Here is a 57,236-nt window from a genome sequence, read left to right as displayed (position 1 = left end):
GTCACGGCCAGGGCCATCTACGGCGCCGGGCTGAGCGTGAAGTACGTCAACGTCCAGGTCCTCGAGATCGACGCCCTCGAGGGCGACGACACGATCGACGTGCTCTCCACGGCGCCCGGGATGGTCACGCGGGTGATCGGCGGGCTCGGCAGCGACACGATCAACGTGGCCGGCGACGTGGCAGGGGACGTGTTCGCCCTGAACATCGACGGCACGTCCAGCACGGTCAACCACGGAGTCGTCTCGACCGATCCGAACTACAACGGGATTGTGGCCGACGGCGTGCCGGTCACCGTCGCGCGGCCGGGCCAGGGCCAGGTGGTCATCACCGAGAGCGGTGGTTTCACCGCCGTCTACGAGGGCGGCTGCTACCTCCTGAACCCGACATCGTCGCTGTGCGGCACGGCGCCGCCGCTGCCATCACTCGACTCCTACACGGTGCACCTCGCGGCGCACCCGGTGTGCGCCGGCCTGACCGACACCCAGTGCAAGGTGTATGTGACCGTCTCGGCCGCCTACCCGCCGTCCACCGAGCACGCCCGGCTCACGGTCGGCAACCTGCCTGACGGAGCCCCGAGTGGGACCGACGGCGACACGATCCTCGTCGCCGCGAACCTCAGCGGCAGCGCGCTGGCCGACTTCTACCGCCAGATCATGCTCGGCGGAGCGTCGAAGAGCGTTTCGAACCGCTCGCTGGTCCTCGTGTTCGACGGCACGAACTGGAACACGGACCAGACCGTGTACCTGTACGCGGTCGACGACACGCGGCCCGAGGGCACCCGCATCGTGACGGTCAACCACACGGTGATCAGCGCGGACCCGAAATTCGACGGCGCGGTGGTGCGCAACGTCGAGGCGACGATCTTCGACAACGACCAGGCCGACATCCAGGCCGGCCAGACCGACCCGACCACGGGCCACCTCGACAACGACACGACGGTCCTCGCCGGCACGGTCTCCCCGGTGGTCACCGAGGTCGCGGACCAGGTGACGGTCCAGCTCGCGATGGCGCCGGCGGTGGGCAAGACCGTCGTTGTACGGATCGTGCCCGGCGACCAGATGGTCTGCCTGGCCAGCGCCGACGCCCGCTTTGCCGTCGCGCAGGGCGCGGCGTTCACGGACCCGACCGCGTGCGGCGCGACCCCGTACGTCTACACGGCGACATTCGACAGCACCAACTGGTACCTACCCGTCGTCGTCAGCGTCCACGCGAGGAACATCCTCGCCCCGATGGACCCCCACAACACCGCCGTCATCATGACGATCGACCCGTCCACGACCGACTCCGCCTACCTCGCGGCCAGGAGCCGGATCAGCTCGCGGGTCGATGTCCAGGTGATCAGCGCCAAGACGCCGGGCGTGTTCGTCCAGCAGTCCGATGGCAGCACTCTCGTCCAAGCCTGCGGCAACGCGGTCTGCACGGTCCCCGGCGCAGGGGACTCCTACACCCTGCGGCTCAACAGCGCCCCGACGGCGCCCGTGACGATCTTCTCGCTCACGGACGGCCAGGTGGATGTCACCGGTTTCGGCGGGGCGAACTACGCGGCCTACGGCGGGCAGCACGGGGCGCAGGCCTTCAAGGGCTTCATCAACGTCTCTGGCGCCACGGTGACCCGCGGCAACGGCTCCGACCTCGGCAGCTTCCTCGACGAGGGCTTCCGGATCGGGCAGAAGATCCGCATCTCCGGTACCGGCACGGCCGACGACGGCGACTACCAGATCGTGGGCCTCACCACGAATTCGCTGACCCTTGACCGCGCACTCCCGATCGACCGGAGCAGCTGGGCCAGCCCGTTCGCGAACGTCGTCATCAGCCAGCTCCAGGACGCCGGCGTCTTCAGCGGCACCACCGGCCACACGCTCTCCTACAACGCCACGACCGGCGCCCTAACCCGCGAGGACGGCACGAGCTGGCTCGATTCCGGCTTCACCGAGGGCATGGTCGTGAAGATCGGCGCCGATCCCGCGTTCTACAAGATCCAGGGCTTTGGCTCGGCCAACGGCGGCACGCTCAACGTCCTGTACTTCACGGCGGCGGCCAAGCCGGCCACCGTGGACCCGCTAGCCACGGTCACCCAGTGGGCCGCGTTCGTGATCTTCACTCCGACCAACTGGTGGATCCCGCAGGCCGTGAACCTCGTTGCGGACGTCAACTGGGTGGTCCCCGCTGGCCGTTCCAGCCTCATGACGTTCCCGAAGCAGGCCCACCGCCTCGACCAGATCCGCGGACCGCTCTCTGTCGAGGGCGGCACCACGGCCTCCGACCGCTCGCTCAAGGCCGCGATCCTCCTGCCCGGCGAGGGCAACACGGCCCCGTTCCGCGTCGCCGCCCAGCCGCCGGAGTGGCAGCAGATCGACACGCTCAACGTCTACGCCGATGGCAGCAGGCAGAACCTCACAGGCACCTTGACCTCGACCGCGGTCACCGGCCTCAACATGGGCCCGGGCCTGGACTTCTCGAACCTTGCGGATCCGATCACGCACAAGCTGCCGTGGGGCGAGCCCCTTACCTTCGCCGGCGGTATCAGCTACGGCTCGCTCACCGTGGACCCGAACACTGGCCAGTACTCGACCGACGGCGCTGTCTCGACCATCGAGATCCTGAACATCATGCTCGGCGCGGGCAACGACGCGTTCACTGTCCAGTCCACGCTGGTGCAGGGCGGCGACGTCAACCCGATCACGGGCCTGCGCGGCGAACTCGCCCACCATGGCGGCATCACGGCCGTGCACGGCGGCGGCAACAGCCCGCTCATCGTCAAGGGCACGTTCGCCGTGGCCACGACGCCCGGCGGCCCCGGCCTCGTCCGCCAGGACGGTCTGCCGTGGGCAGACCTCGGCTTCCACGCGGGCCAGCTCGTCGAGGGACCCGACGGCCAGCTGTACACGGTCCTCGGCTTCGCCAGCAGCGGCAACCCCGCAGCGCTGCCAGGGGACGTCATGCTCCTGACACCTGCGACGACGACCGGCTCGGCGCTGACAGGCGGACCGTACACCGGCGCGGTCTCCGTGGTGGACGACCTCTCCGCCGGCAACGGCGTGACCCGCACGCCGCTCCCGGCCACCATCCCGGCCGGCTGGGGCCCGTCGCAGAGCATGCTCTCCGTCATCGCGGGCAACGGCATCCTCCTCTCCAACGGCCAGGCGTGGCAGGCCCTCGGCTTCCGCGCGGGCCAGCAGGTCTACATCCCGGGCGTCGGCGTCCGCACCATCGTCCAGTTCGCCAACAGCGCCGTGCTCAACGCGGACGGCAACCCGTCCGACGGTGCGGTGATGATCGTCGACGGCGCGCCGATCGCCACGGGTGCGCTGGCCGGCCTCGTGAGCACTGTGAGCCGGCTCTGGACCGCCACGGGCGGCACCGTCACCGGCTCGATCACCGCGACGTCCGACGGCGGCGTGGTCGCCTTCGCTGGGCTGCCCGCCGGTGCCCTGGCTGCTTCCGGGCTCACGGCAGGCATGCTCGTGCGGATCGACGGCGTGGACGGCTACCGCATCGTCACGGCCATCGACCCCATCGCCGGGACGATCACCGTCACGGGCGGTGCCCTCGCCGCGAAACCGACGTGGACCGGGACGGTCAGCGCCGTGCGCATGGGCGGCGACTCGATCACCGTCACAGGCGGCGGCGGCCCCGCCTCCCCGCTTGTGCTGTACGGCGGCACGTCCCAGGACGGTGTCTGGTACGGCGGCGACCCGACGCACCTCACGCTGCACAACTTCGGGCCCAAGCCGATGCCGCACATCGAGGGCGCGAACGTCACCCTGTCCCTCTCGGGCGACGGCCACACGGGCACGGTCACGCTCAACGCTGCCGGCAGCGGCACGGGCAGCGGCTCGTTCCTCCGCGACGGCTTCGCCGTGGGCCAGGAGCTCGCCCTGAGCCTCGCGAGCCCGTTCTCGCAGACGGCCTCGATCCTGCGCAGCACGGACCGCATTACGCTCGCGACGGGCACGTGGGACACGCGCTTCACGGCAGGCATGCAGGTCACCATCTCGGGCGTCCCCGGCGTGTGGACCGTCACCGGCTTCGACAGCACACGGGCAACCATGCTGCTCAACGGCCCGGTCATCGCCCCGATGCCGTGGCAGACGCTCACGGTGACCGCCGTGTCGCAGTACGTCGGCATCGTCAAGGCCGTCACCGCGACCCAGATCAGCCTGAACCTGGCGCTGTCGCTCGCCGACTTCCCCACCGGGCCCGCCTTCCCGGTCACGTCGCCCACCGCGCCGATAGCGGGCGCGTACAGCGTCGTCGTGCTCAACCGGGTCGGCAACAGCGCGCCGTTCTTCGTCTTCCCGCTCGCCAACCCGTTCCAGTTCAGCGGCAACGACGTCATCGACGCCCACGCGCTCACGGGCACCGACGCCAGCGGCAACCTCTTGAGCATCGGCGTCACGATGTACGGCGGCGCGGGTGACGACGTCCTCATCGGCTCGCAGACCGGCGACCAGATCGCCGGCGGCTCCGGCGGCGACACGATCTTCGGCGAGCGCGGCCAGAACATGGTCTACGGCGACTCGGGCTTCAACGTCGACCTCGTCACGCGCGTCCTCACGGTCGCGACGGCGGGCAACGGGCCCGCGGGCTACCCGGCCGCGCAGTACCCCGACCGCGACCTCCTCAAGGCCGGGAGGGACCTGATCTACGGCGCAGGCGCGGGCACGCTCCCGGGCGCCAACGGGACCACGATCGGCCAGGACGACAACATCGTCTTCGGCGACCTGGGCGTCATCACCCAGGACGTCTCGGGTGCCCGTGACACCACCAAGCCCGTCCCCGGCAAGCTCCAGAAGATCCAGACGACCCTGCTCACCGGCGGCCTCGGCAGCGTCGGGACGCAGGTGGACGGCGGCATCGGCGTGACGAGTGTCGACTCGAAGGCGCTCCAGAACGGCGACGACGACTGGGTGTACGGCGGCTCGGGTCGCGACATGCTCATCGGCGGCCCCGGCAACGACGCGGTCGACGGCGGCGGGCAGAATGACATGGTCTTCGGCGACAACGCCTCGATCCAGCGCAGCTACGGCGACTGGACCAATGGGCGCTTCCAGTCGCTGTGCGGGACGCTCCTGTACAGCCGCTCCGACCGGACGAACCCGTGCGGCGGAGCCGTGGATGCCTACAACTCCGGCGCGCTGCTGACTAACGGGATCGCCCAGAACTACCGCACCAACAACGACGTCCCGTGGTGGGCCGAGTACAAGGTCTCCAACCTATGGCAGGACTTCGCCGCGGACGACGGCCTCAAGTGGCTCGGCTCGTGGGGCAATGACTACCTCGCAGGCGGCGGCGCGAACGACGTGATCCTGGGCCAGATGGGCGACGACACGATCCAGGGCGACGGCTCGATCGACTGGATCGCCCCCGGAAGCCCCACCTCGACGCTCCAGCGGGTCGGCGCGTTCCGCACCCCGACCGGCTGCACGGGTGCCCCCGGCGCTCTCGTGTGCGACCCGGTCGGCCCGCTCACCGTCTACCCGAGCGTCGAGCGCGCCACGGACGGTTCCGACTACATTGAGGGCAACGCCGGCAACGACGTGATCTTCGGCGGCCTCGGCCAGGACGACCTCGTGGGCGGCAACTCCGACTTCTACAGTCTGACGAACGCGTACCAGCGGCCCGACGGCGGCTCCTACTCCGTGGTCGGCGACGCCTACGGCAACCCGACCTACGTGCCGCTCTCCAGCGTCGTCGGCGACCTCGGGAAGAACCTCATCTTCGGCGGCGCCGGCACGCAGATCGACCTCAACAACGAGGTCGGCGAAACCGGCGGCCTCAACGCGACGGCGAATCGGCAACTCGCCGACGGCACGCTTAACCTCGACATCCACTCCCGCGACGCCGACACCGTGGTGGGCGCGAACGGCGACATCATCCGGATCGTGGGCATCAACGGCATGGACACGTCGGGGTGCACGGCTGCAACGAAGCCCGGCGCCGCGGGTGATTGCCACCTGCTCCTGAGCGGCCCCGACACGGTCCGCTACATGACGTACAACTGGGACACGTACGACACCTCGCGCTGCACGGTCGACACGACCGGGCGGCCGGTCTCCTGCAAGTACAACGCCGACGGCCAGCAAGTGGTCCGCGGCGTGAGCCTGCTCGACTACACCCCCGGCGGCCCCGACTTCCGACCGGACTTGTTCTTCAGCGCAGCGTCGCTCGCCGCCGCGACGTGCAACACCTCGCCCACCCAGCCCGTCTGCAGCCCCGTCCTGGCCAACGGCGCCCACAGCGACCTGTTCGCCCAGTATCTCGCCGCGTGCGCCCCGACCCTGGATGCCAACGGCAACCCGGTCTACAAGGCGGCGTGCCGCATCTACGACATCGGCGGCGTCAACGAGACCCACGGCGAGTCCGGCGACGACACGATCTACTCGGGCCCGGGCAGCGATATCGCGTTCGGCGACGCGCAGAACGACCAGATCATCGGCGGGTGGGGCAACGACTGGATCTCCGGCGGCTCCGGGGACGACACCGTCCTCGGCGACGACGGGCGGATCTTCACGAGCCGCAACAGCGCCACCGGCGTCACCTGGAATGGATCCGCGTGGGTCGCGAACGGCTGCGCCCCGAACAGCGCCGGGTGCTACTCCGAGCCCCTCTACGGCGTCCTGACCCTCCTGCCCACGGACCCGAACACACGCATCTCGAACGGGAACGTGCTCGACGAGTACATCTACACGCCGGGCCAGGTCCAGCAGGCCATCATCAACCGCTCGGGAGCCCTAGCGACTGCGGTGGACGAGACGCCGTTCGACCTCACCCCGCGCTCGGCCGGCTCCACGAACCCCAACTACGACCCGAACAACTCCGACGACGTGATCTTCGGCGGCCTCGGCAACGACCAGCTGCATGGCGGGGCCGGCGACGACGCGATGAGCGGCTCCGAGGCCCTCGCCACGAGCTACGTCCAGGCCTTCGACGTCAACGGCAACCCCGTGGGCGTGACCCGGACCGACTTCAACCACCCGTGGAACCCGGGCGACATCCTCCACTTCGGCGCGGACACGAACGCGTGGCACTCCAACCACCACGTCGCCAGCCGGCTGGGCGAATTCCTCCTCTACGACGAGTACGATCCGCGCCGGATCATCCTGTTCAACCCGGACGGATCCGTGTGGAAGGGCGGCCCGCCGCCGAAGGACATGCAGTTCTTCCTCAACAACGACGCGACCCTCGGCGACCCCGTCACGGCGTGCATCGCCGTCGACAACCAGGGCAACTGCACGGCAACCAACAAGGCGATGCCCTCGGACGGCAACGACGTCCTGTTCGGCGACCTCGGCAACGACTGGCTCGTGGGCGGCACCGGCAACGACACGCTGTACGGCGGGTTCGGCAACGACCTCCTCCAGGCCGACGACGACCTCACTAAGGGCACGAGCTACGGCCTCAACGACGTCCCGGATGGCCCGAACTCGAGCTTCGAGGACCGCGCGTTCGGCGGCGGCGGCCTCGACATCCTCATCGGCAATACCGGCGGCGACCGCCTCATCGACTGGGTCGGCGAGTTCAACAGCTACATCGTCCCGTTCGCCCCGTTCGGCATCGCCACCGTCTCGCGCCAGAACGAGCCGCAGCTGCCCGAGTTCCTGTACGCCCTCTCGCGTTCGCAGGGCGCCGACCCGACGCGCGCCACGGACACCGGCGACGACCCGGCTCGCAACGGCGAGCCCGACGGCGAGCTCGGGCTCGTGCGCCAGTCCGACCATGGCCTCTGGCAGCAGCAGACCGGCGGGCCCACCGACCCGCAGGCCGGCAACATCCCCGGCGGAAAGCGGGACGTGCTGCGCTCGGCGGACTTCAACGGCGGCACGACGCAGGGCTTCGCCGTGGACTCAGGCTCGTTCCAGGTGGCCAATGGGCAGCTCCAGGTCGCCGCCACGAGCCTCGGCAACGATGCCGCCGCCGTGTGGTACGCAGACGCCTATCTCCCGGTCTACTACGAGATCCGAGCCTCGATCTCCGTCCTGAAGCCGACCGCAGGCTGGAAGGCGAATTCGTTCGTCATCTTCGACTACTGGAGCCCCACGGACTTCAAGTTCGCCGGGATCGACGATTCCATCAACAAGATGGTGATCGGCCACCGCGACGCGACCGGCTGGTGGTACGACGCTCAGGGTGCCGTTACGGGTTCGCTCTCACCGGGGACGTTCTACGACCTCCTCGTGGCCGTCAACGGCACCTTCGTGACCGTCACGATCAACGGGACCAAGGCGTTCTCCTACTCGTTCGCGCCCCGGGTTCTCTCCGACGGCACCCAGGTGGCCCTCAACAAGGGCTTCATCGGGTTCGGCTCGAACGACTCGCAGGGAGTCATCGACAACATCGCCCTCCAAGTCCTCCCGCCGCAGGTGACCCTCGACCGCACGAGCTACTTCGACAACGGAGCCGCCGACTGGTTCAGCTCCGACCAGACGGGCATCTGGAACGTGGCCTACGGGCGGTATGGGTCGGCGGCGACCGCAGGGTCGGCCCCCGCGGTGTCCCTCACGTCCTACACGCCGCAGGGCCAGCTCATTGACCCGACGTCCTACGTCGAGGTTGTCGCAGTCCTGAATACGAACGGCACCGGCGGCATCGTGTTCGACGAGTACGCACCCAATGACTTCAAGTTCGCCGCCCTCGACGTGGCGGGCCAGCGCGTGATCGTGGGCCATGCTGATCCCCGGCGCGGCTGGCAGATCCAGCAGTCCTACTCCGTCGCCCTCGCGGCAGGCAAGGACTACACGCTCGATCTGGTCCTCAAGGGCACAGTCGTCACCGTGACCCTCAACGGCAGCGTCCTCGGCAGCTACGTCTTCAACGCGGCGGTGACCGACGGCCGGGTCGGCGCGCTCGCGGCGGCCGGCGCGGCGTCGTTCGACTCGTTCCGGTTCATGACCGATGACGAGGTCTTCGCCGGTGCGCCACCTCCGCCTCCCACGATCTCGATCGCGGATGTGACGATCACTTCCCCGACGAGCGGAAGCACGACGGCGACCCTCACCATCACGCTCTCGGCCGCGCCGACCAGCCCGCTCACCCTCACGTGGTCCACACGTGACGGGCCGGTGGCCACGGTGGCCGCCGGGGACTACCAGGCGGCCTCGGGGACGGTCACGATCCCCGCGGGTGCGACGTCGGCGACCATCAGGGTCACCGTCTACGGCAGTGCCGTGTACGAGCCGATCGAATTCTTCTGGATTCAACTCGCGGCGGTCCCCGGCTACAGCCTCGCTCGCGGCTTCGCGGCCGTGACCCTCGTGAGCCCGGTGACGCCGCCTGCCGGGGCCGCCACGACGACGGCAACTCCCGTTGCCTCCGCGAGCGCGGCGAGCTACGCACCGGCACTGAACCCGCCGGCCAACACCACCACCAGCAATACCACCGGCACGAACACCGGCCCGAACGCCGGCACCACCACCAGCACGAACACCGGGACGAACACCGGCACGAACACCGGGACGAACACCGGCACGACCTCCGGTGCGTCGACGGCGTCGTCCACGGGTGCGGTGAGCCCTGCAGCCTCGACGACGAGCGGCGCGAGCATCACCGCGGTCCCGGCAACGGGAGGGAGCACCGTCACCTCGACGGGCGGCGTCTATTTCCAGGTCGTCGGCGCGAACACCAGGGACTTCTACCAGATCCTGCTGGTCTGCACGCTCAACGGGGTGGTCGTCTACGGCACCACCCTCACCGTGGTGATCGGCGCGAACGGTACCGGGCGGACGCCGACGGTCTATCCACCGGCAGGCGGCTCGTGCACGGCGTACCTGCAGATCCCGAAGCAGATCGACCGCCCGCGCACCCTCAGCCAGATCACCTTCGCCGTCACCTGACGTCGGGCCGCGGCCCTGCCGTTTTCCCTCTACTTGGGCGGGAGCTCCATGATCCGCACCGGGTTCCCGGCGGCCCATGCTTCGATGTCCTCGACCGCGTCCCGGTAGAACACCTCGTACTGCTCGTAGGTGACGTAGCCGATGTGCGGCGTCAGGACCGTCCTAGGCGCGGTGCGGAGCGGGTGGTCGGCAGCGAGCGGCTCGACGTCATACACGTCGAGCGCCGCGCAGCCGATCTGACCGGCGTTGAGCGCCTCCACGAGGGTCGCCTCATCGATGATCGGTCCCCGAGAGGTGTTGACGAGGATCGCGTCCGGCTTCATCAGTGCCAGCTCGGGGGCGCCCACGAGGCCACGGCTGCGCTTGGAGAGGACGAGATGGATCGAGAGGATGTCCGCCGTCGCGAACAGCTCCTCCTTCTCGACGCGCTGCACCCCCACCTCGGCCGCGTGCTCGTCAGTGAGATTCTGGCTCCACGCGACGACGTCCATCCCGAACGCGAGGCCCACCCGGGCTGCGCGGCTGCCCAGGTTGCCGAGTCCGAGGAGGCCCAGCCGGCGTCCCTCGAGGCCGCGTCCCACGGTAGTCTGCCACCCGCCGTCGTGCGTCCAGCCGGAGCCGCCGCCGCCCAGCTCTGCGTCGAGGTGCCTGGTGGCGGCGTGGATGAGGGCCCACGTGTGCTCGGCCGCGGGGGAGGGGAGGTAGCCGGTCCCGCAGACGGGGATCCCGCGGGCTGCGGTGGTCTTGAGGTTGATCGAGGCATTGCGGCGGCCCGTCGAGACGATGAGCTTCAGGTTCGGCAGCCGCTCGATCCGTGCCGCGGTCAGCGGTGTGCGCTCGCGCATGGCAACGACCACGTCGAACGGGGCCAGCGCGTCAACCACGGCGTCGTCGTCCTGCCCGAGATGATTGCGGAAGGCCTTCACCTCGGCGCCCGCCGCCTCGAGACGAGACCAGTCGGCGAACTCGTGGGCCACGCCCTGGTAGTCGTCGAGGACCGCGATCCTCAGTCCTTGGGTCCCTGCGGCGGAAGTCATAGGCCCAGCCTAGATCTATCGCGGGGATCTTGACGATGATGCCATTATGGCGTCATCATGAAGTCATGAACCTCGATGTGCACCTGATGGCACTCTCTCGGCAGCTCGCCGACACCGCCGCACTCGGGGGGAAGGACATGGTTGAGCTCGCGGACCGGCTCGCGGCTCCCCTGCAGGCCTCGGCGAGACTGGTCCTCCAGGACGCGCTGTCCGAGGCCATGCAAGAGCTGACCCTTGAGCTCGCGCCCGGTTCCGCGGAAATGCGGCTGCGCGGGAGGGACGTTGACTTCGTGGTGACACCCGCGCCGGCTCCGATTGCCGAGGATGACGCCAAAGAGGCGCCATTGAGTATCACGAAGGACGACGCCGAGCGGGAGCCACCCGCCGAGACCGGCACCGCCCGCATCAGCTTCCGTCCGCCGGAGTCCCTCAAGGCGCAGATCGAGGCTGCCGCGGAGCGCGAGGGCCTGTCGGTCAACACGTTCTTGGTACGCACGCTCTCCGCCGCGCTCCGCCCGGCGCCCCCGCAGCCTCTCCAGATCGACCCCGGCGTGCCCGAGGGCCGCAGTGGTGCCCGCCTCGAAGGGTGGGTGTACTGATGGACGAGTTCACAACGCCAGAGCCCGTCCGCGCCGTCCTGGAAGTCGCCTACGGAGACGTGATCGTCCGGGGCTCGGTGAGGCCCACCACCGCGGTGGACGTCGCACCCGCCCGCGCCGGCCGGAAGGCGGACGAGGAGGCAGCGGCGGGGACGGCCGTCAGCTTCGCGGACGGCCGGCTCCGGATCAGCGCCCCGAAGCAGCGCGTCCTTGGCGTCCTCGGCCGGCTCGGATCCGTCGTGGTCACGGTGGACCTGCCCGCTGGCTCGGACCTCGAGGCCGTGCTGGCCTACGGCGACATCATCACCTCCGGGCAGCTCGGACGCGTCGTCGCCAAGACCCGCGCCGGAACCGTCCGCATCGAGGATGGCGCCTCGCTGGACCTCAAGAGCTCCGCGGGGGACGTCGAGGCGGGCCGCGTGCGCGTGGACGGCACCCTCGCGGCGTCGACCGGAGCCGTCAGGGTCGAGGACCTGGCCGGCACCGTGCAGATCAAGTGCGGGACGGGCGAGGTGTCCCTCGGCCGCGTTGCCGGTGCCGCCCAAGTCACGTGCCCCTACGGGAGCGTCAGGGTCCGCGAGGCCGTCTCGGGCAGCCTGAACCTGACCTCCACCTACTCCGACCTTATCGTCGGCATCGCTGAGGGAACGGCCGCCCGGCTCGATGTCTCCACGAGCTATGGCCGCATCCGCAACGAACTCACCCGCTCGGACACGCCCCCCGAGGCCATCCAGCGGCTCGAGGTCACCGCCCGCTCCAGCTACGGGTCGGTGACCATCCGGCGCGCCTGACCGCGCGCCGTCGTCCGTCACTTCCTGTGCCATCGACGTACTTCAGAGAGGAGTATCGTCATGCCAACACCAACCATTGCCGCACCGGCCATCAGCGTCCGGGGCCTGGCCAAGTCGTACAAGAAGCTCGAGGTGCTGCGCGGCGTCGACTTCGACGTGGCGCGGGGCAGCATCTTCGCCCTGCTCGGTTCCAACGGGGCCGGAAAGACCACGGTCGTGAACATCCTGTCCACCCTCCTGGCGGCCGATGGCGGGACCGTCTCGGTCAATGGCTTCCAGGTCCCCGCACAGGCGGCTCGGGTGCGCGAGTCCATCAGCCTCACGGGGCAGTTCGCGGCCGTCGACGAGGTTCTCACCGGCCGCGAGAACCTCGTGCTCGTGGCCCGACTCCGGCACCTCGCGGACCCGGGCGGTATCGCGGACGGCCTCCTCGCGCGCTTCTCCCTCACGGACGCCGGCTCCCGCAAGGTCGCGACGTACTCGGGCGGTATGCGTCGTCGTCTCGACATCGCGATGAGCCTGATCGGCCATCCCCCGGTCATCTTCCTCGACGAGCCCACATCCGGGCTTGACCCGGAGGCGCGCCTCGAGGTCTGGGCGGCCGTCAGGGAACTCGCCGGCCGGGGTACCACCGTGCTGCTCACCACGCAGTACCTCGATGAGGCCGAGCAGCTCGCGGACAGGATCGCGATCCTGCACGAAGGCCGCATCATCGTCAACGGCACCCTCGATGAGCTCAAGCGGCTCCTCCCGCCCGCCAAGGTCGAGTACATCGAGAAGCAGCCGACCCTCGAGGACGTGTTCCTCGCGCTCACCGCCGACCCGGCGGGGCACCACAGCTCACCCAAGGAACTCCCATGACCACGCACTTCTTCGGCGACACCGCCGTCCTAACGGGCCGGTCCCTGCGCCACATCGCGCGCAGCCTCGACACGATCATCACCACAGTCCTCACGCCGATCGCGCTCATGCTGCTGTTCGTCTACGTGCTTGGCGGCGCGATCAAGTCCGGGTCGGACTCGTACGTGCAGTACCTGCTGCCCGGCATCCTGCTCATCACCATCGCCTCGGGCATCTCCTACACGGCGTACCGGCTGTTCCTGGACCTCAAGACCGGCATCTTCGAGCGTTTCCAATCGATGCCGATCGCCCGCTCCTCGGTCCTGTGGGCGCACGTGCTCACCTCAGTCGTCGCGAACCTGGTCTCGCTCGTCGTGGTGGTGCTCGTGGCCGTTGTCATGGGGTTCCGCACGGGGGCCAGTGTGTTCGCGTGGCTCGGCGTGGCCGGGATCCTGACCCTGGTCACGCTCGCGCTGACGTGGCTTGCCGTCATTCCCGGCCTGACAGCCAAGTCTGTGGATGGCGCGAGCGCGTTCTCGTACCCGCTCATCTTCCTGCCGTTCGTCAGCTCGGCGTTCGTGCCCACAGACACGATGCCTCGCCCGGTGAGGTGGTTCGCCGAGAACCAGCCGGTCACGTCGATTGTCAACGCCATCCGGGACCTGTTCACCGGCCAGCCGGTCGGCTCCGGCATCTGGGTTGCCCTGGCCTGGTGCGCCGGGATCCTCATGGTCGCGTACGTCTTCGCGATGGCCGCCTACCGCCGCAAGATTGCCTAGCCCAGCCGATACCCTCGGTAGCATGCCTCGCCGAGACCCGACCGCGCCCCGCCTCGATCCCCTTGTCCTGACGGGGATGGAGGCGGGCTTCGCCGGCGACATCGGGCCCGGACGCCGTACCGAGGGCCTCGCGTTCGATGGCGTTGACCTCACCGGGCGCGAGCTCGCCTCCTCGACCTTCGCCGAGTGCGCCTTCCTCGACGTGGCCGCGCACGACGCCGACCTCCGCGCGGCATCGTTCCTGGACTGCCGCGTGGAGCGGCTCACCGCGCCAAGCCTGCCTGCCCCGCGGAGCCGATGGCGCGGGGTCGAGATCGAGGCCTCCCGCATCGGCTCCGCAGAGCTGTACGATTCCGAGCTCTCCGGCGTGCTCCTGGCAGGCTGCAAGCTCGGGTACGTCAACCTCCGCGGGGCGAAGGCCACGGACGTGAAGTTCGTGGACTGTGTCATCGAGGAGCTCGACCTCGCCGGGGCCAGGGCGACGCGCCTGGCCTTTGAGGGCACCCAGATCGACGCCCTTGACGTCACCGGAGCCACCCTCACCCATGTAGACCTGCGCGAAGCCCGCCTCCACCGGATCTCCGGTGTCGACGGGCTCCGTGGCGCGATCCTGGGCAGCCTTCAGGCCGTGGAGCTCGCGGAGCTCATGGCCGAGCGGCTCGGGATTGAGGTGCGGGACTGATCCGCGCGATGGTCTGCGGGGCTCAGCGCGCGGCTGCTTCAGCCACAACCGGCAGCTGCCCCGAGATCGGGCCGGAGGCCACGGGCGCCTCGCCGGAGACCTGCGCTTCCAGGGCAGTCGCCTCCAGGTCCACACCCTCGGCCTCGGCAGCCTCGAGCGCTGCGGGGTGGTCGAGCGGCAGTTGCATCGCCACGCCGTCGTCAGCCACAGCCACCGGTACCTCGGCGAGCGGCATGTGCGTCAGGTCGATCCGCGGGTCCTCCTCCTGTGTCGCAACGACCTCGCGCGCCTCGGCCATCGAGTCCACGCTCGGCAGGGAGCCCGGGAGCGGGCGCTGCGCCGATTCGTGCAGGAACCAGATCGCCACTGCGCCCACTGTGGAGGTGGCCATGAGGTAGTACGCGGGCATCATGTCGTTGCCCGTGGACTGGATGAGTGCGTCGATGATGAACGGAGTCGTGCCCCCGAAGATCGCCACCGCGAAGTTGTAGGCGATGCCCATGGCGCCGTAGCGGCTCGCGGTCGGGAACTGGGCCGGCAGCGCCGAGGCGAGGTTCGCAACGTAGAACGTCACCGGGAACGCGATGAGCGCGAGGCCCGCCAGCGTCGTCGCGACCGAGCCCACGCCGATGAGCAGGAACGCAGGGATGGACAGGACGATCGTGCTCACGGCCCCGATCCACAGCACCGGGCGGCGCCCAATCCTGTCCGAGAGCTTGCCCGTGAGCGGGATGCACAGGCTCATGACCACGAGGACGGGGATGGTCAGGAGTGTGCCGTGGACGGCGTCGTAGCCCTTGGACTCCGTGAGATACGTGGGCATGTAGGAGGTGAGCGCGTAACCCACCGTGTTCGCGGCGGCCACGAGCACCATGGCCACGATGATCTCGCGCCAGTACGCGCGCACAATCCCGAGCGGGCCCTTCGCGGCGGCCTCGTCGTTCTTGGAGAGCTCGTGCGCGGCGGTCTCCTGCGCCTCCAGCGCGGCCTTGAACGTGGGGCTCTCCTCGATGCGGAGGCGGAACCAGATGGCGATCGCGCCGAGCGGACCGGCAATCAGGAACGGGATGCGCCAGCCGTACGCCTCCATGGCCGCCTGGCCGAGCGTGAGCTGGAGCGCTGAGACGATGGCCGCGCCGAGTGCGAATCCGAGGTAGGAGCCCATGTCGAGGAAGCTCGCGAGGAACCCACGGCGCTTGTCGGCCGCGTACTCGCTCACGAACGTGGTGGCACCGGCGTACTCGCCGCCGGTCGAGAAGCCTTGGAGGAGCTTGATCGCGACGAGGAGGATCGCCGCCCAGATGCCGATCTGGGCGTAGCCGGGCAGGAGGCCGAGGGCGAACGTGGAGGCGGCCATGAGGATGAGCGTCATGGCGAGCACACGCTGCCGGCCGATCTTGTCTCCGAGCCAGCCGAAGAACACGCCGCCGGCGGGCCGTGCGATGAAGGTCGCGGCGAATGTGCCGAGCAGGAAGAGGGTCTGCACCGTGCGGTCGGCCTCGGGCAGGAACACCGGTCCCATCGTGGTGATGAGGTATCCGAAGACGCCCACATCGAACCACTCCATCGTGTTGCCCACAATGGTTCCCCCGATGGCCCTCTTGAGCATCGGCTGGTCCACAACGTTGACGTCGTCGACCCTCAGTCTGCGCTTCCGGAACACCACACGCCGAGAGCGCTGTGGTTCGGTCATCTGACGCTGGTCTCGTGGCATGGCAGTCAAGCTTAGTCCGTCCCCGGACGATCTGAGAGTCGAGCATCGGATATTGGCATGCTGTGAATCACATCCTGGTAACTCCTTCTGCCCGGGGCAGGGCGTGATCGGGGTCGACAGCCGGCGGCCGCCGATCGCCGCCCTCAGGCGGATGCAGCAGGGCGCGACGCCGCCCGCGGCCCCAGCGCAGCCCGTTCTCCGACCGCGGGGGTAGGCCGGGGTGGGATCGTTATCGATTTGTTACCTTCGAGGAGTGATGAGAACAGGATTCGGAGTAAAGCTTGCCCCCATGACTTCTCAGCCCTCGGTCCTTTTCGTCTGCGTGCACAACGCCGGGCGCTCCCAGATGGCCGCCGCCTACCTCAGCTACCTCTCCGGCGGCCGCATCGAGGTCCGTTCCGCCGGGTCCGAGCCCACGGACCGAGTCAACCCCGCCGCTGTGGAGGCGATGCTCGAGGAGGGCATCGACATCCGCGCGGAGAAGCCCAAGATTCTCACCACCGAGGTGGTGAAGGATTCGGATGTGGTGATCACTATGGGGTGTGGCGACACGTGCCCGGTGTTCCCCGGCAAGCGGTACGAGGACTGGGAGCTCGAGGATCCTGCAGGAAAGGGAGTGGCCCATCCGCGACGACATCAAGCGTCGCATCCGAGGTCTTATCGCCGAGCTCCTGCCCGACGGGGCCTGACGCTGGCCGGGACGCGGATGGGGCGCGCCGGGTGTGGTGTACACCCGGAGCGCCCCAGTGCTATGCCCCGAGAGGAATCACGCTGCCCTGACTACTCGGCGTCGTGGTCGGTCTCGAGGACGGTGGCAAGCTTCTCGAGTGCCTCCTCGGCGCCCGGGCCCTCCGCGCGCAGCACGACCTGCTCCCCGAACTCCGCACCCAGACTCATAAGGGACAGGATGCTCGAGGCGTCCATGGCCTCGTCGGCGGGCTCGCCGACCTTCGCGATCGTGACTTCGACGCCGGCTTCGCCGGCTGCCTCGGCGAAGATCGCTGCGGGACGCGCGTGGAGGCCCACGCGGGACCCGATCGTGGCGGTGCGTTCTGCCATGGTTGCTCCTTGCTGGTCGGGGGTCGTGCTTGTGGGGGAAGCGTACAGGTGAGGGCGGTCGCGCCGCCCGAGGGGTCAAAGATGTCTAGAGGCCGAGATCGTCCAGGACGGGCAGGTGCTCCCGGACCGTGTCGCGGGCAGTCTGGGCGGTGGGGGCCCCAAGGGCGAGGGCGGCGAGTTCCTGTGCCTTGGCCAACGTCACGGTCTTCAGGACCGCGTTGACCGCGGCGAGGGAACGGGGGGTCATGGACAGGCTCGTGACGCCGAGCCCCGCGAGCACGACGGCGAGCGCAGGGTCCGCGGCTGCCTCACCGCATACTCCGACCGGCTTCGAGGTGCCGGTCGCGGAGGTGGCGACAGCGGCGCCGTCGCACGTGGCCTTGACCAGCCCGAGGACGGCGGGCTGCCACGGGTTGTTGAGGTGGGCGAGGGGGCCGAGCATGCGGTCCGCCGCCATCGCATACTGCGTGAGGTCGTTGGTGCCCAAGGAGGCGAAGTCGGCGTGGGCGAGGATGTGGCTGGCCGTGAGCGCGGCGGAGGGCACCTCGACCATGACCCCGGCGGTGCGCAGCCCGGCCTCCCGGGCCAGACGGGTGAAGTGCTCGGCCTCGTCGGTCGTGGCGATCATCGGGGCCATGACCCAGACCTCGGCTTCGTGCTCGCTCGCGGCCGCCGCGATGGCCTCGAGCTGCCTGCCCAGGACTCCGGGGCTCGTCCACTCCGTGCGGTAGCCGCGCACACCGAGGGCAGGGTTCGGCTCCTCGGCGTTCGTGAGGAACGGAAGCGGCTTGTCCGCGCCGGCATCGAGGGTCCGGATGACGACCTTCTTGCCGGGGAAGTGCTCGAACACGGCCCCGTAGGCCGCGACCTGCTCCTCGATGCTCGGTTCGGTGTCGCGGTCGAGGAAACAGAACTCGGTGCGCAGGAGCCCTACGCCCTCGGCACCCGCGGCTGCGGCCTTCGCCGCATCCTTGCCGGTGGCGACGTTTGCCAGAAGCGGGAGCTCATGTCCGTCGGCGAGGACGTTGCTGCCCGTGAACAGGGCGAGGGCGGCCGCTTGCCGAGCCCAGGCAACCGCGGCCTCGGACTCGGCCTCGCCGGGATCGGTGAGGACCGTCCCGGCGGCGCCGTCGACAAAGACCGGCATCCCCTCAGGGATCCGGTCGACCCCTTCGGCGGCGACGACGGCAGGGAGGCCCAGGGCTCGGGCGAGGATCGCGGTGTGCGACTGCGGCCCGCCCGCTGAGGTGATGAGCGCGACCACCTTGGTGGGGTCCAGCGTGGCGGTGTCCGCGGGCGCGAGGTCCTCGCCGGCCAGGACGAACGGTTCGTCCGATTCCGGGATGCCGGGGGCGGGCAGGCCTCGGAGTTCGGCGACGATCCTCGCGCGCACGTCGAGGACGTCAGTCGAGCGCTCCGCCATGTATCCGCCGAGGGACTTCAGCTTCTCCGCGACCGCGGCGCCGGACTCCCACACGGCCCGCTCGGCGGAGCGGGCCCCGCCGTCCGCCGAGGCGTCCAGGAGCTTGATCGCACCCTTGACGAGCATGGGGTCCGCTGCCATGAGAGCTGTCGCCTCGAGGACGCCCTTCGCGTCGCCGGTCGTGGCGGCCGCACGCCCCTTGAGGGCTGCCTGGACCGACTTGGAGGCCGCGCGGATGCGCGCCGTCTCCTCCTCGACGCTCGCCCCCGAGGACAGCCCGGCACCGGGCTCTGGCTCCCGGATCGGCGTCGGCATCTGCCGCACCCGCCCCACAACCCGCCCCGGAGTCACCCCGACACCGTGAAATTGCTCCATTTGACGTTCCTCGAACTCTCTACCGCTCACACGGCGACGGGGACGGGCTCGACGGCCTCCGGGGCCTTCTTGCCAACGTAGCGCTTGAGGCCGATCACGGCCAGAGCCGAGACCACCACGCCCGCAGCGATCGAGACGAACCAGAGGAGGAAGTTGTCGATGGCGAAGAAGACGAAGATTCCACCGTGCGGGGCCTTCGAGGAGACGTTGAAGGCCATCGTCAGTGCACCGGTCAGGGCCCCGCCCAGCATCGATGCCGGGATGACGCGAAGCGGGTCCGCCGCGGCGAACGGGATAGCGCCCTCGGAGATAAAGGAGGCACCGAGCAGCCACGCGGCCTTGCCGTTCTCGTGCTCGGTCGCGTTGAAGTTCTTGTGGTCGAGCACGGTGGCGAGCGCCATGGCAAGCGGCGGAACCATACCGGCGGCCATGACCGCGGCCATGATGTGGTAGGGCGCGGTGTTGTCGGCGCTTGCGGCGCTCAGGCCTGCGACGGCGAACGCGTAGGCGACTTTGTTGACGGGGCCGCCGAGGTCGAAGCACATCATGAGGCCCAGGATGACGCCGAGGATCACGGCAGTGGCGCCGCTCATGCCGGTCAGCCAGTCGTTGAGCGCCTTGGTGACGAACGCGATCGGTCCACCGAGCACCACGAACATCAGGCCGGAGGCGATGATGGATGCGATGAGCGGGATGATGGCCACGGGCATGAGGCCGCGGAGCCATCGCGGTGCCGGGAGGGTCGCGAGCCAGTGCGCCGTGTAGCCGGCGAGCAGGCCGCCCACGATGCCGCCGAGGAAGCCGGCGCCCATGAACCCGGCCACGGCACCCGCCACGAATCCGGGGGCGATGCCCGGCCGGTCAGCGAGCGCGTAGCCGATGTAGCCCGCGAGTGCCGGGACGAGGAAGCCCATGGAGAGCGCGCCGATCTTGAACAGCACCGCTCCGAGATAGGCACCCAGGGGGCCGATCGCCTGCGGGCCGAACTCCGTCGGCAGGGTGAACAGGTTGTTCTTCAGGACAATGGTGTCCGCATACTTCGTGATGTCGAATCCGCCGAGCAGGAACCCCAGCGCGATCAGCAGGCCTCCGCCAGCCACGAACGGGATCATGTAGCTGACGCCTGTGAGCAGAGCGCGCTTGAGCTTCGCCCCGCCCGACTCCCGGCCGTCGGAGGCAGAGCCAGTACCGGACGCCGACGAGGCACCCGCAGCACCCCGCGCGATCCGCCGCCCGTTCGGGTCGGCGGCGACGGCGAGCGCCTCGTCCAGCATGACCCCCGGCTCGTCGATCCCACGCTTGACGGGGGACTGCACGTACGGCTTCCCCGCGAAGCGCTCCTTGTCGCGAACATCCACATCCACCGCGAAGACCACGGCGTCCGCGGCCTCGATCACGGAGCGGGGCAGCGGCGTCGAACCAGCCGAACCCTGGGTCTCGACTTGCACGTCGATCCCCTTCTCCTTGCCCGCGGCCACGAGCGAGTCGGCGGCCATATAGGTGTGTGCGATGCCGGTGGGGCAGGCGGTGACGGCAACGATGCGCTTGACGGACGACGGCGCGAGGTCGCCGGTCGCCGCCGTGGTGGCCTGCGCGGGGCTCGCACCGGCGGGCCCCAGCCCCAGGGCGTCATTGACGAGTGCGACGATGTCCTGGCGGGACTGGGCGGCGCGGAGGGCCGCCGTGAAGTCCTTCTTGATGAGGCTCCGTGCCAGCTTGGCCAGGAGCTTGAGGTGCTCCTGGTCCGCGCCCTCGGGTGCTGCGATGAAGAAGACGAGGTCCGCGGGGCCGTCCTTGGCGCCGAAGTCCACGGGCTCGGACAGGCGGGCCATCGCGAGTGACGGCACCGTCACGGCAGTCGACCGGCAGTGTGGGATCGCAATCCCGCCGGGGACTCCGGTGGCGGTCTTCTGCTCGCGGGCATAGGCGTCCGCGAACAGGCCCTCCACCTCGGTGGCGCGGCCTGCTCCTGCCACACGCCCGGCGAGGTGCCGGATCACGTCCGAGGGAGTGGAGCCGAGCGACGCGTCGAGCTCCACGAGTTCGGGGGCGATGAGTTCGGTCATGGTCGTTCCTTCTCTACAGGGCCGTGACGGTCACGGCGGAGGGAGTGGTCTGGTGCGCTGCGGGGACGGTGGATCCGGGCAGGGACGCGGCGGCGGCACCGTGTGCCACCGCCTGGCGAAGGCGGCCCTCATCGTCCGCCCCGGTCGATTCGGCCAGGAGGAACCCGGCCAGGGAGGAGTCGCCCGCACCGACGGTGCTGACGGCTCGGATGGGGGAGTGCGTGGCATGCCAGGCGCCCTCCGCGGTCACCAGGACGGCGCCCTGGGAGCCGAGCGTTGCGAGCACCGCGCCGATGCCCGCGTCTACGAGGGCGCGCGCCGCCTTGGCCGCGCGGGCGGGCGAGCCCTCGAGCTCTGCCGGTGTGCCGGCGTCGTGCAGGCCGGCCATTGCAGCGAGCTCCGCGAGCTCGTCCGCGTTGGGCTTGAGCAGCTCCGGCTTGCCCTTCAACGAGGCCGCGAGCGGCGTCCCAGAGGAGTCCACGGCAATGCGCGGCGCGGCTCCGTTGGCGGAAGCGCGCAGACGGTGCGCTGCCGTGGCGTAGAAGTCCTCGGGGACCCCGGGAGGAAGTGAGCCGGCGAGGACCACCCACGTGGCATCCCGTGCGCGGTCCACGAGCAGGCTCAGGAGTGCCTCCTGCAGCTCGTCCGAGAGCACGGGGCCCGGCTCGTTGACCTTGGTGGTGACCCCGTCAGGTTCTGTGAGGGCCACGTTGGAGCGCAGCGGTGCTCCGATCGGCAGCGCTGCGAACGGCACCCCGGTCGATGCGAGCCCGGAGAGGACTGGGTCGCCGGCATCGCCGGGGAGGACGGCCAGGGTCTCGAGGCCGGAGGCCTGCAGGGCACGGGCAACGTTGACGCCCTTGCCGCCAGATTCCTGCCGTACTGAGACGGCCCGCTGCACTTCGCCGCGCTCGAGCGGGCCGCCGAGCTCGACCGTCCGGTCGAGGCTGGGGTTCGCGGTGAGGGTCACGATCATGGTCGGCCTGCCTCCACAACTTCCACTCCGGCCTCGGCGAGTGCCTCGGCGACGTCGCCCTCGGGGGCGCGGTCTGTCACGATCGCGTCCAGCTGGTCGAGGCGGGCAAACCGTACGAGGGTCTCCACGCCGAACTTGCTGTGGTCCACGAGCGCCACCACACGGCGCGCGCACCGGACGAAGGCCGCCTTGACCGCAGCCTCCTCGGTGTCCGGCGTGCTGAGCCCGAACGTCGAGTGGAGGCCGTTCGCCCCGACGAACGCGAGGTCCGGACGGAGGCGCTCGACGGCGTCGACCGTCGCCGGCCCAACAGCAGCGCGGGTGAGGGGACGGATCCGCCCCCCGAGAAGCTGGACGTTCAGGCTCGGGTCTGCGGCGAGCTTGTCTGCAATGGGGAGGGCATTGGTCACCACGACGAGACTCTGGCCATCCGTCCGCGTGTTCATGAGCCCCTCGGCGAGCGCTTCGGTCGAGCTGCCCGCGTCGAGGAGGATGCTGCCCGCGCGAGACGATGCCACGAGGCCTGCGGCGGCTTCGGCGATCGCGCGCTTCTCGAGGAGGTTCTGGATCTGCCGTTCGAGCAGGCTCGCCTCGGAGGTGGCGCCGCGCTCGGCTGGGACGGCCCCGCCGTGGACGCGTCGGAGCACACCCGCGGACTCCAGCGTCGCGAGATCCCGCCGGACGGTCTCGGTGGTGACGGAGAACCGCTCGGCGAGCTCAGTGACGCTGACCCGGCCAGCCTCGGCTACGCGGTCGGCGACGAGCCGCTGGCGTTCCTCGGCGAACATCGACATGCTCGGCGCCTCTCTGCTCCGTGCGGCCCGAAGGCCGCCAGCCCATCCCGTGGTCCACATCACATCAATGTGGGATTGATTGACTTTAGCTTTGTTTCTGTTTGGAAGTCAAGAGATTCCACACAAACGAAGATCGGCCCTGCGGAGCATGTGCTCCGCAGGGCCGATCTCTGTGAGTGTGCGCGGCGTCCCGCGCGGCTGGAGAGGCTAGACCTCGCGGGTGTCGCGCCGCGTGATCCTTTCGCCGGTATCGGGGTCGACGACCTGGCGCGCTTCGGACACACGCCGCCGCGGGCCGCTGCTCAGCATCATCACCAGCGAGATGATCAGGCCCAGAACGCCCACGCCGATGAGGATGTAGCCCACGAGGGTCTGGTCGACGTACGGGATGAGGCCGGGCGTGATCGCGAATGCCAGGATCGCGCCGACGGCAATGAGGAAGATGGATGCACCGATGCCCATGATGAGCTCCTTCCGTCGCTGCGGTGCTGTGGCAGCGCTTAGGCGCCCGCAGGTCCGCGGGGTTGGCCTTCTGTTGCCCTCTACGCCCGGATCCAAACATGATTCCCGGGTGCTACGCCGAGCGCGAAGCGCCCGCGACGTCGCCGCAGGCGCAGGGCTACCCTAGGGGCCATGGCCAAGAAGAACATTGCCGTGCGGATCGCGCAGGACACTGCCCATCAGACGATGTTCGACTCGCAGGGTCGCGCGACGCCCCGAGTGCACCGGGCCCTGTTGGCCGCCGTCGACGTGCAGCGCCCGCTCGTGCTCGCCAACCTGCGGCGCCTGCGCCGGCAGCACCCCGGCCACAGCCCGGCACAGCTGTCCCGTCGGCTTGAGCGCGACTACCTCACCGCCGTGGGCGGCACGGGGGCCGCGGTGGGCGGGACCGCCGCCGTTCCAGGGATCGGGACCATGGCGTCCCTCGGCCTCTCGGCGGCTGCGACCGTCGGGTTCCTTGAGGCGACTGCACTGTACGCGGCGTCGATCGCCGAACTCCACGGCGTCCATCTCGAGGATCCGGAGAGGGCCCGCACCACGATCATGGCGCTCATGCTCGGCGAGGAGGGCACCGCACTGCTCTCGGCTCTGAGCGGTCAGGCACTCGGCCGGGGCGGGCATCCCACCAATGCGTGGGGCGCTGCGCTCAACCGGAACGTTCCCCCATCTCGCGTCAGGCTGATCCGGAGGACCGTGCAGAAGCGTTTCCTCAAGTGGATGCTCAAGAAGCAGGGCAGCGCCATGCTCGGTCGGGCGCTGCCGTTCGGGGTGGGCGCCGTAGTGGGCGGTGCCGGCAACCTCATGATGGGCCGCGCCGTCATCAAGGCGGCCCACGAGGCCTTCGGACCAGCGCCTGACATGCTTCCGGGCGAGCCCCAGGTGATGCCGGAAGCGGTTGACAGCTCGTCGGGACAGGTTGGGGTGCGGGCCCTCGGCCCCGCCCTGCCCGCGGAGACGCCGGAGCAGGCGGTCGAGCGCGAGATCGAGCAGCGCCGCGCGCGGATGCACGAGGAGCGCGAGGGGGACTGAGCTTCGCGGTGCCGGACGTTCCGGCTCCGCTCCTACCCCCCGAAGACCGCGTGTGCCACTGCGAAGATCAGCAGGCCGGCAAGGGCGCCGACCACAGTGCCATTGATTCGGATGAACTGGAGGTCCTTGCCGACCTGCAGCTCGATCTTCTGGCTCGTCTCCTCGGCGTCCCACCGGGCCACGGTGTCCTCGATGACGCCCGCGATGTCGTCCTTGTAGGTCCCCACCACATACGCTGCGGCATCCGCCACCCATGCGTTGACCTTCCCGGCCAGCTCCTCATCCTCGACGAGCCGGGCACCGAAGTCGCGCACCGCCGTCGTGAACCGCTGGTGGAGCTCGCTGCGCGGGTCCGAGACGGCCTCGAGGAGCACCCTCTTGATGGTGGCCCAGGTGCGGCCGGCGAGGTTGCGCACCTGAGGGTCGCCGAGGACCTGCGCCTTCATGCCCTCGACGCGCGCGATCATCATGGGCTCGTGCTGGAGGTCCTGCGCGAGCTCCTTCAGATAGGCGTCGATGGACCGGCGCGCCTGATGGTCCGGGTCGGACTGCACGGCCGCGACGAATTTCGACAGCTCGATGTACACCTTGTCGCCCACGAGCTCGTTCGCGAAGCTCGGAACCCAGGACGGCGAGCGGTCGGACACTACCCGCGTGACGGCCTCGTAGTTCGCGGCGACCCAGTCTGCCGTGCGGTCCACGAGCAGGTCCACGAGCTGATGGTGGTGCCCGGCGGCGAAGACCTGCTCCGCGAGCCTCCCGAGCGGCGGTCCCCAGGGGGGTGCGAGCAGGTGGCGGCGCACCATTCCTTCGATCACCGCCTGCACGTCGTCGTCGTTGAGGACGGTGAAGGCACCGCGCACGACGGCGGCCCCCTCCTTCGCGACCCGCTCGGCTCCTGCCGGGCTCGCCAGCCACGTGCCCGCCTTGCGGGCGACGTCGAGCGTGTCGAGCTTGGTCCGCACGACCGCCGAGGAGAGGAAGTTGTCCCGCACGAACCCCGAGAGGGAGGTCCCGATGGCGTCCTTGCGGGTGGGGATGATCGCGGTGTGCGGAATCGGCAGGCCGAGAGGGTGCCGGAACAGCGCGGTGACCGCGAACCAGTCCGCGAGGGCACCGACCATGCCGCCTTCAGACGCCGAGCGGACGTACTGAAGCCATGGGTAGTGGCCCTGCAGTGCGAACGAGACCGCGAAGACAACCGCCATTGCGGTCAGCAGGACGAGGGCGAGGGTCTTCATGCGGCGCAGTGCGGCGGCCTTCTCGGCGTCCTCCGGGCTGAATCCGGGGTCCCTTCCCGCAGCTGTGCCCGGGGCTCGATTCAGCGTCGCCATGGATCAACCCTACCGGCGGAGGGTGTGGGGCGCCTGTCGTGGGGGGAGGCGCTAGCTGGCCGCGACGGTCTCCTGCCGGTCCCTCCAGGCATTCCATCCGAGGTAGCTGCCCTCGAGCTCGACCACGTGGTACCCGGCGCGGCGCAGCGCGCTGGCGGCGACCGAGTTGCGAACGCCGCTCTGGCAGTAGCTTACAATCACGCCCTCAGACGGGAGCTGGTCGGTGTTCCACAGGACGCGGCCTGCGCTGAGCTGGGACGAGCCCGGGATGTGGCCCGCGGAGTGCTCGGTCTTGTTGCGCACGTCCAGCACGAGCGCCGCATCGAAGTGCTGCAGCTGCTCGGGGCTGAGAGTCTCCGGGGTCTCGATCGGCAGTCCCTCGAGGGTCGGGGTGAAGCCGGCGACGTTGTCGATGCCGACCCGTACCAGGGAGTCCCGCATGCGCCGGGCGGCGGTCTGATCCGGTGCCAGCAGGACGAGCGGGCGCGAGTCGGTCTCGGGGTCGTAGGCCCATCCGCCGTACGTGGCCATCTTGCCGGAGTCCGGGATGTTGAGCGAGCCGGCCACCGTGCCGCGATGGACGTCGGCGACGTTCCTGGTGTCCACGAAGGTGACACGGTCCTCGGCGAGGTCTTCCGCGACGTCCGCGTTCGAGAGCTCCGGCAGCTCGCCCCGCTCGCCCATGACCGCCGGACCGAGGCGATTCTGCCGCTTCATGCGGCCGAAGTAGGCGTGTGCGTCGGGCTGGCCGTCGAGGAGCTCTGTCACGAATCCCTCTTCGTCGTTCGCTGCGAGGTAGGGCGCCCACCATGCGTAGAGGCGCTCGTAGCCCACGGTCGTGGATGGGATGGCGCCGAGCGCCTTGCCGCACCAGCTGCCGGAGCCGTGGCCCGGGTGGACCTGGACGTGGTCGGGGAGGGTGAGGAACTTCTCCTTGAGGCTCGTGAAGAGCTGGCGGGCGCCGGCAAACCGGGTGTCGACGCCGCCGGCGGCCTCATCGAGGAGGTCCGGTCGGCCGAGGTCTCCGGAGAAGACGAAGTCTCCCGAGAGGAGGTACCCGGGCTGGTCGCTGAAGGCGCCGTCGGTGATGAGGAAGGACAGGTGCTCGGGGGTATGGCCGGGGGTGTGGACGGCCTTCACGCTCACGTTGCCCACGGTGATGGTGGTTCCGTCGAACAGCCGCTCGGCCTCGAAGCCGTACTGCCAGTCTTCGCCACCCTCGCCGGAGACGTAGAGCCTGGCGCCGGTCGCGGCGGCGAGCTCGCGGGAGCCGGAGAGGTAGTCCGCGTGGATGTGGGTCTCGGTGACCGCCACGATCTTCATGGCCCTCGTCTCGGCGAGCTCGAGGAAGGGGGCGATGTCGCGCCGGGCGTCGACCACGATGGCCTCGCCCGTGGCCTGGCAACCGATCATGTAGCTGGCCTGGGCCAGGTCCTCGTCATAGATGCGCTCGAGCAGCATGGCTCTCCTTTCGGGTTATACCCCAGGGGGTATTTCGTTACTCCAACGATAGTACCCCTAGGGGTATCTCGCAAGCGGCTGTGCCCCACGGGTCGGCTACCCTTGCGCCATGACCACCCGCCCCCTTGTCTATGCCCACCGTGGGGCCAGCGCACGGTTCGCGGAGCACACGCGTGCGGCGTACCTCCAGGCGCTCGCCGACGGTGCGGACGGCGTCGAGTGCGACGTCCACCTGACCCGTGACCAGCACCTCGTGCTCTTCCACGACTCAAATCTCGACCGCACGTCCAGCGGTACCGGACCGATCGGGGAGCGCACGCTCGGCGAGCTGCGTGAGCTCGACTTCTCCTCCTGGAAGGGCGTCCGTGTCCCCGACGAGTTCGGGGCGCTCAGCGAGCAGCTCCTCACCCTGCCCGAGCTCCTCGATCTCCTCGGAGCCGCCAGAGCCGAGATCGGCCTCGCGATCGAGCTCAAGCACCCGAGCCCCTACGGGCTCAAGCTCGAGGACCGCGTCCTCGAGGTGCTCCGCTCCCGCGGGTGGAAGCCGGAGGAGTCCCGCGTGGGCAACGTCCGCGTGAGCTTCATGAGCTTCGACGCCGAGGCCATCGAGTACCTCCTCTCATCCGTGCCCGCGCGGCACGTGTGCATGCTCGTAGACGACGTCTCGGTCGAGGAGGTCCGCGAGTCCACGGCTCTCGGCGCGCTCACCGGCGGGGCCGTTGCCAACGTGCTCAGGGCGGCGCAACTCGATGCCGAGGCCATCCTCGACGCCGCGCGCGTGGGCATCGCCGGCCCGGGCATCTCCTACGTGCGAGACCATCCCAACCGTGTGCGGTCCTGGCTCGACGCGGGTCTCACGTTCCGCGTCTGGACGGTCGATGCCCCGGAGGACGTGGAGCACTGCGTCGCAACCGGGATCCAGCAGATCACCACCAATCGCCCTGCCGAGGTGCTCGCCCAGCTGGAGGCGGCGCTTGGCTGAGGCCGGGCCAGCCGGCGGTTTCGCGGACGACGGCGCCGGGCCGGTCCCGCTGCGCCGCTCGCCGGCGGCGCGCATCGGCGTCTCGATCTCGATTGCGACGGGTCTCTACGGCATCTCATTTGGCGCGCTCGGCGTGGCCTCAGGACTCGACGTCCTCCAGACTGTGGCCCTGAGCCTGTTCATGTTCACGGGCGGCTCGCAGTTCGCGTTCATCGGCGTCCTGGCAGGCGGTGGATCCGGCGCTGCGGCAACGGCCGCGGCCACGCTGCTCGGCGTGCGCAATGCGGTCTATGGCATGCAGCTCAACGCGATGTTCGCACCTCGGGGATGGCGGCGGTTCACCGCCCCACAGTTCACCATCGACGAGTCCACAGCCACGGCAGTGGGCCAGGACTCCGTGGTCGAGCAGCGCCGTGGGTTCTGGACAGCCGGCGTCGGAGTGTTCATCCTCTGGAACCTGTTCACGGCTGTGGGTGCGCTCGCAGGCAACGCGCTTGGCGACCCCAAGCAGTGGGGGCTCGACGGCGCCGCTGTGGCCGCGTTCCTCGGGCTCCTCTGGCCGCGGCTCAAGGGGCGCGAGCCCTGGGCCATCGCGGTGGTCTGCGCCCTTGCCACCGTCCTCGCCGTGCCGTTCGTGCCCCCAGGGGTGCCGATCCTTGTCGCCGCTCTCGTCGCCGCGGTGCTCGGATGGGTGAGTCATGCCCGTGCGGAGGCGGGAAAGGCCGCGGCCGGCGCTGGAATCGAAGGCCTTGGTCCCGATCTCGATCCCTACGCCCGGCCTGACCACGGCCGCCATGACGCGCTCGGCGGGTCTGGTGGGCCCGCTGACGAGGATGGGAGCCGCGCGTGAACCTGTGGTGGTGGATCATTCTCGCGTGCGCGGCGGCGTATGGTCTCAAGCTCCTCGGCTACCTGCTTCCGAGGCGGTGGATGGACAACGAGCGCATGCTGCGGATTGCCGGGACGGTGACGATCGGCCTGCTCGCGTCCCTCACGGCCGTGAACGCGTTCGCCAGCGGGCAGGCACTCGTGGTCGATGCGCGCCTCGGCGCCTTGGTAGCGGCTGCCCTTGCACTGCTGCTGCGCGCGCCGTTCCTGGTGGTCGTGATCGTCGGGGCTGCGGCGGCCGCCCTGCTGCGACTGGTCGGCTGGGGATGACCCAGGTCGCGGACGCCAGCCGCGACGCCGCGGATCAGAGCGGCAGTTCCACCCCGGGGATCGGCTCAAGCGGGGGAAGCGGACGGTTTTCCCGGTGGGTCCGGATCGCATCCTCGACGAGCGCCACATAGCGCTGCCATGCGAAGGAACCCGGCTCCACGGTGTCCCCGGCGCCGATGAGCATGGCGACGAGCCGGACCATGTCGATGAGCTGCAGCTCCTCGCGCAGCGTGCCCTGCTTCTGGCCGCGCTGGAGCAGCCTCCCAAGGGACTCGATGAGCTTGCCCGCGAGGCCTACAAGGAGTCCCCGGCGCCCGGCAACGGCGGAGAGGAGGTTGTGCTCGTCGTTGGCAACCTGCATCACGGCGTTCAAGACCTCGATGAGGCCAGCTGCCGCATCGGGATTCTCGAGGGCCATTTCTGTGATGGGATCAACCTTGACCTTGATCTGGCGCTCCACAGCGGCCAGAACGAGCTCGTCCTTGTCCGTGAAGTTCCGGAACAATGTCGCCGGTCCAACGCCAGCCCGATCCGCGACGGTCTTGAGGGACACGTTCGGCCCCTCTTCGCGGAAGCAGTCGAGCGCCGCCGTGATGATCTTGTCGATGTTGCGCGCCGCGTCTGCACGCATCGGCTTGCGCCATGCTCGTTCCTGCTGCATGCAATCAGAGTAACCATGTGAGAGTGCTGGTGCCGCCTATATGACGGCATACTCTCAGCAAGTCCGCAGCGAACCGGCTCGGGGCCGGAGTGGAAGACTGGAACACATGATCGTCGCCTTCTCTGTTTCCCCTTCCGGCACCCCGCATGACGCCGCCCGCGCGCCTGAGGCGGGCAGCCCGCCGTCGTCCGACTCGGTGCACGAGTCCGTCGCAGCCGCGGTACGGGTGGTGCGCGAGTCCGGCCTGCCGAACCACACGAGCTCGATGTTCACAGAGATTGAGGGCGAGTGGGACGAGGTGATGGACGTGGTCAAGCGCGCCACCGAGGCCGTGGGGAGGTACGGCTCGCGGGTCTCGCTCGTGCTCAAGGCGGACATTCGGCCAGGGCACACGGGCGAGATCACGGGCAAGGTTGCAAGGCTCGAGGAGGCGATTGCGCGGCACCCGGCCCAGTAGACCGCCTGTTCGGCGGCCGGGTGGAAGGCGTGCCCTGCCCGTAGCTGCTGACGTGCTGTCGTTGAGGTGGGCGCGGTGCCAGACTGTCCGCATGGTCGAGCATGTGGCGCAGCCCGAATGGATTGATGTTGAACGCTGGCTCACGCGGACGGTGGTGAAGCCGGGTGCAGAGCACGAGCGCGCTCTGAGGACCGCCCTCGCCCGCGGCATGCCTCCAATCGAGGTGCAGCCGACCTCCGGGAAGCTCTTGAACCTGCTCGTGAAGATCTCGGGCGCCCGCCGGGTCCTGGAGATCGGTACGCTTGCCGGGTTCAGCAGCATCTGGATGGGGCAGGCCCTGCCCGAGAATGGCCACCTGGACACGCTCGAGTACCTCCCCGAGCACGCTGAGGTGGCCCGCGAGAACCTCTCAGCTGCCGGGCTTTCCGAGAAGGTCACCGTCCATGTCGGCCCGGCCCTCGACTCCCTCCCGGGCCTCACCGGGCCCTATGACCTGGTGTTCATCGATGCCGACAAGCAGAACAACTCGCGATACCTCGAATGGGCTGTGACGCTCGGGCGCCCGGGCACTGTGGTGGTATTGGACAACACCGTGTGGGAGGGTGCGCTCCTCGAACCAGCTCGGGACGAGGCGAATGCGCCGTTCATCGTCGAGTCGCTCGAGCTGCTCGGGGGGCCGATGTTCGATGCGACGGTGGTGCAGACGGCTGGCTCCAAGGGCTGGGACGGCTTCGCCCTGGCCATCGTGAGGTAGCCCATGGAGCTCGACTACGAGATCTCGGACGCCGTCCCCACTGACGCCGAGGCCCTCCTCGCCGTCAAGGACGCGTGCTGGCGCGAGGCCTACGCGCACTTGCTCCCAGCGGAGTTCCTTGCCCACGGCCTGGGAGGCTCTCCGGACCGCACTGAGCGCTGGCGGGGCTTCCTCGCGCACGACGCCGCCGGACACTTCGCGCTCGTGCGTCGCCATGGGCGGGTGGTCGGCTTCGCGGGGGCGGGACCCGCTCGGCCCCAGGACGCGCCACCGCAGGCCGAGGGCGACCCCGGCCTGCGTGAGCTGTACACGGCTTACATTCTCGCCGAGATGTACGGCACCGGGGCGGGGATGGCCGTGGTCGAGCGCGTCCTCGGTGATGGGCCCGCGATTCTCTGGGTCTTCGAGGACAATCCGCGGGCGCGGGCCTTCTACGCCAAGCTCGGCTTCACACCGGACGGCGGCCGCAAACTCGACGAGATCGGCGGCCGGCGCCTGGCGGAGATTCGTATGGCACGCTCGGCACAGTCCCGGACGGTGTAAGAAGGAGAGCATGAAGGCCCTCGTGTACCACGGCCCCCATCGGAAGTCGTGGGAGGACGTCCCGGACCCCGTGATGCAGGCGCCGACGGACGCAATCGTGCGTATCGAGGCGACCACGGTCTCCGGCACGGACCTGCACATCCTCAAGGGGGATGCGCCGTCCGTCGCCGAGGGCCGGATTCTGGGGCACGAGGGCGTCGGCGCGGTCACCGAAGCGGGCCCGGGCTGCCGGCGCGTGAGGGCCGGCGAGCGGGTCATCGTCTCCTCGATCACCAAGTGCATGGGTTGCGACTCCTGCCTCTCCGGGCTTACCTCGTACTGCGAGACGCTCGGAGGAACCGGCTGGGTATTCGGACACCTCCTCGACGGGACGCAGGCCGAATATGTGCGCGTGCCGTTTGCGGACAACGCTCTCGTCCCCCTGCCCGAGGGCATGACCGCGGAGCAGGGTGCCGTGCTCAGTGACATCCTGCCGACCGGATATGAGATCGGCGTCCTGTACGGCGGGATCGGCGAGGGGGATGAGGTGGCCGTTATCGGAGCGGGACCCGCGGGGCTGGCGTCGATCATGACTGCGGCGACGCTCGGCGCGAAGCGCATCGTCGCCGTCGACCGCAATGAGTACCGCCTCGAGAAGGCGCGTGGGTGCGGTGCGACGCGCACGGTCAGGGTTGCGGACGGCGTCGACATCGGGGCGGAGGTCAAGGCGCACAGTCACGACGGGCTCGGCGTCGACCTCGCGGTCGAGACGGTGGGCCTCCCACGGACCTACGTCGAGGCGCTTGCCTCGGTGCGTCCGGGCGGGAGGGTGGCGAATGCGGGCATCCACGGCAGGCCCGTCGCCTTCCCGCCGGACCGCGACTGGGTCCGCAACATCACGGCCATGACCGGCCTGGACAGCGAGGCCGCGGAACCCGACCTCATTGAGCGCATCGCAGACCGCGAGATCGACCCCGCCAAGCTCGTCACGCACCGGTTTCCCTTCGCGCGGATCCTGGAGGCCTACGAAACGTACGGCAACGCGGACGCCCAACAGGCCATCCGGGTGATCATCGGGTTGGGGGAATGATGGCGCGGGGGACGGGGAAGGGCCCCACTGAGGGGCTCTATCCCATCAGCACAGGCAGCGCGGAGCTCATCCAGGATGGGAGCTCGTCCGATGGCTGGCTCCTGAAGATCAACGGCGTCCAAAGCTCCCACATCGTCCTCGGCGAACCTCTGCGCCTCGACTTCGAGTACATGCGCTGGATCGTGGCGCTCGTCGAGGACCGATTCGACCCGGAGCGCACGGGCCGACTCCGCGTGCTCCACCAGGGCGGTGGCGGATGCTCGATGCCCCGATACCTCGCGGCACGCTTCCCCGACGCCCGCCAAGTCGTCGTCGAACTCGACGCGAAGCTCGCTGACTACGTGCGCGAATGGTTCGACCTCCCCAAGGCGCCCCTTCTGCGCATCCGCGTGGGGGAGGCTCGCGAGGTCACCGAGTCGCTCACCCCCGCAACCCGTGACGTCGTGATCCGGGACGTCTTCGCCGGCTCCCGCACCCCCGAGCCGCTGACCACCGTCGAGTTCATTCAGGCCTCCGCCCGCCTCCTCGACGGGAGTGGCCTCTTCGTCGCCAATATCGGCAGCGCTCCGGACCACGTCTCCGCCCGCATCGAGGCCGCGGCGATCGCGGAAGCCTTCCCGCACGTCGCGATTGTGGCCGACCACGCGATGCTCAAGGGACGCCGCTACGGCAACATCGTCGTGGCCGCGAGCATGACGCCGATCGTCGCCTCGCCTGCCCTCCGCCGCCGGCTGCTGGGTGGCGGACTTCCTGCCCAGGTCTGGGACGACTCCCAGACCCGGACGTGGATCGGGGCGACGGAACCCCTCAGGGACCCTGCTGTGCCGGCTGCTGCGACTTAGGAGCCCTTCCCGAGCAGCATGGGCCGTGCGATCTCCATCTGGGCGCGAAGCGCCTCGGCCACCGCGGCCACGGCGGGCTGCCGGTAGGAGTCCGCGCGGAGGACCATCCAGTACGGAAGCTGCTCGCGGAAGTAGTCGGGCAGGAGCCGGACCAGATCCTCGTGCCGGTCTGCGGCGAAGCACGGCAGGAAGCCGATGCCGGCCCCGGCCCGAGTCGCCTCGACGTGCACGAACACGTTGGTCGAGGTCAGGCCGTCGCGCATCTCGGGGGCGAGGCGCCGGGGCGCGTCGAGGTCGTCGATCTGGAGCATCGAGTCGACGAAGTACACGAGGCCATGGCGCGCGAGTTCCTCCGGAGTCTGCGGCGCGCCGTGCCGGGCGAGGTAGTCGCGGGAGGCATACATCCCCAGCGTGTACTCGCCGAGCCGGACCGCATGGGCGCGGTGGACCTGTGGCTGGCCCTCGACGACGACCTCGATGTCGACTCCTGAACGCTGCTGGAGTGCCCGGCGGGTCACGGTGACGAGCTCTACCGTGAGTCCTGGGTGCTCGTGTCGAAGCCGGGCCACAGCGGGAGATGCGATGTACGCGCTGAAGCCGTCCGTCGCCGTCATGCGCACCACTCCGGTGATCGGGTCCTCCCCGCCGGGGCCCAGCCTTCCCACCGCATCGGCCACTTGGGTCGCGACGCCCGCAGCGCGCTCGCCGAGCGGCGTGAGTTCCCAGCCGCCCGCGGCGCGGGCCAGCACTCGGCCCCCGAGGGCCTTCTCGAGGGCCGCAATCTTGCGTGCCACGGTGGTGTGGTTTAGGCCCAGAGTGTCGCCCGCTGTCGTGAATTTTCCCGAGCGCGAGACCTCGAGGAGCACGAGGAGGAGATCGGGTGAGGGAGGAGCCGGGGCCATGGGGTAACGGTACGCGTGAATCTGCAAATATGCACAGAGCCGGTGCCTGATTGGCCATTGAGCGCGCAGAGCTGCGCAGGGAATACTCGTCGGGACATGTGATTGGCGTCATACCCTGTAGACGCCCCCCAGGCTCGATTCGTGAGCCGTGTCAGCGACGACACCCAGGAGGCATCCATGAGCGTGAACCAGCGCTCCGCCGGCAGCACCGACACCTCACTGCTCAAGAAGATCGTGTCCGCCTCGATGGCGGGCACGGTGGTCGAGTGGTACGACTTCTTCCTCTACGCGACAGCGTCCACGATCGTGTTCAACAAGATCCTGCTGCCCAAGATGGGCAACGAGTACGACGCGATCATCGCCGCATTCCTCACCTACGCCGTGGGCTTCATCGCGCGCCCGCTCGGCGGCATCGTGTTCGGGCAGATCGGCGACCGGATCGGGCGCAAGCAGACGCTCCAGATCACCATCATGCTCATCGGCGTTGCCACAGTGCTCATGGGCTGCCTCCCGACCTACGCCCAGATCGGTGTCTGGGCGCCGATCCTCTTGGTCGTCCTCCGCTTCGTCCAGGGCCTCGCGCTCGGCGGCGAGTGGGGCGGCGCGGTACTCCTCGTGGCGGAGCATGCCCCGGACCGCGAGCGCGCCTTCTGGGCGTCATGGCCGCAGGCGGCCGTGCCGCTGGGCAACGTCCTGGCGACTGCAGTCCTGTGGCTCATGACGACTGCCCTCTCCGCCGACGCCTTCCTCGCGTGGGGCTGGCGCGTTGCCTTCTGGCTCTCGGCCGTTGTCGTGGTCGTGGGCTACGTGATCCGCACCAAGATCGACGAAGCCCCGATCTTCAAGGCCGCCAAGGCGGAGCTGGAGACCGAGAAGGCCGCGGGCTACGGCGTGTTCGAGGTCCTCAAGCGCTACCCCCGGGGCGTCCTCGTGGGCATGGGCCTGCGGTTCGCGGAGAACATCCTGTACTACCTCGTGGTCACGTTCTCGATTGTGTACCTCGGCACCGGCCTGAAGATGAACACCGGCTCCATCCTCGGAGTCATCGCGATCGCCCACATCTTCCACTTCTCGATCATTCCGGTGATCGGCCGGTTCGCCGACCGGGTCGGCCGCAGGCCCGTCTACCTCGCCGGCGCAATCCTGGGCGGCACGTGGGGCTTCTGGGCCTTCCCGGCCTTCGGCACGCAGAACGTCTTCGTGATCCTGTTGACCATCATCGTGGGCCTCGTGTTCCATGGGCTCATGTACTCGGGCCAGCCGGCCATCATGGCCGAGATGTTCCCCACCCGCATGCGGTACTCCGGTGTTTCGATCGCCTATCAGGTCACATCGATCGTCGCCGGGTCCCTCGCGCCGGTCTTCGCGACCGAGTGGCTCAAGGCCACGGGCTCGTGGTGGCCCACAGCGGTCTACCTCGCCGCCGCCGGCGTGGTCACCCTCGTGGCAGTGCTCGCGATGCGCGAGACCAAGGGTGCCTCGCTCCACGACCTTGACGCCGCCGACGCGGCCCGCGTCCAGGGAACTGCCTCCGAAGCCGAGGCCCGCGCATGAGCCTCGAGGGGCGCAAGGCGCTCGTCACGGGAGGCGCCGCAGGCATCGGGGCTGCCATCGCACGGGGGCTTGCAGAGAAGGGCGCCCACGTGGTGGTCGCGGACCTCGACGGCGATGCCGCGGAGAAGCTGGCCTCCGAGATCAACGGAAGCGCGTGGGCCGTGGACCTCCTCGACACGACGCCGCTGGAGACGCTGCGCCTCGACTGCGACGTCCTGGTGAACAACGCCGGCATCCAGAAGGTTGCCCCGATCGAGGAATTCGATCCCGAGGCCTTCCGGCGGATCCAGCGGCTCATGGTCGAGGCGCCGTTCCTCCTGGTCCGCGCCGCGCTGCCGCATATGTACGAGACGGGCTGGGGCCGAGTCGTGAACCTTAGCTCGGCCCATGGCCTCCGTGCCTCGGCCTTCAAGAGTGCCTACGTGACCGCGAAGCACGCGCTCGAGGGCCTCTCGAAGGTCACGGCGCTCGAGGGTGCTCCCCATGGGGTGACCTCGAACTGCATCAACCCCGGCTATGTCCGCACCGCCCTCGTGGAGGCGCAGATCAAGGACCAGGCCGCCACGCATGGCATCCCCGAGTCCGAGGTCCTCGAGAAGGTCATGCTCACCGAGATGGCCATCAAGCGGCTCGTCGAGCCGAGGGAGGTCGCCTCGCTGGCCTGCTGGCTCGCCTCGGACGACGCCGCGATGGTCACCGGCGCGAGCTACACGATGGACGGCGGCTGGTCGGCCCGGTAAGTGCGTGAGTGATCGGAGCGCCGGGGTTTCGACCCCGGCGCTCCGTAGTATCTGGCCGGTGTCTGGTACCGCGGACAGTAGGCGTACGACGGCGGATGCGCACGCGCCGTCGTACGCGCCACACTGGTGGTGGTCCGGTATCACAGATGGTGCCGCAGTCAGAGGAACAGGCAGAGAAGCAGAAGGAGTCCCTCGATGGCCGTGGCCCCCAGTGAGGCGCGCGAGAAGTCCAAGGTTCCCGCCGCCGAGAGCACGCTGCGCATCCTCCGGCTGCTGGCCTCGCGTCGCGGCCCACAGCCGGCGTCGGCCATCGCGACGCAGCTCGGACTGCCGCGATCCACGGTGTACCACCTGCTCGCGGTGATGGAGGAGAACGGCTTCGTGATGCATCTCGCCGAGGAACAGCGGTACGGGCTCGGGATCGGGGCGTTCGAGCTCTCGAGCGCCTACTCCCGGCAGGAGCCGCTCTCCCGCCTGGGCCGGCCGGTGCTTGCCGCGCTCGTCGACGCGCTGGGCGAGAGCGCCCACCTCGCAGTGCTGCACGGCCGCGATGTGCTGTATATCGTCGAGGAGCGTGCCAAGAACCGCCCCTCGCTCGTGACGGACGTGGGCGTGCGGCTCCCGAGCCACCTCACCGCGAGCGGCCGGGCCGTCCTGGCCGCGCTCCCGAAATCGCAGGTCCGGGCGCTCTACCCCAACACGGCGGCCTTCTCCTCCCGCACTGACGAGGGCGAGCAGATCCGCTCCTACTCGGCACTGCAGTCCGAGCTCGACCGGGTGCGCCAGCGGGGCTATGCGACCGAGGCCGGCGAGGTCACGCCCGGACTCGCCTCGGTTGCCGCCGCCGTGCGCGACCACACCGGCTGGCCCGCCGCCGCCGTGGCCGTCACCTTCGAGTCCGAGTGCGTGCCTGCCCAGCGCCGGGAGGAACTCGCGCAGCGGGTGGCCAAGGTGGCCGGCGAGCTGGCGGCAAGGATCTACGGCCGAGGCTGAACCCCAGAAGTGCGCTCGAGCGGTGCGTGACGTATGGTGTGGATCACATCGATGCCTCCATGCGGCGTCTGTTGGTGCTGTCGCGTGGTCCTTGCCGGCGGGCATCCTGCGTAAGGGGGCATGCGTGGCGGGTGAGGGTTGGCGGAGGGCGGTCCGATGGATCCGACTGCCCCGACACAGGTGGACGAAGGCCCTCCTCGCTGCGGCAGTTGTCGTCCTGCTCGTCAGCGCGGGCGCCACCGCCTATGTGGCCCAGGTGGCCTCGCGGTTCAACGCCAATGTGCATCGCTCCGACGCCCTGGCGCGCGGCATGGCCGACGAGACTCCCAGCGCATCGCCGTCATCCTCTGTGCCGAAGCTGTCCAAGGACACCAACATCCTCATCATGGGCCTCGACTCGAGACTCGACGAGAATGGCCAGCCGCTCCCGCAGGACATCCAGGACGCTCTCCACGCCGGCGACGACTCGGCAGGGTTCTACAACGCGAACGTCCTCATGCTCGTGCACGTCCCTGCGGACGGCTCACGCTCCACGGCGATCTCCATCCCGCGCGATGACTACGTCAAGACCGCCGGATTCTCCGGTGCCGGGTTCAAGACCAAGATCAAGGAGGCATACAGCTACGGGTTCGCGATCGAGGAGGCGGCTCGCCAGGAGCAGGGTAAACCGTACGACTATCAAGCGGCCCGCGACGCTGGGCGCGCGGCACAGATCGCCACGGTGTCCAAGTTCCTCGGAGGCGTCAGGATCGACCATTTCGTCGAGGTCACCATGGTGGCGTTCTACCAAGTGGCCCTCGCGATCCAGCCCATCACCGTGTGCGTCAACCACGCCACCCAGGACACGTTCTCGGGAGCTGACTTCAAGGCCGGGGTGCAGCAGATCAATGCGCAGCAGGCCATGGCATTCGTTCGCCAGCGCCGAGATACCTCCGACCCCACGTACGACTTCAATGACCTCGACCGCACACGCCGCCAACAGGCGTTCATTGTCTCCGTGCTGCATCAGCTCAAGCAGGCCGGAACGTTAACGAACCTCCCGCGGATGGAGTCCGTGCTGGACGCGGTGAGCAAGAACATGGCCGTGGACCGCGACCTCGACCTGCTCATGCTCGCCCAGCAGGCCAGCTCCCTCACCGGCGGGAACGTCTCCTTCACCACGTTGCCAATCGTGCGCTTCGGGACTGCGCCCGACGGCGCGTCGGTCAATGTCGTCGACGTTGAGCAGGTGCAGGGCATCGTCCGCGACCTTCTCGCGCCGCAGCCCCAACGCACGACGACGCCGTCCCCCACCGCCGCTTCGACCTCGCCGGGGTCGGAAGCATCCTCCGGCCAGGCGCAGCCAGGGGCGACCGATCCAGTGGCGGGCACCACGGGCGGCGAGACGGGCTCCGGGGGTGGGGACGCGCCGTCGTCCGCGGGGGCCGGCGAGAGTGCGTCGGCGAGCTCTGCGCCGAGCCCGAGCACCTACACCGACTGGCAGGGTGCACTCCAAGGCGGCAGTGTCCCCTGCGTCAAGTAGGGGTGGAAGGCTGGTCACTAGAGACCGGCGTCTCATGGTGGTGCAGTAGCGTGACTTCATGATCCTGCGGCAATTCTCCGAGGCCGAACGCGACATCGTGATCGCGTTGTCGCACGCGGTGGGCCTCACCCGTCCGTGGAACGATCCGGGCAAGGACATCGACCGCGCGATGGCCACGTGGCCCGACCTGTTCGTCGTCGCGGAGTCTGGCCTCCCGGACGGCGGCGACCGGGTGCACGGCGAGGGCGTGCGCGGCGAAGAGGCGGCTGCCAGCAAGGTGGTGGGCACGGTGATGGCCGGCTACGACGGACATCGGGGCTGGGTGTACTACCTCGCAGTCGTGCCCGAGAGGCAGGGCGAGGGGATCGGCCGCGCTCTCCTGGCCGAGGCGGAGGCTCGGCTCACAGCGCTCGGGTGCCCCAAGATCATGCTCATGGTCCGCCGCGGCAATGACGGGGCTCACGGCTTCTACACGGAGCTGGGGTACCGGGAGGACGAGGTTGTCACGTACGGGAAGCGGCTCATCGGGGACTGAGGCGCGGCCGACATGAGCCGCCGCGGGGCGTCGGAGCCCCGCGACCGTCAGTGACGAGTGACCATCGGGCGGCGAGCGATGCGATGAGTCTGGAGCTCCAGACATGAGCCTCCCGAACGCACTGTTTCGGTCCGCCTTGGCGCGGTGTCATAGATGCAGAGGGCCATTCGGCCCAACAGACAGCGCCCGCACATCACCATGCAGGAGGTCACGATGACCACCACCGATCCGACCCATACGGCCCCGGCTCACAAAGCCGACTTCACCACCGGCGCCCGCCCGGTCCGGGCCCCGCGGGGCACGGAGATCACGGCCAAGTCCTGGCAGACCGAGGCGCCGATGCGCATGCTCATGAACAACCTCGATCCCGAGGTGGCCGAGCGGCCCGACGAGCTCGTGGTCTACGGCGGCACGGGCCGTGCCGCGCGGTCGTGGAAGGCGTTCGACGCGATCATCGCGACCCTGAAGGACATGGACGACGACGAGACGCTCCTCGTGCAGTCCGGCAAGCCGGTGGGCGTCTTCCGCACCAACACGTGGGCCCCACGCGTGCTGATCGCCAACTCGAACCTCGTGGGCGATTGGGCGAACTGGCCCGAGTTCCGCCGACTTGAGGCCGAGGGCCTCATGATGTACGGGCAGATGACGGCCGGCTCGTGGATCTACATCGGCACGCAGGGGATCCTTCAGGGCACGTACGAGACGTTCGCGGCCGTTGCCCAAAAGCGGTTCAACGGCAGCCTCAAGGGCACCCTGACGCTCACTGGCGGATGCGGCGGAATGGGCGGCGCGCAGCCGCTCGCGGTGACGCTCAACGGCGGCGCTGTCCTCATCGTCGACGTTGACGAGGCACGCCTCCGCCGCCGCGCGGGCAAGCGGTACCTCGACGAGGTCGAGACGGACCTCGACGCCGCCCTCGCGAGGGTCGTCGCCGCGAAGGCCGAGGGCCGGGCGCTCTCCGTCGGCTTCGTGGGCAACGCTGCAGAGGTCTTCCCCGAGATCCTGCGCCGCCACCGCGCCGGCGAGCTCACCGTGGACATCGTCACGGACCAGACCTCCGCGCACGATCCGCTCAGCTACCTGCCCACCGAGTACACGGTCGACCAGTGGCACCACGAGGCCGAGTCGGACCCGGACGGCTTCACGAAGAAGGCCCAGAACGCCATGGCCCGGCACGTCCAAGCCATGGTCGAGTTCCAGGATGAGGGCGCCGAGGTGTTCGACTACGGTAACTCGATCCGGGACGAGGCCCGCAAGGGCGGCTACGCCCGGGCCTTCGATTTCCTCGGGTTCGTGCCCGCGTATATCCGTCCCCTGTTCTGCGAGGGCCTCGGGCCCTTCCGCTGGGTGGCACTCTCCGGCGATCCAGAGGACATCCGGGTCACCGACCAAGCCCTCAAGGAGCTGTTCCCCGAGAACGAGCACCTGCACCGCTGGATCGACGCGGCCGAGGAGTTCGTCGAGTTCGAGGGCCTCCCCGCACGCATCTGCTGGCTCGGCTACGGCGAACGCCACAAGGCTGGCCTCCTCTTCAACCAGTTGGTCGCGGAGGGCAAGGTCAAGGCGCCGATCGTGATCGGCCGCGATCACCTCGACTCCGGCTCGGTTGCCTCCCCCTACCGGGAGACCGAGGGCATGAAGGACGGGTCCGACGCGATTGCGGACTGGCCGCTCCTCAACGCCCTCACCGCCGCGTCATCGGGCGCCACCTGGGTCTCGATCCACCACGGCGGAGGCGTGGGGATCGGTCGCTCGATCCACGCCGGCCAGGTCTCCGTGGCAGACGGCACCGAGCTCGCCGCGGCAAAGCTCGCCGCCCTCCTCACCAACGATCCCGGTATGGGCGTGATCCGGCACGTCGACGCCGGCTACGAGCGCGCCATCGAGGTCGCCGCCGAGCGCGGCGTCAAGATCCCGATGGCTCCGGACGCCGGCACGGCGAAGTAAAGGAACACCTGACATGACACTCACCGCTCCCGAAACCCGCCTCCCTACCGAGGTGACCCTCTCCACGCACGGGCTCACGGCCGAAGACGTCGTCGCGGTCGCCCGCCACGGCGCGAAGGTAACGGTCGCGCCCGAGGCGCTCGACGCCGTCGCCCGCGTCCGTGCCCACGTGGAGGCGCTCGCCGCGTCCGAGACACCGGCCTACGGCATCTCGACGGGTTTTGGCGCACTGGCCAACCTGCATATCCCGCAGGAGAAGCGGACGCAGCTGCAGAAGTCCCTCATCCGTTCGCATGCCGCCGGCATGGGCCCAGCGGTCGAGACCGAGGTGGCCCGCGCGCTCATGCTCCTGCGCGCCAAGACCCTCGCGTCCGGCCGCACCGGCGTGCGCCCGGTGATCCTCGAGACGTTCGTCGCCTTCCTCAACACGGGCATCACCCCCGTGATCCGCGAGTTCGGCTCACTCGGCTGCTCCGGCGACCTCGCCCCGCTTTCGCATGTGGCGCTCGTGCTCATGGGCGAGGGGGAGGCCTTCGGGCCCGACGGCGAGCGGTTCGGCGGCCCCGGCGAGCGTCCCGTTTCGGAGCTGCTCGCCGCGCACGGCATCGAGCCAATCGTCCTGGCGGTGAAGGAGGGCCTGGCGCTCGTCAACGGCACCGAAGGCATGCTCGGCATGCTGCTCATGGCGCTCGCGGATCTCAGGCAGCTCGTGAAGACCGCGGACGTGACGGCCGCGCTGTCCGTGGACGGACTCATGGGTACAGATCAGGTGTTCCTCCCCGAACTACACGCCCCGCTGCGCCCGCACCCGGGGCAGGCGGACTCGGCCGCGAACATGCTTGCGATGCTGCGCGATTCGAAGATCGTCGAGTCCCACAAGCTCGGGGACAACCGCGTCCAGGACGCCTACTCGCTGCGCTGCGCCCCGCAGGTGGCCGGCGCCGTCCGTGACACGATCGCCCACGCCGACGCCGTGGCCGAGCGGGAGCTCGCGGCGGCGATCGACAACCCGGTGGTCCTTCCCGACGGGCGAGTTTCCAGCAACGGCAACTTCCACGGTGCCCCGGTGGCGTATGTGCTGGACTTCCTCGCGATCGCGGTCGCGGACCTGGCCTCGATGTCCGAGCGCCGCACCGACCGCATGCTGGATCCGGCGCGCTCCCACGGACTCCCGGCGTTCCTGGCGCATGATCCGGGCGTGGACTCGGGCCTCATGATCGCGCAGTACACGCAGGCCGGGCTTGTCTCGGACTGCAAGCGGCTGGCCGTCCCTGCGTCCGTGGACTCGATCCCCAGCTCCGCGATGCAGGAGGACCACGTGTCCATGGGCTGGCATGCCGCGCGCAAGCTACGCAAGGCTGTCGAGAACCTGCGCCGCGTCCTCGCCATCGAGCTCGTGACGGCGGCCCGCGCGATCGACATCCGCCGCGAGGTGTCCGACGGCGCGCTGGTCCCCGGGCCGGGCGGCGCGGCTGCTATCGAGGTGCTCCGCCGGTCGGTCCCCGGCCCTGGCACGGACCGGTTCATGTCCCCGGAGCTCGAGGCAGCGGACCAAACCCTTGCTGGTGGCGAGTTCCTCGCGGCCGTGAGTGCCGCCGTCGGCGGCCTCCGCTGACCCACGCTTGGGGGTGCTGTCGGACTGCACAGCGGTTTTGGCAAACCGTGGTCGAACCCTACATGGCGACGCGCCGCAGAAGTCGATAGAAACGAGGAGTCGGCCGTCGCAGGCGGACACTGGGGGGGCATCAAGCGCGGAACCTGCAACCCGGAAGAACGACGTTTTGCTGATGATCTACACAAAGGAGTGGAGAGCAATGAAGGCACGTGGAGCGGTCGTGTCCCGACGGGGCGCCTACCAGGCGCCAGTGGAGAACTGGGCTGAGCTCGCGGTGGGGGAAGTTGTTGAGGTCTTGAGGCACGCGCAGGTCGTGTCCCGCGGAACGGTCGAGGAGGTCTCGCTGAGCGGAAACGTCATGTGGATCCACTCGGACGGCCCGCACGACCGCCAGCTGTGCCTCAAGTCTGATGGGGTGATTGTCCGCCGCGGCTGAGTACCAGCTGCAGCTGCCCCTGGCGAGGCCTGCAACGTGCAGGAGGCCCGCACCACAGACAGGTGCGGGCCTCCTCTGCTGCCGCCGATCAGCCCAGAATCGTGTCCACGAGCCGTGCGGCGACTCGCGCCGTGCGGCCATCGATATCGAAGGCCGGGTTCAGTTCGGCGATGTCAGCGTGGAGCAGCTTCCCGCTCGCGGCCACCCGGCGCACGACGGCGATGATCACCGGCAGCGGCACGCCCACCGCGGCGGGGGCGGATACCCCGGGAGCTGCGTCCGCGGGGAGCACGTCGAGGTCGATGGTCAGGTAGACGGCGTCGAGGTCGGCGAGGAAGTCCTCGACGAACGCCTCTGCGGTCTGCCGGGTCGTGTACTCGTCGAGGAGGTAGCGGACGTTGAGCGCGTCGGCCCGCTCGAACAGTGCCCGCGTGTTGTTGGGCCGGGAGATGCCGATGGCGGCGTACTGCAGGTCCCTCCCCTCGCCGGCCTCGGCGCGGGCCATCTGCAGGAACGGTGTGCCGGAGGTCGCATGGTCCTCGGCACGGAGGTCGAAGTGCGCGTCGAGATTGAGCACCCCAAGGCGCGCACCACCCGAGCGCTCCGACTCAGCGACCCCGAGGTAGCTCGCGAACGCGGTCTCGTGGCCGCCCCCGAGCCCCACCGTGAGCGCGCCGGCGTCGAGCGCCGCGGCGAGCACCGAGCCGAAGCGTTCCTGGCCGCCTTCGAGGTCGCCCGGGAACTCGTCCCCGCCCGTCACCACGGAGACGTCCCCGGCGTCGAACACCTCGCGGTCGAGGTGGAACGCGAGCGGGCCGAGCGCGGCCCGGATGGCACCGGGGCCCTCGGCCGTACCAAGACGGCCCTTGTTGCGCCGTACCCCCTCCTCGGAGCGAAAGCCGAGCAGCACCGCCGGAGCCCGCCGCTCGCCGTCGTGCGCCTCCCGCCCTGGCCGAGCGAGAGCCGCGGCCACCGCCTCGGGCGAGTACGGCATCACGGCCTGCCACCAGCGGCGGTGTTCGGGGGAGTCGCCGTCGTCGCGGCCCATCCACGGCTCACAGGGGATGTCGACTGTCGCGGGGGGGACAGGAGCTTCGCTCATCCACCCAGCACACCGCATCCGCACCCCATCGCGCCAGAGCCCACGGCCGTGCGTGTCCGGCACTCCGTACTGGATGCCCGAGATTGGTGCCTGATGTCCCTCGCCTGAACGCTCCCCGAGGGGCAGGATAGGGGCATCGACGCTGCTGACTGGGGAAGATGACCAGGAGGAACACATGTCGGGCAAAGGCACCACCGCTTCGCCGAAGGGCGCCGCCGCGGCGACGGTGAACCGCTCAGAGATGATCCGGAATGTGGCTCTCGTAGGCCACTCGGGCGCAGGCAAGACCATCCTGCTTGAGGCGATCTTGGCCTCGACCGGGGCGATCGGCCGCATGGGAACCATCGCTGACGGCACCACCGTGAGCGATTCCGACCCAGCGGCCGTGCACCAGCAGCGCTCCGTGACCTTGTCCGTTGCCCCGGTCATGTCCGGCGAGGTCAAGGTCAATCTGCTCGACACCCCCGGGTACGCGGACTTCGTGGGCGAGCTGCGCGCAGGGCTCCGTGCGGCGGACGGTGCCCTGTTCGTGGTCTCCGCCGCTGAGGACATCGACGCCGCGACGATTGCCCTGTGGGGCGAGTGCGAGCGCGTGGGCATGCCCCGCGCCGTCGTGATCAGCAAGCTCGACCACCCGCGGGCGGACTACTACGCCGCGCTCGCTCGTTGTCAGGCCGCGTTCGGGGAATCGGTGCTCCCGCTGTACGTGCCGGTGACGTCCGAGGGCGCGTTGACCGGTCTGCTCGGCCTGCTCACCCGGACCGTCTCGGACTACTCGGCGGGATCATCGGGAGCCGCCTCGTCCGGCGTCGCCCAGATGCCGGAGATGCGGCCGGGACTGCCAGAGGAGATTGCGGGCTGGGACGAGGCGCGCGGGGCGCTCATCGAGGGGATCATCGCCGAGAGCGAGGACGAGACCCTCATGGACCGCTATCTCGGCGGCGAGGACATTGACATCGAGACGATCATCGGCGACCTCGAGAAGGCCGTCTCCCAGGGCTCGTTCTTCCCCGTGGTGCCTACTTCTGCCCTCGGTGCCGGCACGGGCGGCATTGGCACGGCCGAGGTGCTCGAGGTGCTCCGGCGCGGCTTCCCGTCTCCCGTGGAGCACGCGGTGCCCCCCGTGACGGACCTCGACGGCAAGCCTGTCAAGGGGCTGCGCTGCGATCCGGATGGCCCGCTCGTGGGCGAGGTCGTGCGGACCACGGTGGACCCGTTCCTGGGCCGCGTGTGCCTCGTGCGGCTGTTCTCCGGGACCCTGCGCGAGGACACCCCGGTGCACGTGGCCGGACACGGCCTCGCCGAGCGCGGCCACCCGGACCACGACGCGGACGAGCGCCTCGGCCACCTCTACACACCGTTCGGTGCGACCCTGCAGGCTGCACCGTATGCGGTGGCGGGGGACCTGTGCGCTGTCGCGCGTCTCGGTGCGGAGACCGGGGACACGGTGTCCGCCAAGGACACCCCCATGCTGGTTGCGCCGTGGGATATGCCCGAGCCGCTCATGCCGGTGGCGATCGAGGCGGCCTCGCATGGTGACGAGGATGCCCTCGCCAAGAGCCTCGCGAAGGTTGCGGCTGGGGACCCGACCCTCCGGGTTGAGCGGAACGGCGAGACGCACCAGCTGGTCCTGTGGTGCATGGGCGAGGCGCACGCGGATGTGGTGCTCGACCGGCTCCGGGAGCAAGGTGTCAAGCTGCAGACGGTGGACGTCGTCACTTCTCTGCGCGAGACGTTCGCCGCCGCCGCGAGCGGGCATGGGCGGCATGTCAAGCAGTCCGGCGGCCACGGGCAGTATGCCATCTGCGACATCGAAGTCGAGCCGCTAGAGCGGGGCGGGGGCTTCGAGTTCGTGGACCGGATCGTGGGCGGGGTGATCCCGAAGACCTTCATCGAGTCGGTCGAGAAGGGCGTCCGAGCGCAGATGGCCAAAGGCGTCGCGGAGGGCTTTCCCGTGGTGGACATCAAGGTCACGCTCGTGGGCGGCAAGACCCACAGCGTCGATTCCTCTGACGCCGCGTTCCAAGCGGCCGGGGCCCTTGCCCTGCGCGAGGCCGCCGCGGCGACTCGGATCCAGCTGCTCGAGCCCGTTTCATCGGTGACCATCAGTGTCCCGGACGACTATGTGGGGGCGGTCATGAGCGACCTCTCCTCCCGGCGGGGCAGGCTCACAGGCACGGTCTCCTCAGGCGGGGAGCTCACGGACATCTCGGCCGAGGTGCCCGACGCAGAGCTGCTGCGCTACGCCGTCGAGCTCCGCGGCCTCACCGCGGGCACAGGGACCTTCCGCCGGGAGTACCTGCGGCACGACCCCGTGGCCCGGTGAATTCTTGCTGCCGCCGCTGGCCTCTTGCGCCCGGTCATCGCGCGCATCCACGCGTGCAGCGGCGCCCGGCTCGAGCTCCAGGAAGGCTCGTACGGCAAGCCGGATGAGCGCCGAGGGGCCGCGGCGCCGTCGTCAGCCTATGACGACGGCGCCGCGCGCCGGGAAGGGATGGCACGGATCGCGCGGATGGCACGGATCGCGCTGGCAGGTTCAGAAGCCGAGCAGCTTCTCGATGGGACCGATCCCGAAGAAGATGAGGAAGGCCGCTGCGACGGCCCACATGAGCGGATGGATATCCCGCGTCCGCCCCTGGAACAGGCGCACGAGGACGTAGGAGATGAAGCCTGCGCCGAGGCCGTTGGCGATCGAGTAGGTGAAGGGCATGAGGCCGATCGTGAGGAACGCCGGGATCGCGATCCCGAGATCATGCCAGTCGATCTTCGCGACCTGCTGGAACATGAGGAAGCCCACGATCACGAGCGCGGGTGCGACAGCCTCGAACGGCACGAGGTTGATCAGCGGCGTGGCGAACATGGCCAGCAGGAGCATGATGCCTGTGACCACGGAAGCCAACCCGGTGCGGGCGCCCTCGCCGATGCCAGCGCCCGATTCGACGAAGATCTGGTTCGACGAGATTGACGTGCCGCCGCCGGCGATCGCGCCGAACGCGTCGACGAGCAGCACGCGGTCGACGTTGGGAATCTGGCCGTCCGGAGTCATCGACCCGGCCTCGCGGGCCAGGCCCACCATGGTGCCCATCGCGTCGAAGAAGATGCTCAGCAGGATCACGAACGCCATGAGCAGCGCCCCGAGCGTGCCGAGGTGCGTGAACGCACCGAACGGGTCCGCCTGGCCGAAAAGGCCCAGATCCACCGGTGCCACGTTGCCCAGGCCCGGCACCACGAGGGACCATCCGGCTGGGTTCGGCGCCTGTCCAGGAGCAACGGAGGGGCCCACGTGGAAGGCGATCTCGACGATGTTTGCCAGGACCGTCGCCGCGATGATGCCGATGAGCAGCGCGCCACGGACCCTGCGGACCATGAGGGCGATCGTGAGCACGAGCCCGACGACGAACACGAGAGTGGGCCAGCCGACGAGGCGGCCGGCATCGCCGAGTCCGAGCGGGACCGTGGTGCCGGCGGCGTCCGGGATGCGGCGCACGAATCCCGCGTTCACGAGCCCGATCAGGGCGATGAAGACGCCGATGCCCACCACGATGGCCGTCTTGAGCCCCTCCGGAACGGCCTTGAACACCGCCGTGCGGAAGCCGGTGAGCACGAGCACGAACATCACCACGCCGGCCACGAGCACGAGGCCCATCATGTCCGGCCAAGTCACGTCCGGGTGTGTGGCCACCGTCACGGCCACGAACGCGTTGACGCCCAGGCCCGTGGCCAGCGCGAACGGGTGCTTGGCCCACACGCCCATGAGGATCGTCAGGATCCCGCCCACGAGCGCGGTCATCGCTGCGACACGCGGAATGCCAAGATGACTGCCGGCCGCGTCGGCTCCGGAGAGGATCAGCGGGTTCAGGACCACAATGTAGCTCAGCGCGAAGAACGTCGCGAGGCCACCGCGGATCTCGCGACCGACGGTCGAGCCGCGGTCGGTGATCTTGAAGTACCGGTCGACTGCCGATGCCATGGGCGCTCCTGTACGCGGGGGGGGGGGGATGAAGAGGGACCAAGTCCGTGGTGCCGGCCCTGAGGCCGGGTCAATCCTACTCGCCAGTTGTTCTACATTCGGTCGAAACCTAGGCTGGTGTGATGCACATCCTCCGACGCGCGCTGGCTGCGCTCGCCGCCATTGTCCTCATTCTCGTGGCCCCGGCCCCAGCGTTCGCCCACGACGCGCTGGAAGGTTCGGCGCCGACGTCGGGCGCCACCGTGGCGAGTGTCCCCACCGAGGTGCGCCTTGATTTCAGTGAGACGCCCCTCGGCGTCGGCGCCGAGGTCCGAGTCACCGATGCGTCCGGCACGAGCTGGGCCGACGGCGCCCCCCAGGTGATCGACCGCAGCGCCCACCAGAAGCTCCGGCCCGGCGGCCCCGCGGGCGAGTACAAGGTGGTGTGGCGGGTGGTCTCCTCGGACTCGCACCCTATCGAGGGCACCTTGACGTTCACCGCCACCTCTGCCGGCAGTGGTGCAGGCACGACGCCGGCCGCCGTGCCTGGCGCGTCGACCTCGCCGAGCGCTGCAGCCGGGGCGGAGATCCAGCCATCCCGGCCTGGGACCGCCCAGACGCCCCCGGCGGCGCCGGCAGTGCAGTCTGAGCAGTTCCCGTGGATCATCGTGGTGTTCGCGGTCGTGGCTGTAGGCCTGCTTGCCGCGCTCGGGATCGGCGCGCGGCGTCGGCTCGCGCGCGGGAACGACGGGTCCGAGGAGGGCTGATCCTCGACGCTGCCGGGCTACCCGCGCGTGGGCTGATCAGGCGGGTTGGAGCCCTGCGCCGACGCGGGCGGCGACATCCGCCCCCACGTGCTTGGCCTGCCGGAGGACTTCCCGTGTGCTCGGGGCGGCGAGTCCTGTCACACCCACGAGGTACAGGCCGATCTCGCCCAGGCCCTCCAGCAGGTGGTCGCCGAGGGAGTAGCCCAGCTCCCCGAGGAAGCGGCGGAGCTGGTTGTGTGCGCAGCGGGTGAGGACTACGGCGTCCGCGAGCAGGAGCCCGGTGTCTGTCCGTACGCCCCAGCGGGCCGCCGCATCGCCGTGGGGCCCCTCCGTCAGGGCGAGGTGGCGGGCCACGGTGTGGTGGCGGACGTCGAGTCCATGGCTCACGGCGTACTTGCGGAGGTGGCGCAGTACGTCCAGGTACTCAGCGGACTCAGCGCTCGAGAGGTCAGCCACCCGGAGGGCTGACGTCGCTGTGGAGGGTGAGGAGCTCTCGAGGCCGTCCACGGTCACGGCTCGGACACCGGAGCGGCTCAGCTCGGCGGCGACCGCGAGGCCGGACAGGCCCGTGCCTATGACGACGGCGCTCGTGGATTCAGCGTGAGCCTCGCCGTCGCCCCGAGTGCCCTCGAAGCCCGGCGCCGCTGCCTCGAGGACGCGGCTCTCCTGATGGCGCGGCGGCATAGACACGAGCGGATCCTCCTGCGGAGTTCACGGATTTGGTTGCTGCTCGCGCGTTCCCCTCAGACTGCTCGCAGAACACCGCCCGGATCCGAAAGCGTTCTTCCAGAAGGTGGGCGACGGTCTGACCCTACAGAAAATCAGGGGCATTTGGTAGACGGTTTCGGCGTGCCGTAAAGGACCGGGCAGAGGGCCTGCGCAGAGCCCGGAATGGCTCCGGATTCCCACGCTCCGCCAGCCCCGGGGGAGCGGTCGTGCGCCAGGCTTGACCGGCCTGGGAATGCGGTGGAGATTGGCCGTGAGGGCCATGTTAGGCTCGCAGCGAGTTGAGGAGGCAGCCATGGAAGAGCAGCTCCACCCGCAGGACGGCACGCCCGGGCAGGGCCCGGATGGCGAGGATCTTCCCACGGGAATCGTGGTCGGCGTGGACGGTTCGGACCATGGCCGCTGCGCCCTCAAATGGGCGGCGCTCGAGGCCCAGCGCCGCGGGCGGCCTCTCCACGTCGTGACGGCGTACAGCGTGCCCCTTTTCGCCGCGTCGGGGCTCGACGGAGGCTATGCGACGTTCGACGACACGGTGATCCGCGACGGCGCCGAGGCGGTCCTCAAGGAGGCCCTCGACGAGCTCGGCGATGTCCGAGACATCGAGGTCACCTCATCAGTGGAGTCCGGGGATGCCTCGGGCGTTCTCCTCGAGTTCTCCAAGGCAGCCGAGCTGCTGGTGTTCGGTTCGCGGGGCCGAGGCGGATTCGTCGGCCGGCTCCTCGGGTCCGTCTCCAGCGCCCTGCCGGCCCACGCGCACTGCGCCACTGTGACTGTCCCCCTGCGGTTCGCGGAGCGGATCGGGGAGGAGATCGAGGACAAGCACGTCCTCGCCGACCAGGCCAAGGAAGGCCGCACGCAGGTCGAGGACGTCGTGGCCGTGGGCGTCGACGGCTCGGACCAGGCGCGGGTGGCCGTGCTCGTCGCCGCGGAGGAGGCCATGATGCGTGGAATCCCCCTGCGGATCGTGTGCGCAGTGCCGCAGTTCAGCGGCAGCCTCGCATGGGTGCCGGCCCCCGTGGACCGTGAGCAGCTGTTCCAGGACATCCGCGCACAGCTCAAGGCCGGCACCGCGTGGCTCCAGAGCCACTTCCCGAACCTCGAGGTGCAGGTGAGCCTCGTCGACGGCGCCCCCGTGGACGTGCTCGTCGAGGTGTCCCACTCTGTCGACCTCCTCGTCCTCGGCACCCGCGGGCGCGGAGGGTTCGCGGGGATGCTGCTCGGCTCCACCTCGGACGGGGTGCTGCACCACGCGAAGGGCCCCGTCATGGTTGTCCCTGACCACGCCGACGAGCGGATGGGCGATCGGCCGTCGTTCGGCCCGATGCTCACCTCCTAGCCAAGGTGCGGCGCACGACGGCGGCGACCGGCCCGCCGTCGTGCCTCACCTGAGGCTGTGCCCCCCTGAGCCGCTGTACGGTCCGGATTGGGCGAACTATGCGTGCTGCTCGGGCTCGTGCTCCCGGTGAGAGGCCGGCTCGAGCTGGAACGTGCAGTGTTCGGTGTCGAAGTGCTCGCCGAGGCAGTCTTGGAGCCGGTCGAGCACGCGGTCCATGCCCTCGGCCCCGAGCACCGAGTCGTCCACCACCACGTGCGCGGAGAACACCGGCACGCCGGAGGTGATGGTCCAGGCGTGGATGTCGTGGACGTCCTCCACGCCCGGCGCGGAGAGGATGTGCTCACGGATCGTGTCAATGTGCACGCCCTTCGGGGTGGCCTCGAGCAGGACATCGACCACGTCACGCAGGAGCGACCAGGCGCGTGGCACGATGAACACCGCGATCGCGAGGGACGCCGCGGCATCGGCCTGGACCCATCCGGTCAGCACGATCACGAGGCCCGCCACCACCACTGCGAGTGATCCGACGAGGTCCCCGAGCACCTCGAGGTAGGCTCCCCGCACGTTGAGGCTCTCCTTGTGGGCGCCGTGCAGGATCATGAGGCCCGCGATGTTCGCGCCCGCGCCGATCACGGCGCCCGTGAGCATGGGCGCAGTCTGCACCTCCGCTTCGCCCTGGAGGCGGTGTATGCCCTCGATGAAGATCAACACCGCGATCACGAGCAGCACTAGCGCGTTCGCGAGGGCCGCGAGGACCTCGGCCCTCTGGAGGCCGAACGTCCGCTGGTCCGTGGGGGGACGCGCCGCGATCCACGCGGCTATGAGCGCAATGGCGAGGCCAGCGGCGTCCGAGAACATGTGCCCTGCGTCGGCGAGCAGCGCGAGGGAACCCGAGACGAGTCCGGCGACGAGCTGGACCACCACGACCCCGAGGGTGATGGCGAGGACGAGCAGGAGCCGACGCCGGTGCATCCCCGTCGCGGTGGAGGCGCCGCGGCTGTGGGAATGGTCGTGTGGATGGCCCATCTCAGCCCCAGCCCAGTTCATGGAGGCGGGCGTCGTCGATCCCGAAGTGGTGGGCGAACTCGTGGACCACCGTCACGAGGATCTCCTCGACAACATCTTCGCGGGTAGCGCAGACCTCGAGGATGGGTTCCCGGAAGATGGTGATGCGGTCCGGGAGCGAGCCCGCGGCGTACCACTCGCCGCGCTCCGTCAGCGGGGTGCCCTCGTACAGGCCCAGCAGCACCGTGTCCGGATCCTCATGGGTACGCGGGACGTAGCGGTCCTCGATGAAGACGGCCACGTTGTCCATGTGCTTTGCGATGCGCCGGGGGATCGCGTCGAGGGCCGAGTCCACGGCCGCCTCGAACTCGTCCTCGCTCATCCACTGCGCATCCATGCCCACAACTCTACTGAGGTGGTCGGTCTGCTGATTTGTCTGGTCCCGGCGGCCCGCCCTATAGTTTGATGGTCTGGCTGGCCCCCATCGTCTAGTGGCCTAGGACACCGCCCTTTCACGGCGGCGACACGGGTTCGAATCCCGTTGGGGGTACGCAGGATGATGATTTTGGAAGGCCCTTGGGGTCTGCTAGGATCTTAGTCTTGTGAGCGGGGTCAAGCCCGCGAAAAATGAGGCCCTGTAGCGCAGTTGGTTAGCGCGCCGCCCTGTCACGGCGGAGGTCGCGGGTTCAAGTCCCGTCAGGGTCGCTTCGGCGACATGACCACGGTCAGTTGCCTTTCGATGAGCGATCATCGAGGCTCTGTAGCTCAGTTGGTAGAGCGTTCGACTGAAAATCGAAAGGTCACCGGATCGACGCCGGTCGGAGCCACCACAGAAGCCCCACGTCAGCGTGGGGTTTCGTCGTTTAATCGCTCCCTGTCGGACCCCCATCTCGGGGTCTCTGGGCACATTTTGGGCACCAAATATCTGGAGAAGTTCTCCAGATGGTGCCCGTGGGGTTGGCCGTTGAGCGTCGCGTGGGCACGGTGGGCACCGAGGTCATGCGCTGGAGTCGAGTTTGGCGACTGAGTCATTGAGCTTCGCGGCGACGCACCGGCAGACGCGCTCCCGGGATCCTCGACCCGTTCGCAATATATGGCGATGCCGGCGAGGAAGGGCTCAGGAGTCGCCTGAATGAGTTGGACCTCGAACATCTTCGGGACATCGTGGCAGAGCACGGTATGGATCACGACAGGCTCGCCATGAAGTGGAAGGACCCGAACCGCGTCATTGAACGCATTGTCGACAAAGTAGCCGCCCGAGCGACGAAGGGCTCAGCCTTCCGTTCGACGGGCGACTAACACTCTCATCGCAAGGTAGTAAGTCCGGCCGTCATAAACGGCCGTTTCTGCAGACCAGTTCGAGCAAGAAGCGACACGCCGGACTGTGAACCGCGGCGCTAAATGTCGCGATTCTGTGATCGCTAAGTGGCGGTCGGAGCGCCCGATTGGGGATCTCTAAGCGGACGTTGCGCGGCTCGTGGTCCTCACGGGCCGCCTGTCATGTCTGATGGTCGCATCGGCGCCGCCTTCCAGGGTCGCCCTGCCATTTCCGCGTCAAAGCTTTCGTGCGACCCTGATTGCATGGCGACAGACCCACGACTCGTTGCGCAGCGCTGGGTGCGCGCGTTGACCAACCACGATCTCGAGGCGACGGTCTCCTGTTTCGCGCCGAATTACCGCGATACGGCGCCCGCGCGTCGAGGGGAATTTGTTGAGGGGAGAGACCAAGTGCGCGCCAACTTCGGCGCACTGTTCGAGAGCATCATCGACCTGCGCGCCGATCTGCTTGCGACCGCTATCGACGGCGACACAGTATGGATTGAGTGGCGCATGTCCGGCACCCGCGCCGACGGGACGGCCATGGAGTTTGTAGGCGTCAATGTCTTCGATGTCCAAGATGACCATTTCACGGGCGGTCGCATCTACACTGAGCTGGTGCGCGACGCCGGTGGCATTGATTCCCAGATCGAGGAGATGACGCATCGCCGGGACGGGGTGTGATCCTCGCGGGCGCGGGGTCTCGGGGGGAGGCGGGCTTACCGTCTGCCTGACCGGCTGAATTCGGGCATGCGGGGGGATTTAGGACGGCCCGCATCGAGGACGGACACGCGTCCGTTGGCCGGCCGCCAACGGACGCGTCGTGACGCTTTGGATCGCATCCGTGTGATTCGCAACGCTATTTGGCGGGTTTTCGCAGCGGTCAGTGGCCGATGGGGAGAAGCTGAAGCCACTCATCCGAGGACTCAGCGTCACTTCATTGGATCGAGCGGGACCGCCTGCGGTGGTTGCTGTTCCTTGGTCAGGGACAGTCGTATCTCGAGGTGGTGCCCTAGCGCGTTGACGTAGCGCTCTAGCCTGTTGGGCTTGACGTTGCCGCGGGCGCCGGATGCGGCTGTCCGGCCGAGTGCAGCTTCTGAAGGCGCCAGCCGCTATCGGCGCCGATCACGGGCGCCGCGGCGATCCTGCCCGCTGGTGGGGTCCTGCCTCAGGAGACGGCGGACTCGGTCACGACCGGGAGATGCTTCCCGGGGGTGGCGGCGGCCAGTGCTGGCTTCGGCGTGTTCTTGTGGGCAAGCCAGCTGATCAGCGGCGGGGTCAGGAGCATGACGATGAAGAGGCGGATGCTCTGGACGGTCGAGATGGCCGGGAGGTTGGCGTCCAGGGACGCGGCGGTGGCCAGTACCGCGTTGATCCCGCCCGGGGTGGTTGCGAGGTAGGCATCCAGGAGTGGAAGGCCCAGAGCTGCCGAGAATGCCCAGGCCAGGCCCCCGCACGCGAAGCAGACGGCCACCGTCCACAGCAGCACGTGGGGGAACAGCCGACCGATGCTGCGCACCGAGGCCCAGGTGAATCTGAGGCCCACTTCGAGTCCGACCAGGACGAAGAGGAGGCTGCGCAGCGCACCGTCGGGCGCGAAGCCCTGGGCGGTGCCGGTGAAGACGAACAGCGCCGTGATCACCATCGGCCCCAACAGCGCCGGGGCCGGCATCGAGATACGCCGTCCCGCCCTGACGCCGAGGATGCAGACGGCGGCAAGCATGAGCAGGCCCGGGAGCTGATGCGTGTTCTGGGACAGGTGGAGGATCTGATGGGGATCGTCCCACAGCGGGGTGCCACCGGGCCCGGCGTTGCCCCCGCTGACCGGGTGCAGGGCGAAGGCCACGAGGGGCGCGGTGAACGCCACGAGCGCGACCCGGAAGTACTGCGAGAAGGCCACGACGCGGGAGTCGGCGCCGAGGTCGTCCGCGGCGGCGACGACGGCCGCGGAGCCGCCGGGCACGAGGCTCAGTGCGCCGTCGGCAAGGCCGGTCCGGCCCCATCTTGCCAGGAGGGACCCCGCTGCGAGGCACAGGCCGATCGTCAGGACGGTCACGGCGGTCATGGGCAGGGCCGCCGCACCTGCTGACTGCAGGGAGGCCGGTGTGATGTAGCTGCCCATGAGCACCCCGATGCCGGCCTGGGAGGCCACGGCCGCCGGCTTGGGCAGCTGCTTCTTCACGGCCCCCGAGAGGGCGGCAGCAGCCCCGACCAGGAGCGCGAGCAGCAGATGGGGTGCCGGGAGGCCGATGAGCGAACCGGTCTCGCCGAGGGCGAAGGCCGCTCCTCCCGGCGCCAGCCACACGGCGGCAGAGCCCAGACGGGATCGGCTGAGTGTTCCGGCGAGCAGCCGACGTGCCGTTCCCGTTCCGGCGCGGTCGGTGACAACTTGTGTCCTTGGGCTGGGCATCTGCTTCCTCCCGGTCTGGCTGGAGCGGCGCCATTGCCCCGGACCTGAATGACTTTCCGGGGCCCGCCTGACAGGCAGGGGAACCGAGGGATAATTCCAGCTGCCGCCCGGGTGAAGGCTCACGGCGAGACAGTGAAGTGGGCCACCTCTCCCCGAGGGTGGCGAGCACGGTGCGGGCCGATGGGAAAACTCGCCGCCGGCAATTGGCTAGGCGATCCCGAGGAAGACCAGCAGTGCACGCTCGACCTCTGCCAGCTGGGACGGGGCGAGCCTGCCGATGCGGGACTGGACGTTGGAGCGGCGCACGGTTGTGAGCTTGTCGATCATGGCCGGGCTCTCGCACTGGAGCCCGGGCAGTTCCGCGTTGGTGCGTGGGTGGTCGCGGCTCAGGGCCTGAGGAAGTCGACGATTGCGGCGTTCGCCGCGGCCGGATTCTGGACGTGCATAACGTGGCTCGCGTCCGGGATGTCGACGATTCGGCTGTGGGGAAGCAGCTCGTCGAGCCGCTTCGCGAGCAGGCGCAGGACGGCTGGGCTGGTGGAGCCGGTCATCACGAGGGTCGGGCGGGTAACGCTTGCGACGTCCTGCTCGGAGAGCGGCTCGAATCCGCCGTCTGCGAT

At 69.2% G+C, this 57,236-nt stretch carries 47 protein-coding genes, 3 tRNA genes and 1 pseudogene (1 of these 51 running past the window's edge); 31 read left to right on the top strand and 20 right to left on the bottom strand.

Annotated features, from left to right (window positions below):
- Positions 1-9,834, top strand: the 3' end of a protein-coding gene (locus LF262_RS05910) for a hypothetical protein (RefSeq protein ID WP_235779369.1). 26,868 nt of this gene lie to the left of the window's left edge; the window shows 9,834 of its 36,702 coding nt (coding positions 26,869-36,702); its start codon lies off the left edge, out of view; the stop codon is at positions 9,832-9,834.
- A gap of 29 nt (positions 9,835-9,863) precedes the next feature.
- On the opposite strand, the gene LF262_RS05905 is transcribed toward LF262_RS05910, so the two are convergent.
- Positions 9,864-10,871, bottom strand: coding sequence for a D-2-hydroxyacid dehydrogenase family protein (locus LF262_RS05905; RefSeq protein ID WP_235779368.1), 1,008 nt, complete (start codon positions 10,869-10,871; stop codon positions 9,864-9,866).
- Between the two features lie 65 nt (positions 10,872-10,936).
- On the opposite strand from LF262_RS05905, the gene LF262_RS05900 reads away from it, so the two are divergent.
- The 5 genes from LF262_RS05900 to LF262_RS05880 are packed head-to-tail and all read left to right on the top strand — an operon-like array spanning position 10,937 to position 14,562.
- The gene (locus LF262_RS05900) at positions 10,937-11,470 is read left to right on the top strand and encodes a histidine kinase (protein ID WP_235779367.1); all 534 of its coding nucleotides are present in this window, start codon (positions 10,937-10,939) and stop codon (positions 11,468-11,470) included.
- On the top strand, positions 11,470-12,261 hold the full coding sequence (locus LF262_RS05895) for a DUF4097 family beta strand repeat-containing protein (RefSeq protein ID WP_235779366.1): 792 nt from the start codon (positions 11,470-11,472) through the stop codon (positions 12,259-12,261). Before LF262_RS05900 ends, LF262_RS05895 begins: the two co-directional genes overlap by 1 nt.
- A 60-nt stretch (positions 12,262-12,321) precedes the next feature.
- On the top strand, positions 12,322-13,122 hold the full coding sequence (locus LF262_RS05890) for an ABC transporter ATP-binding protein (RefSeq protein ID WP_235779365.1): 801 nt from the start codon (positions 12,322-12,324) through the stop codon (positions 13,120-13,122).
- On the top strand, positions 13,119-13,880 hold the full coding sequence (locus LF262_RS05885; protein WP_235779364.1) for an ABC transporter permease: 762 nt from the start codon (positions 13,119-13,121) through the stop codon (positions 13,878-13,880). The genes LF262_RS05890 and LF262_RS05885 overlap by 4 nt, the downstream gene beginning before the upstream one ends.
- Before the next feature lie 22 nt (positions 13,881-13,902).
- The gene (locus LF262_RS05880; protein ID WP_235779363.1) at positions 13,903-14,562 is read left to right on the top strand and encodes a pentapeptide repeat-containing protein; all 660 of its coding nucleotides are present in this window, start codon (positions 13,903-13,905) and stop codon (positions 14,560-14,562) included.
- 22 nt (positions 14,563-14,584) lie between these two features.
- Here LF262_RS05880 and LF262_RS05875 read toward each other — a convergent pair whose 3' ends face one another.
- A complete protein-coding gene (locus LF262_RS05875; protein WP_235779362.1) occupies positions 14,585-16,255 on the bottom strand; it encodes an MFS transporter in 1,671 nt (556 codons plus the stop codon).
- Positions 16,256-16,565: 310 nt separating this feature from the next.
- Here LF262_RS05875 and LF262_RS05870 point away from each other — a divergent pair.
- Positions 16,566-16,965: pseudogene (locus tag LF262_RS05870) on the top strand (arsenate reductase ArsC).
- Positions 16,966-17,056: 91 nt separating this feature from the next.
- Here LF262_RS05870 and LF262_RS05865 read toward each other — a convergent pair.
- From LF262_RS05865 to LF262_RS05840, 6 genes are all read right to left on the bottom strand, one after another.
- Positions 17,057-17,335 carry an HPr family phosphocarrier protein gene (locus tag LF262_RS05865; RefSeq protein WP_235779361.1) on the bottom strand — a complete coding sequence of 93 codons (279 nt, stop codon included), beginning with the start codon at positions 17,333-17,335 and terminating at the stop codon, positions 17,057-17,059.
- Positions 17,336-17,420: 85 nt separating this feature from the next.
- On the bottom strand, positions 17,421-19,133 hold the full coding sequence (locus LF262_RS05860) for a phosphoenolpyruvate--protein phosphotransferase (protein ID WP_235779360.1): 1,713 nt from the start codon (positions 19,131-19,133) through the stop codon (positions 17,421-17,423).
- Between the two features lie 26 nt (positions 19,134-19,159).
- Positions 19,160-21,199 (bottom strand): PTS fructose transporter subunit IIABC, encoded by a 2,040-nt coding sequence (locus LF262_RS05855; protein WP_235779359.1) that lies wholly within the window; start codon positions 21,197-21,199, stop codon positions 19,160-19,162.
- Between the two features lie 13 nt (positions 21,200-21,212).
- Entirely contained in the window at positions 21,213-22,175 is a 963-nt protein-coding gene (locus tag LF262_RS05850; RefSeq protein WP_235779358.1) for a 1-phosphofructokinase family hexose kinase, read from the bottom strand.
- Positions 22,172-22,963: a DeoR/GlpR family DNA-binding transcription regulator gene (locus tag LF262_RS05845; RefSeq protein ID WP_235779664.1), complete on the bottom strand. Its 792-nt coding sequence runs from the start codon at positions 22,961-22,963 to the stop codon at positions 22,172-22,174. The genes LF262_RS05850 and LF262_RS05845 overlap by 4 nt, the downstream gene beginning before the upstream one ends.
- Positions 22,964-23,176: 213 nt before the next feature.
- Positions 23,177-23,431, bottom strand: a complete 255-nt coding sequence (locus LF262_RS05840; protein ID WP_235779357.1) for a DUF6458 family protein — start codon at positions 23,429-23,431, stop codon at positions 23,177-23,179.
- A gap of 171 nt (positions 23,432-23,602) precedes the next feature.
- On the opposite strand from LF262_RS05840, the gene LF262_RS05835 reads away from it, so the two are divergent.
- Positions 23,603-24,499 carry a hypothetical protein gene (locus tag LF262_RS05835; protein WP_235779356.1) on the top strand — a complete coding sequence of 299 codons (897 nt, stop codon included), beginning with the start codon at positions 23,603-23,605 and terminating at the stop codon, positions 24,497-24,499.
- Between the two features lie 32 nt (positions 24,500-24,531).
- On the opposite strand, the gene LF262_RS05830 is transcribed toward LF262_RS05835, so the two are convergent.
- Both LF262_RS05830 and LF262_RS05825 read right to left on the bottom strand, forming a co-directional pair.
- Entirely contained in the window at positions 24,532-25,833 is a 1,302-nt protein-coding gene (locus tag LF262_RS05830) for a DUF445 domain-containing protein (protein ID WP_372462740.1), read from the bottom strand.
- A gap of 51 nt (positions 25,834-25,884) precedes the next feature.
- Complete coding sequence (locus LF262_RS05825) at positions 25,885-27,294, bottom strand: MBL fold metallo-hydrolase (RefSeq protein WP_235779355.1); 1,410 nt, start codon at positions 27,292-27,294, stop codon at positions 25,885-25,887.
- A gap of 109 nt (positions 27,295-27,403) precedes the next feature.
- Between LF262_RS05825 and LF262_RS05820 the strand changes: the two genes are divergently transcribed.
- The 3 genes from LF262_RS05820 to LF262_RS05810 are packed head-to-tail and all read left to right on the top strand — an operon-like array spanning position 27,404 to position 29,434.
- Positions 27,404-28,276 (top strand): glycerophosphodiester phosphodiesterase, encoded by an 873-nt coding sequence (locus LF262_RS05820; RefSeq protein WP_235779354.1) that lies wholly within the window; start codon positions 27,404-27,406, stop codon positions 28,274-28,276.
- Positions 28,269-29,126, top strand: coding sequence for an AzlC family ABC transporter permease (locus LF262_RS05815; protein ID WP_235779353.1), 858 nt, complete (start codon positions 28,269-28,271; stop codon positions 29,124-29,126). Before LF262_RS05820 ends, LF262_RS05815 begins: the two co-directional genes overlap by 8 nt.
- Positions 29,123-29,434 (top strand): AzlD domain-containing protein, encoded by a 312-nt coding sequence (locus LF262_RS05810; RefSeq protein ID WP_235779352.1) that lies wholly within the window; start codon positions 29,123-29,125, stop codon positions 29,432-29,434. Before LF262_RS05815 ends, LF262_RS05810 begins: the two co-directional genes overlap by 4 nt.
- A gap of 34 nt (positions 29,435-29,468) precedes the next feature.
- On the opposite strand, the gene LF262_RS05805 is transcribed toward LF262_RS05810, so the two are convergent.
- Positions 29,469-30,095, bottom strand: a complete 627-nt coding sequence (locus tag LF262_RS05805; RefSeq protein ID WP_235779351.1) for a TetR/AcrR family transcriptional regulator — start codon at positions 30,093-30,095, stop codon at positions 29,469-29,471.
- A 106-nt stretch (positions 30,096-30,201) separates the two neighbouring features.
- Here LF262_RS05805 and LF262_RS05800 point away from each other — a divergent pair, with 106 nt between their 5' ends.
- The 5 genes from LF262_RS05800 to LF262_RS05780 all read left to right on the top strand — a co-directional run bounded on the left by LF262_RS05800 (position 30,202) and on the right by LF262_RS05780 (position 33,760).
- Complete coding sequence (locus tag LF262_RS05800) at positions 30,202-30,552, top strand: thiamine-binding protein (protein WP_235779350.1); 351 nt, start codon at positions 30,202-30,204, stop codon at positions 30,550-30,552.
- 91 nt (positions 30,553-30,643) lie between these two features.
- Entirely contained in the window at positions 30,644-31,306 is a 663-nt protein-coding gene (locus tag LF262_RS05795; protein ID WP_235779349.1) for an O-methyltransferase, read from the top strand.
- Positions 31,307-31,309: 3 nt separating this feature from the next.
- Positions 31,310-31,849: a GNAT family N-acetyltransferase gene (locus LF262_RS05790; protein WP_235779348.1), complete on the top strand. Its 540-nt coding sequence runs from the start codon at positions 31,310-31,312 to the stop codon at positions 31,847-31,849.
- 10 nt (positions 31,850-31,859) lie between these two features.
- Positions 31,860-32,918: an alcohol dehydrogenase catalytic domain-containing protein gene (locus LF262_RS05785; protein WP_235779347.1), complete on the top strand. Its 1,059-nt coding sequence runs from the start codon at positions 31,860-31,862 to the stop codon at positions 32,916-32,918.
- Positions 32,915-33,760, top strand: coding sequence for a spermidine synthase (locus LF262_RS05780; protein ID WP_372462739.1), 846 nt, complete (start codon positions 32,915-32,917; stop codon positions 33,758-33,760). Before LF262_RS05785 ends, LF262_RS05780 begins: the two co-directional genes overlap by 4 nt.
- On the opposite strand, the gene LF262_RS05775 is transcribed toward LF262_RS05780, so the two are convergent.
- Positions 33,757-34,662 (bottom strand): LysR family transcriptional regulator, encoded by a 906-nt coding sequence (locus LF262_RS05775; RefSeq protein ID WP_235779346.1) that lies wholly within the window; start codon positions 34,660-34,662, stop codon positions 33,757-33,759. The genes LF262_RS05780 and LF262_RS05775 overlap by 4 nt on opposite strands.
- Before the next feature lie 177 nt (positions 34,663-34,839).
- On the opposite strand from LF262_RS05775, the gene LF262_RS05770 reads away from it, so the two are divergent.
- From LF262_RS05770 to LF262_RS05735, 8 genes are all read left to right on the top strand, one after another.
- Entirely contained in the window at positions 34,840-36,216 is a 1,377-nt protein-coding gene (locus tag LF262_RS05770) for an MFS transporter (RefSeq protein ID WP_235779661.1), read from the top strand.
- The gene (locus LF262_RS05765) at positions 36,213-36,956 is read left to right on the top strand and encodes a 3-hydroxybutyrate dehydrogenase (RefSeq protein WP_235779345.1); all 744 of its coding nucleotides are present in this window, start codon (positions 36,213-36,215) and stop codon (positions 36,954-36,956) included. Before LF262_RS05770 ends, LF262_RS05765 begins: the two co-directional genes overlap by 4 nt.
- 195 nt (positions 36,957-37,151) lie before the next feature.
- The gene (locus LF262_RS05760; RefSeq protein WP_235779344.1) at positions 37,152-37,949 is read left to right on the top strand and encodes an IclR family transcriptional regulator; all 798 of its coding nucleotides are present in this window, start codon (positions 37,152-37,154) and stop codon (positions 37,947-37,949) included.
- A gap of 124 nt (positions 37,950-38,073) precedes the next feature.
- Entirely contained in the window at positions 38,074-39,471 is a 1,398-nt protein-coding gene (locus tag LF262_RS05755; RefSeq protein ID WP_235779343.1) for an LCP family protein, read from the top strand.
- Between the two features lie 58 nt (positions 39,472-39,529).
- Positions 39,530-40,006 (top strand): GNAT family acetyltransferase, encoded by a 477-nt coding sequence (locus LF262_RS05750; RefSeq protein ID WP_235779342.1) that lies wholly within the window; start codon positions 39,530-39,532, stop codon positions 40,004-40,006.
- A 213-nt stretch (positions 40,007-40,219) separates the two neighbouring features.
- Positions 40,220-41,953: a urocanate hydratase gene (hutU, locus tag LF262_RS05745; RefSeq protein WP_235779341.1), complete on the top strand. Its 1,734-nt coding sequence runs from the start codon at positions 40,220-40,222 to the stop codon at positions 41,951-41,953.
- 13 nt (positions 41,954-41,966) lie between these two features.
- A complete protein-coding gene (gene hutH / locus LF262_RS05740) occupies positions 41,967-43,568 on the top strand; it encodes a histidine ammonia-lyase (protein WP_235779340.1) in 1,602 nt (533 codons plus the stop codon).
- 199 nt (positions 43,569-43,767) lie between these two features.
- Positions 43,768-44,004, top strand: a complete 237-nt coding sequence (locus tag LF262_RS05735) for a hypothetical protein (RefSeq protein WP_235779339.1) — start codon at positions 43,768-43,770, stop codon at positions 44,002-44,004.
- An 88-nt stretch (positions 44,005-44,092) separates the two neighbouring features.
- On the opposite strand, the gene hutG is transcribed toward LF262_RS05735, so the two are convergent.
- On the bottom strand, positions 44,093-45,106 hold the full coding sequence (gene hutG, locus LF262_RS05730) for a formimidoylglutamase (protein WP_235779338.1): 1,014 nt from the start codon (positions 45,104-45,106) through the stop codon (positions 44,093-44,095).
- Between the two features lie 175 nt (positions 45,107-45,281).
- Between hutG and LF262_RS05725 the strand changes: the two genes are divergently transcribed.
- Positions 45,282-47,432: an elongation factor G-like protein EF-G2 gene (locus LF262_RS05725; RefSeq protein ID WP_235779337.1), complete on the top strand. Its 2,151-nt coding sequence runs from the start codon at positions 45,282-45,284 to the stop codon at positions 47,430-47,432.
- A gap of 210 nt (positions 47,433-47,642) precedes the next feature.
- On the opposite strand, the gene LF262_RS05720 is transcribed toward LF262_RS05725, so the two are convergent.
- Entirely contained in the window at positions 47,643-49,076 is a 1,434-nt protein-coding gene (locus LF262_RS05720) for an NCS2 family permease (protein ID WP_235779336.1), read from the bottom strand.
- 122 nt (positions 49,077-49,198) lie between these two features.
- Between LF262_RS05720 and LF262_RS05715 the strand changes: the two genes are divergently transcribed.
- Entirely contained in the window at positions 49,199-49,822 is a 624-nt protein-coding gene (locus LF262_RS05715; protein ID WP_235779335.1) for a copper resistance CopC family protein, read from the top strand.
- A 36-nt stretch (positions 49,823-49,858) separates the two neighbouring features.
- Here LF262_RS05715 and LF262_RS05710 read toward each other — a convergent pair whose 3' ends face one another.
- Complete coding sequence (locus LF262_RS05710) at positions 49,859-50,506, bottom strand: FAD-binding protein (protein WP_235779660.1); 648 nt, start codon at positions 50,504-50,506, stop codon at positions 49,859-49,861.
- Between the two features lie 337 nt (positions 50,507-50,843).
- Between LF262_RS05710 and LF262_RS05705 the strand changes: the two genes are divergently transcribed.
- Positions 50,844-51,884, top strand: coding sequence for a universal stress protein (locus LF262_RS05705; RefSeq protein WP_235779334.1), 1,041 nt, complete (start codon positions 50,844-50,846; stop codon positions 51,882-51,884).
- Between the two features lie 96 nt (positions 51,885-51,980).
- Here the strand turns inward: LF262_RS05705 and LF262_RS05700 are convergent, their stop codons facing one another.
- Both LF262_RS05700 and LF262_RS05695 read right to left on the bottom strand, forming a co-directional pair.
- Positions 51,981-52,910 (bottom strand): cation diffusion facilitator family transporter, encoded by a 930-nt coding sequence (locus LF262_RS05700; RefSeq protein ID WP_235779333.1) that lies wholly within the window; start codon positions 52,908-52,910, stop codon positions 51,981-51,983.
- Between the two features lies 1 nt (position 52,911).
- Positions 52,912-53,286, bottom strand: coding sequence for a metallopeptidase family protein (locus tag LF262_RS05695; RefSeq protein WP_235779332.1), 375 nt, complete (start codon positions 53,284-53,286; stop codon positions 52,912-52,914).
- An 80-nt stretch (positions 53,287-53,366) separates the two neighbouring features.
- Here LF262_RS05695 and LF262_RS05690 point away from each other — a divergent pair.
- The 4 genes from LF262_RS05690 to LF262_RS05675 all read left to right on the top strand — a co-directional run bounded on the left by LF262_RS05690 (position 53,367) and on the right by LF262_RS05675 (position 54,890).
- Positions 53,367-53,439, top strand: a tRNA-Glu gene (locus LF262_RS05690).
- Between the two features lie 81 nt (positions 53,440-53,520).
- Positions 53,521-53,594 (top strand) — tRNA-Asp (locus tag LF262_RS05685).
- Between the two features lie 49 nt (positions 53,595-53,643).
- A tRNA-Phe gene (locus LF262_RS05680) sits at positions 53,644-53,719 on the top strand.
- A gap of 751 nt (positions 53,720-54,470) precedes the next feature.
- Positions 54,471-54,890 (top strand): nuclear transport factor 2 family protein, encoded by a 420-nt coding sequence (locus LF262_RS05675; protein WP_235779331.1) that lies wholly within the window; start codon positions 54,471-54,473, stop codon positions 54,888-54,890.
- Between the two features lie 484 nt (positions 54,891-55,374).
- On the opposite strand, the gene LF262_RS05670 is transcribed toward LF262_RS05675, so the two are convergent.
- The 3 genes from LF262_RS05670 to LF262_RS05660 form a co-directional block, all read right to left on the bottom strand.
- Positions 55,375-56,616 carry an AbrB family transcriptional regulator gene (locus LF262_RS05670; protein ID WP_235779330.1) on the bottom strand — a complete coding sequence of 414 codons (1,242 nt, stop codon included), beginning with the start codon at positions 56,614-56,616 and terminating at the stop codon, positions 55,375-55,377.
- 207 nt (positions 56,617-56,823) lie between these two features.
- Positions 56,824-56,973 carry a type II toxin-antitoxin system PemK/MazF family toxin gene (locus tag LF262_RS05665; RefSeq protein WP_372462751.1) on the bottom strand — a complete coding sequence of 50 codons (150 nt, stop codon included), beginning with the start codon at positions 56,971-56,973 and terminating at the stop codon, positions 56,824-56,826.
- A 29-nt stretch (positions 56,974-57,002) separates the two neighbouring features.
- Positions 57,003-57,236 (bottom strand): alpha/beta fold hydrolase (locus tag LF262_RS05660; protein WP_235779328.1); only part of this gene is annotated, 234 nt, incomplete at its 5' end.

It is taken from the genome of Sinomonas notoginsengisoli (assembly GCF_021554725.1).
Taxonomy (GTDB): domain Bacteria; phylum Actinomycetota; class Actinomycetes; order Actinomycetales; family Micrococcaceae; genus Sinomonas; species Sinomonas notoginsengisoli.
Note: the sequence above shows the minus strand (reverse complement) of the source record. Positions and strands in the feature narration are given on the sequence as shown.

Bases quoted from the DNA above. Each gene is read 5' to 3' on its own strand.
- LF262_RS05780 (WP_372462739.1), top strand. From the start codon at position 32,915: ATGATGGCGCGGGGGACGGGGAAGGGCCCCACTGAGGGGCTCTATCCC.
- LF262_RS05835 (WP_235779356.1), top strand. From the start codon at position 23,603: ATGGCCAAGAAGAACATTGCCGTGCGGATCGCGCAGGACACTGCCCAT.
- hutU (WP_235779341.1), top strand. From the start codon at position 40,220: ATGACCACCACCGATCCGACCCATACGGCCCCGGCTCACAAAGCCGAC.
- LF262_RS05895 (WP_235779366.1), top strand. From the start codon at position 11,470: ATGGACGAGTTCACAACGCCAGAGCCCGTCCGCGCCGTCCTGGAAGTC.
- LF262_RS05820 (WP_235779354.1), top strand. From the start codon at position 27,404: ATGACCACCCGCCCCCTTGTCTATGCCCACCGTGGGGCCAGCGCACGG.
- LF262_RS05840 (WP_235779357.1), bottom strand. From the start codon at position 23,431: ATGGGCATCGGTGCATCCATCTTCCTCATTGCCGTCGGCGCGATCCTG.
- LF262_RS05670 (WP_235779330.1), bottom strand. From the start codon at position 56,616: ATGCCCAGCCCAAGGACACAAGTTGTCACCGACCGCGCCGGAACGGGA.
- LF262_RS05765 (WP_235779345.1), top strand. From the start codon at position 36,213: ATGAGCCTCGAGGGGCGCAAGGCGCTCGTCACGGGAGGCGCCGCAGGC.
- LF262_RS05675 (WP_235779331.1), top strand. From the start codon at position 54,471: ATGGCGACAGACCCACGACTCGTTGCGCAGCGCTGGGTGCGCGCGTTG.
- LF262_RS05890 (WP_235779365.1), top strand. From the start codon at position 12,322: ATGCCAACACCAACCATTGCCGCACCGGCCATCAGCGTCCGGGGCCTG.
- LF262_RS05725 (WP_235779337.1), top strand. From the start codon at position 45,282: ATGTCGGGCAAAGGCACCACCGCTTCGCCGAAGGGCGCCGCCGCGGCG.
- LF262_RS05865 (WP_235779361.1), bottom strand. From the start codon at position 17,335: ATGGCAGAACGCACCGCCACGATCGGGTCCCGCGTGGGCCTCCACGCG.
- LF262_RS05905 (WP_235779368.1), bottom strand. From the start codon at position 10,871: ATGACTTCCGCCGCAGGGACCCAAGGACTGAGGATCGCGGTCCTCGAC.
- LF262_RS05825 (WP_235779355.1), bottom strand. From the start codon at position 27,294: ATGCTGCTCGAGCGCATCTATGACGAGGACCTGGCCCAGGCCAGCTAC.
- LF262_RS05795 (WP_235779349.1), top strand. From the start codon at position 30,644: ATGGTCGAGCATGTGGCGCAGCCCGAATGGATTGATGTTGAACGCTGG.
- LF262_RS05715 (WP_235779335.1), top strand. From the start codon at position 49,199: ATGCACATCCTCCGACGCGCGCTGGCTGCGCTCGCCGCCATTGTCCTC.
- LF262_RS05850 (WP_235779358.1), bottom strand. From the start codon at position 22,175: ATGATCGTGACCCTCACCGCGAACCCCAGCCTCGACCGGACGGTCGAG.
- LF262_RS05710 (WP_235779660.1), bottom strand. From the start codon at position 50,506: ATGCCGCCGCGCCATCAGGAGAGCCGCGTCCTCGAGGCAGCGGCGCCG.
- LF262_RS05760 (WP_235779344.1), top strand. From the start codon at position 37,152: ATGGCCGTGGCCCCCAGTGAGGCGCGCGAGAAGTCCAAGGTTCCCGCC.
- LF262_RS05720 (WP_235779336.1), bottom strand. From the start codon at position 49,076: ATGGCATCGGCAGTCGACCGGTACTTCAAGATCACCGACCGCGGCTCG.
- hutG (WP_235779338.1), bottom strand. From the start codon at position 45,106: ATGAGCGAAGCTCCTGTCCCCCCCGCGACAGTCGACATCCCCTGTGAG.
- LF262_RS05800 (WP_235779350.1), top strand. From the start codon at position 30,202: ATGATCGTCGCCTTCTCTGTTTCCCCTTCCGGCACCCCGCATGACGCC.
- LF262_RS05775 (WP_235779346.1), bottom strand. From the start codon at position 34,662: ATGGCCCCGGCTCCTCCCTCACCCGATCTCCTCCTCGTGCTCCTCGAG.
- LF262_RS05770 (WP_235779661.1), top strand. From the start codon at position 34,840: ATGAGCGTGAACCAGCGCTCCGCCGGCAGCACCGACACCTCACTGCTC.
- LF262_RS05845 (WP_235779664.1), bottom strand. From the start codon at position 22,963: ATGTTCGCCGAGGAACGCCAGCGGCTCGTCGCCGACCGCGTAGCCGAG.
- LF262_RS05880 (WP_235779363.1), top strand. From the start codon at position 13,903: ATGCCTCGCCGAGACCCGACCGCGCCCCGCCTCGATCCCCTTGTCCTG.
- LF262_RS05885 (WP_235779364.1), top strand. From the start codon at position 13,119: ATGACCACGCACTTCTTCGGCGACACCGCCGTCCTAACGGGCCGGTCC.
- LF262_RS05805 (WP_235779351.1), bottom strand. From the start codon at position 30,095: ATGCAGCAGGAACGAGCATGGCGCAAGCCGATGCGTGCAGACGCGGCG.
- LF262_RS05875 (WP_235779362.1), bottom strand. From the start codon at position 16,255: ATGACCGAACCACAGCGCTCTCGGCGTGTGGTGTTCCGGAAGCGCAGA.
- LF262_RS05735 (WP_235779339.1), top strand. From the start codon at position 43,768: ATGAAGGCACGTGGAGCGGTCGTGTCCCGACGGGGCGCCTACCAGGCG.
- LF262_RS05700 (WP_235779333.1), bottom strand. From the start codon at position 52,910: ATGGGCCATCCACACGACCATTCCCACAGCCGCGGCGCCTCCACCGCG.
- LF262_RS05750 (WP_235779342.1), top strand. From the start codon at position 39,530: ATGATCCTGCGGCAATTCTCCGAGGCCGAACGCGACATCGTGATCGCG.
- LF262_RS05785 (WP_235779347.1), top strand. From the start codon at position 31,860: ATGAAGGCCCTCGTGTACCACGGCCCCCATCGGAAGTCGTGGGAGGAC.
- LF262_RS05695 (WP_235779332.1), bottom strand. From the start codon at position 53,286: ATGGATGCGCAGTGGATGAGCGAGGACGAGTTCGAGGCGGCCGTGGAC.
- LF262_RS05900 (WP_235779367.1), top strand. From the start codon at position 10,937: ATGAACCTCGATGTGCACCTGATGGCACTCTCTCGGCAGCTCGCCGAC.
- LF262_RS05855 (WP_235779359.1), bottom strand. From the start codon at position 21,199: ATGACCGAACTCATCGCCCCCGAACTCGTGGAGCTCGACGCGTCGCTC.
- LF262_RS05860 (WP_235779360.1), bottom strand. From the start codon at position 19,133: ATGGAGCAATTTCACGGTGTCGGGGTGACTCCGGGGCGGGTTGTGGGG.
- LF262_RS05830 (WP_372462740.1), bottom strand. From the start codon at position 25,833: ATGGCGACGCTGAATCGAGCCCCGGGCACAGCTGCGGGAAGGGACCCC.
- LF262_RS05705 (WP_235779334.1), top strand. From the start codon at position 50,844: ATGGAAGAGCAGCTCCACCCGCAGGACGGCACGCCCGGGCAGGGCCCG.
- hutH (WP_235779340.1), top strand. From the start codon at position 41,967: ATGACACTCACCGCTCCCGAAACCCGCCTCCCTACCGAGGTGACCCTC.
- LF262_RS05790 (WP_235779348.1), top strand. From the start codon at position 31,310: ATGGAGCTCGACTACGAGATCTCGGACGCCGTCCCCACTGACGCCGAG.